This is a genomic window from Duganella sp. SG902 (assembly GCF_013376005.1).
Lineage (GTDB): Bacteria > Pseudomonadota > Gammaproteobacteria > Burkholderiales > Burkholderiaceae_D > Rugamonas.
Genome location: NZ_JABMJK010000017.1, coordinates 1 through 53,675, shown reverse-complemented (window position 1 = coordinate 53,675; position 53,675 = coordinate 1). Strand labels below are relative to the sequence as shown.

Annotated in this window: 61 protein-coding genes (1 of these 61 running past the window's edge); 43 read left to right on the top strand and 18 right to left on the bottom strand. The window is 62.9% G+C overall.

Annotated features, from left to right (window positions below; all coding sequences use genetic code 11):
* On the bottom strand, window positions 1–998 hold the 5' portion of the coding sequence (gene metH / locus FHW83_RS25975; RefSeq protein WP_218106453.1) for a methionine synthase. It extends 2,764 nt beyond the left edge of the window; only the first 998 of its 3,762 coding nucleotides appear in the window; the start codon lies at window positions 996–998; its stop codon lies off the left edge, out of view.
* Window positions 999–1,235: 237 nt separating this feature from the next.
* On the opposite strand from metH, the gene FHW83_RS25970 reads away from it, so the two are divergent.
* Both FHW83_RS25970 and FHW83_RS25965 read left to right on the top strand, forming a co-directional pair.
* Window positions 1,236–1,508 carry a BrnT family toxin gene (locus FHW83_RS25970; protein WP_176649264.1) on the top strand — a complete coding sequence of 91 codons (273 nt, stop codon included), beginning with the start codon at window positions 1,236–1,238 and terminating at the stop codon, window positions 1,506–1,508.
* Window positions 1,492–1,725 (top strand): hypothetical protein, encoded by a 234-nt coding sequence (locus FHW83_RS25965; protein WP_176649263.1) that lies wholly within the window; start codon window positions 1,492–1,494, stop codon window positions 1,723–1,725. The genes FHW83_RS25970 and FHW83_RS25965 overlap by 17 nt, the downstream gene beginning before the upstream one ends.
* Here FHW83_RS25965 and FHW83_RS25960 read toward each other — a convergent pair.
* The gene (locus FHW83_RS25960; RefSeq protein WP_176649262.1) at window positions 1,702–2,286 is read right to left on the bottom strand and encodes a 2-hydroxychromene-2-carboxylate isomerase; all 585 of its coding nucleotides are present in this window, start codon (window positions 2,284–2,286) and stop codon (window positions 1,702–1,704) included. The genes FHW83_RS25965 and FHW83_RS25960 overlap by 24 nt on opposite strands.
* Window positions 2,287–2,295: 9 nt before the next feature.
* Window positions 2,296–3,132, bottom strand: coding sequence for a CmcJ/NvfI family oxidoreductase (locus FHW83_RS25955; RefSeq protein ID WP_229224368.1), 837 nt, complete (start codon window positions 3,130–3,132; stop codon window positions 2,296–2,298).
* Between the two features lie 79 nt (window positions 3,133–3,211).
* On the opposite strand from FHW83_RS25955, the gene FHW83_RS25950 reads away from it, so the two are divergent.
* The 3 genes from FHW83_RS25950 (at window position 3,212) to FHW83_RS25940 (ending at window position 5,580) form a co-directional block, all read left to right on the top strand.
* A complete protein-coding gene (locus tag FHW83_RS25950) occupies window positions 3,212–4,129 on the top strand; it encodes a LysR substrate-binding domain-containing protein (protein ID WP_176649261.1) in 918 nt (305 codons plus the stop codon).
* A 108-nt stretch (window positions 4,130–4,237) separates the two neighbouring features.
* Complete coding sequence (locus FHW83_RS25945; RefSeq protein WP_176649260.1) at window positions 4,238–4,687, top strand: hypothetical protein; 450 nt, start codon at window positions 4,238–4,240, stop codon at window positions 4,685–4,687.
* Window positions 4,684–5,580 (top strand): DUF2145 domain-containing protein, encoded by an 897-nt coding sequence (locus tag FHW83_RS25940; protein WP_176649259.1) that lies wholly within the window; start codon window positions 4,684–4,686, stop codon window positions 5,578–5,580. Before FHW83_RS25945 ends, FHW83_RS25940 begins: the two co-directional genes overlap by 4 nt.
* Here FHW83_RS25940 and FHW83_RS25935 read toward each other — a convergent pair.
* The 3 genes from FHW83_RS25935 to def all read right to left on the bottom strand — a co-directional run bounded on the left by FHW83_RS25935 (window position 5,577) and on the right by def (window position 7,814).
* The gene (locus FHW83_RS25935; protein ID WP_176649258.1) at window positions 5,577–6,215 is read right to left on the bottom strand and encodes an NAD(P)H-dependent oxidoreductase; all 639 of its coding nucleotides are present in this window, start codon (window positions 6,213–6,215) and stop codon (window positions 5,577–5,579) included. The genes FHW83_RS25940 and FHW83_RS25935 overlap by 4 nt on opposite strands.
* Before the next feature lie 99 nt (window positions 6,216–6,314).
* Window positions 6,315–7,268: a methionyl-tRNA formyltransferase gene (gene fmt, locus FHW83_RS25930; RefSeq protein ID WP_176649257.1), complete on the bottom strand. Its 954-nt coding sequence runs from the start codon at window positions 7,266–7,268 to the stop codon at window positions 6,315–6,317.
* A 3-nt stretch (window positions 7,269–7,271) separates the two neighbouring features.
* The gene (gene def / locus FHW83_RS25925; RefSeq protein ID WP_176649256.1) at window positions 7,272–7,814 is read right to left on the bottom strand and encodes a peptide deformylase; all 543 of its coding nucleotides are present in this window, start codon (window positions 7,812–7,814) and stop codon (window positions 7,272–7,274) included.
* A 172-nt stretch (window positions 7,815–7,986) separates the two neighbouring features.
* Between def and FHW83_RS25920 the strand changes: the two genes are divergently transcribed.
* The 4 genes from FHW83_RS25920 to FHW83_RS25905 all read left to right on the top strand — a co-directional run bounded on the left by FHW83_RS25920 (window position 7,987) and on the right by FHW83_RS25905 (window position 13,580).
* Window positions 7,987–9,078, top strand: coding sequence for a LysM peptidoglycan-binding domain-containing protein (locus FHW83_RS25920; protein WP_176649255.1), 1,092 nt, complete (start codon window positions 7,987–7,989; stop codon window positions 9,076–9,078).
* Window positions 9,079–9,086: 8 nt separating this feature from the next.
* Window positions 9,087–10,217, top strand: a complete 1,131-nt coding sequence (gene dprA / locus FHW83_RS25915) for a DNA-processing protein DprA (protein WP_373997272.1) — start codon at window positions 9,087–9,089, stop codon at window positions 10,215–10,217.
* Between the two features lie 43 nt (window positions 10,218–10,260).
* On the top strand, window positions 10,261–10,725 hold the full coding sequence (locus tag FHW83_RS25910) for a DUF494 family protein (RefSeq protein WP_176649253.1): 465 nt from the start codon (window positions 10,261–10,263) through the stop codon (window positions 10,723–10,725).
* Between the two features lie 197 nt (window positions 10,726–10,922).
* The gene (locus FHW83_RS25905; protein WP_176649252.1) at window positions 10,923–13,580 is read left to right on the top strand and encodes a DNA topoisomerase III; all 2,658 of its coding nucleotides are present in this window, start codon (window positions 10,923–10,925) and stop codon (window positions 13,578–13,580) included.
* A gap of 83 nt (window positions 13,581–13,663) precedes the next feature.
* Here FHW83_RS25905 and FHW83_RS25900 read toward each other — a convergent pair whose 3' ends face one another.
* Complete coding sequence (locus FHW83_RS25900; protein WP_176649251.1) at window positions 13,664–14,332, bottom strand: hypothetical protein; 669 nt, start codon at window positions 14,330–14,332, stop codon at window positions 13,664–13,666.
* Between the two features lie 62 nt (window positions 14,333–14,394).
* Between FHW83_RS25900 and FHW83_RS25895 the strand changes: the two genes are divergently transcribed.
* From FHW83_RS25895 to FHW83_RS25885, 3 genes are all read left to right on the top strand, one after another.
* A complete protein-coding gene (locus FHW83_RS25895; protein WP_229224367.1) occupies window positions 14,395–14,916 on the top strand; it encodes an O-acetyl-ADP-ribose deacetylase in 522 nt (173 codons plus the stop codon).
* 105 nt (window positions 14,917–15,021) lie between these two features.
* A complete protein-coding gene (gene arr / locus FHW83_RS25890; RefSeq protein ID WP_176649249.1) occupies window positions 15,022–15,417 on the top strand; it encodes an NAD(+)--rifampin ADP-ribosyltransferase in 396 nt (131 codons plus the stop codon).
* 8 nt (window positions 15,418–15,425) lie between these two features.
* A complete protein-coding gene (locus FHW83_RS25885) occupies window positions 15,426–15,812 on the top strand; it encodes a DUF488 domain-containing protein (RefSeq protein WP_176649248.1) in 387 nt (128 codons plus the stop codon).
* Between the two features lie 90 nt (window positions 15,813–15,902).
* Here FHW83_RS25885 and FHW83_RS25880 read toward each other — a convergent pair whose 3' ends face one another.
* Complete coding sequence (locus tag FHW83_RS25880) at window positions 15,903–16,586, bottom strand: hypothetical protein (RefSeq protein ID WP_176649247.1); 684 nt, start codon at window positions 16,584–16,586, stop codon at window positions 15,903–15,905.
* Between the two features lie 79 nt (window positions 16,587–16,665).
* Here FHW83_RS25880 and FHW83_RS25875 point away from each other — a divergent pair, with 79 nt between their 5' ends.
* The 4 genes from FHW83_RS25875 (at window position 16,666) to FHW83_RS25860 (ending at window position 20,400) form a co-directional block, all read left to right on the top strand.
* Entirely contained in the window at window positions 16,666–17,568 is a 903-nt protein-coding gene (locus FHW83_RS25875) for a LysR family transcriptional regulator (RefSeq protein ID WP_176649246.1), read from the top strand.
* A 106-nt stretch (window positions 17,569–17,674) separates the two neighbouring features.
* A complete protein-coding gene (locus tag FHW83_RS25870) occupies window positions 17,675–18,154 on the top strand; it encodes a hypothetical protein (protein WP_176649245.1) in 480 nt (159 codons plus the stop codon).
* A gap of 66 nt (window positions 18,155–18,220) precedes the next feature.
* A complete protein-coding gene (locus FHW83_RS25865) occupies window positions 18,221–18,706 on the top strand; it encodes a hypothetical protein (protein ID WP_176649244.1) in 486 nt (161 codons plus the stop codon).
* A gap of 125 nt (window positions 18,707–18,831) precedes the next feature.
* A complete protein-coding gene (locus FHW83_RS25860) occupies window positions 18,832–20,400 on the top strand; it encodes a methyl-accepting chemotaxis protein (protein WP_176649243.1) in 1,569 nt (522 codons plus the stop codon).
* Between the two features lie 96 nt (window positions 20,401–20,496).
* Here FHW83_RS25860 and FHW83_RS25855 read toward each other — a convergent pair whose 3' ends face one another.
* From FHW83_RS25855 to FHW83_RS25840, 4 genes are all read right to left on the bottom strand, one after another.
* Window positions 20,497–24,081, bottom strand: a complete 3,585-nt coding sequence (locus FHW83_RS25855; protein WP_176649242.1) for a M1 family aminopeptidase — start codon at window positions 24,079–24,081, stop codon at window positions 20,497–20,499.
* Between the two features lie 9 nt (window positions 24,082–24,090).
* Window positions 24,091–24,984: an ABC transporter ATP-binding protein gene (locus FHW83_RS25850; protein ID WP_176649241.1), complete on the bottom strand. Its 894-nt coding sequence runs from the start codon at window positions 24,982–24,984 to the stop codon at window positions 24,091–24,093.
* Window positions 24,985–25,151: 167 nt separating this feature from the next.
* Window positions 25,152–26,348 (bottom strand): ABC transporter permease, encoded by a 1,197-nt coding sequence (locus FHW83_RS25845; RefSeq protein ID WP_176649240.1) that lies wholly within the window; start codon window positions 26,346–26,348, stop codon window positions 25,152–25,154.
* A gap of 3 nt (window positions 26,349–26,351) precedes the next feature.
* Window positions 26,352–27,131 (bottom strand): ATP-binding cassette domain-containing protein, encoded by a 780-nt coding sequence (locus tag FHW83_RS25840; RefSeq protein WP_176649239.1) that lies wholly within the window; start codon window positions 27,129–27,131, stop codon window positions 26,352–26,354.
* A gap of 112 nt (window positions 27,132–27,243) precedes the next feature.
* Between FHW83_RS25840 and FHW83_RS25835 the strand changes: the two genes are divergently transcribed.
* Both FHW83_RS25835 and coq7 read left to right on the top strand, forming a co-directional pair.
* The gene (locus FHW83_RS25835) at window positions 27,244–27,678 is read left to right on the top strand and encodes a hypothetical protein (RefSeq protein ID WP_176649238.1); all 435 of its coding nucleotides are present in this window, start codon (window positions 27,244–27,246) and stop codon (window positions 27,676–27,678) included.
* 35 nt (window positions 27,679–27,713) lie between these two features.
* Window positions 27,714–28,358, top strand: coding sequence for a 2-polyprenyl-3-methyl-6-methoxy-1,4-benzoquinone monooxygenase (coq7, locus tag FHW83_RS25830; protein WP_176649237.1), 645 nt, complete (start codon window positions 27,714–27,716; stop codon window positions 28,356–28,358).
* A gap of 41 nt (window positions 28,359–28,399) precedes the next feature.
* On the opposite strand, the gene FHW83_RS25825 is transcribed toward coq7, so the two are convergent.
* Window positions 28,400–28,822, bottom strand: a complete 423-nt coding sequence (locus FHW83_RS25825; protein WP_176649236.1) for an OsmC family protein — start codon at window positions 28,820–28,822, stop codon at window positions 28,400–28,402.
* 222 nt (window positions 28,823–29,044) lie between these two features.
* On the opposite strand from FHW83_RS25825, the gene rplM reads away from it, so the two are divergent.
* The 5 genes from rplM (at window position 29,045) to FHW83_RS25800 (ending at window position 32,370) form a co-directional block, all read left to right on the top strand.
* Window positions 29,045–29,473, top strand: a complete 429-nt coding sequence (gene rplM / locus FHW83_RS25820; protein WP_056157909.1) for a 50S ribosomal protein L13 — start codon at window positions 29,045–29,047, stop codon at window positions 29,471–29,473.
* Between the two features lie 9 nt (window positions 29,474–29,482).
* Window positions 29,483–29,875 (top strand): 30S ribosomal protein S9, encoded by a 393-nt coding sequence (gene rpsI / locus FHW83_RS25815; protein ID WP_092279325.1) that lies wholly within the window; start codon window positions 29,483–29,485, stop codon window positions 29,873–29,875.
* Between the two features lie 174 nt (window positions 29,876–30,049).
* Window positions 30,050–31,087, top strand: a complete 1,038-nt coding sequence (gene argC / locus FHW83_RS25810) for an N-acetyl-gamma-glutamyl-phosphate reductase (protein WP_176649235.1) — start codon at window positions 30,050–30,052, stop codon at window positions 31,085–31,087.
* A gap of 85 nt (window positions 31,088–31,172) precedes the next feature.
* Window positions 31,173–31,523, top strand: a complete 351-nt coding sequence (gene erpA / locus FHW83_RS25805; protein WP_155463732.1) for an iron-sulfur cluster insertion protein ErpA — start codon at window positions 31,173–31,175, stop codon at window positions 31,521–31,523.
* A gap of 202 nt (window positions 31,524–31,725) precedes the next feature.
* Complete coding sequence (locus FHW83_RS25800) at window positions 31,726–32,370, top strand: PEP-CTERM sorting domain-containing protein (RefSeq protein WP_176649234.1); 645 nt, start codon at window positions 31,726–31,728, stop codon at window positions 32,368–32,370.
* Window positions 32,371–32,403: 33 nt separating this feature from the next.
* On the opposite strand, the gene FHW83_RS25795 is transcribed toward FHW83_RS25800, so the two are convergent.
* Window positions 32,404–33,501 carry an anhydro-N-acetylmuramic acid kinase gene (locus FHW83_RS25795; protein ID WP_176649233.1) on the bottom strand — a complete coding sequence of 366 codons (1,098 nt, stop codon included), beginning with the start codon at window positions 33,499–33,501 and terminating at the stop codon, window positions 32,404–32,406.
* Between the two features lie 91 nt (window positions 33,502–33,592).
* A complete protein-coding gene (locus tag FHW83_RS25790) occupies window positions 33,593–34,984 on the bottom strand; it encodes a M23 family metallopeptidase (protein WP_176649232.1) in 1,392 nt (463 codons plus the stop codon).
* 158 nt (window positions 34,985–35,142) lie between these two features.
* Here FHW83_RS25790 and tyrS point away from each other — a divergent pair, with 158 nt between their 5' ends.
* The 14 genes from tyrS to FHW83_RS25720 all read left to right on the top strand — a co-directional run bounded on the left by tyrS (window position 35,143) and on the right by FHW83_RS25720 (window position 47,319).
* Window positions 35,143–36,396, top strand: coding sequence for a tyrosine--tRNA ligase (tyrS, locus tag FHW83_RS25785; RefSeq protein WP_176649231.1), 1,254 nt, complete (start codon window positions 35,143–35,145; stop codon window positions 36,394–36,396).
* Window positions 36,393–36,839: a D-aminoacyl-tRNA deacylase gene (dtd, locus tag FHW83_RS25780; protein ID WP_176649230.1), complete on the top strand. Its 447-nt coding sequence runs from the start codon at window positions 36,393–36,395 to the stop codon at window positions 36,837–36,839. The genes tyrS and dtd overlap by 4 nt, the downstream gene beginning before the upstream one ends.
* A 1-nt stretch (window position 36,840) precedes the next feature.
* The gene (locus tag FHW83_RS25775) at window positions 36,841–37,272 is read left to right on the top strand and encodes a YbhB/YbcL family Raf kinase inhibitor-like protein (protein WP_176649229.1); all 432 of its coding nucleotides are present in this window, start codon (window positions 36,841–36,843) and stop codon (window positions 37,270–37,272) included.
* On the top strand, window positions 37,269–37,919 hold the full coding sequence (locus FHW83_RS25770; RefSeq protein WP_176649228.1) for a histidine phosphatase family protein: 651 nt from the start codon (window positions 37,269–37,271) through the stop codon (window positions 37,917–37,919). The genes FHW83_RS25775 and FHW83_RS25770 overlap by 4 nt, the downstream gene beginning before the upstream one ends.
* 122 nt (window positions 37,920–38,041) lie before the next feature.
* A complete protein-coding gene (gene dusB / locus FHW83_RS25765; RefSeq protein WP_176649227.1) occupies window positions 38,042–39,058 on the top strand; it encodes a tRNA dihydrouridine synthase DusB in 1,017 nt (338 codons plus the stop codon).
* Window positions 39,059–39,169: 111 nt separating this feature from the next.
* The gene (locus FHW83_RS25760) at window positions 39,170–39,403 is read left to right on the top strand and encodes a helix-turn-helix domain-containing protein (RefSeq protein WP_017877573.1); all 234 of its coding nucleotides are present in this window, start codon (window positions 39,170–39,172) and stop codon (window positions 39,401–39,403) included.
* 94 nt (window positions 39,404–39,497) lie between these two features.
* Complete coding sequence (gene purH, locus FHW83_RS25755) at window positions 39,498–41,084, top strand: bifunctional phosphoribosylaminoimidazolecarboxamide formyltransferase/IMP cyclohydrolase (protein ID WP_176649226.1); 1,587 nt, start codon at window positions 39,498–39,500, stop codon at window positions 41,082–41,084.
* A gap of 114 nt (window positions 41,085–41,198) precedes the next feature.
* Window positions 41,199–41,750: a crossover junction endodeoxyribonuclease RuvC gene (gene ruvC / locus FHW83_RS25750; protein WP_176649225.1), complete on the top strand. Its 552-nt coding sequence runs from the start codon at window positions 41,199–41,201 to the stop codon at window positions 41,748–41,750.
* Between the two features lie 20 nt (window positions 41,751–41,770).
* Window positions 41,771–42,349 (top strand): Holliday junction branch migration protein RuvA, encoded by a 579-nt coding sequence (gene ruvA / locus FHW83_RS25745; protein ID WP_155463745.1) that lies wholly within the window; start codon window positions 41,771–41,773, stop codon window positions 42,347–42,349.
* A gap of 222 nt (window positions 42,350–42,571) precedes the next feature.
* Complete coding sequence (locus tag FHW83_RS25740) at window positions 42,572–44,023, top strand: NAD-dependent succinate-semialdehyde dehydrogenase (RefSeq protein WP_176649224.1); 1,452 nt, start codon at window positions 42,572–42,574, stop codon at window positions 44,021–44,023.
* Window positions 44,024–44,063: 40 nt separating this feature from the next.
* The gene (gene ruvB, locus FHW83_RS25735) at window positions 44,064–45,122 is read left to right on the top strand and encodes a Holliday junction branch migration DNA helicase RuvB (RefSeq protein ID WP_176649223.1); all 1,059 of its coding nucleotides are present in this window, start codon (window positions 44,064–44,066) and stop codon (window positions 45,120–45,122) included.
* On the top strand, window positions 45,122–45,574 hold the full coding sequence (locus tag FHW83_RS25730) for a YaiI/YqxD family protein (RefSeq protein WP_176649222.1): 453 nt from the start codon (window positions 45,122–45,124) through the stop codon (window positions 45,572–45,574). The genes ruvB and FHW83_RS25730 overlap by 1 nt, the downstream gene beginning before the upstream one ends.
* Window positions 45,567–46,481 (top strand): LysR family transcriptional regulator, encoded by a 915-nt coding sequence (locus tag FHW83_RS25725; protein WP_176649221.1) that lies wholly within the window; start codon window positions 45,567–45,569, stop codon window positions 46,479–46,481. Before FHW83_RS25730 ends, FHW83_RS25725 begins: the two co-directional genes overlap by 8 nt.
* An 88-nt stretch (window positions 46,482–46,569) precedes the next feature.
* Entirely contained in the window at window positions 46,570–47,319 is a 750-nt protein-coding gene (locus FHW83_RS25720) for an SDR family oxidoreductase (protein ID WP_176649220.1), read from the top strand.
* On the opposite strand, the gene FHW83_RS25715 is transcribed toward FHW83_RS25720, so the two are convergent.
* On the bottom strand, window positions 47,320–48,306 hold the full coding sequence (locus FHW83_RS25715; protein WP_176649219.1) for an aldo/keto reductase: 987 nt from the start codon (window positions 48,304–48,306) through the stop codon (window positions 47,320–47,322). It abuts the gene before it with no gap.
* A 90-nt stretch (window positions 48,307–48,396) separates the two neighbouring features.
* Here FHW83_RS25715 and FHW83_RS25710 point away from each other — a divergent pair, with 90 nt between their 5' ends.
* Window positions 48,397–49,323, top strand: coding sequence for a LysR family transcriptional regulator (locus FHW83_RS25710; protein WP_176649218.1), 927 nt, complete (start codon window positions 48,397–48,399; stop codon window positions 49,321–49,323).
* Here the strand turns inward: FHW83_RS25710 and FHW83_RS25705 are convergent.
* Window positions 49,268–49,654 (bottom strand): YbaN family protein, encoded by a 387-nt coding sequence (locus FHW83_RS25705; RefSeq protein WP_176649217.1) that lies wholly within the window; start codon window positions 49,652–49,654, stop codon window positions 49,268–49,270. The two genes, FHW83_RS25710 and FHW83_RS25705, sit on opposite strands and share 56 nt — an antisense overlap.
* Window positions 49,655–49,726: 72 nt before the next feature.
* On the opposite strand from FHW83_RS25705, the gene FHW83_RS25700 reads away from it, so the two are divergent.
* Window positions 49,727–50,488 carry a ThuA domain-containing protein gene (locus FHW83_RS25700; RefSeq protein WP_176649216.1) on the top strand — a complete coding sequence of 254 codons (762 nt, stop codon included), beginning with the start codon at window positions 49,727–49,729 and terminating at the stop codon, window positions 50,486–50,488.
* A 76-nt stretch (window positions 50,489–50,564) separates the two neighbouring features.
* Window positions 50,565–50,933 (top strand): DUF3060 domain-containing protein, encoded by a 369-nt coding sequence (locus tag FHW83_RS25695; RefSeq protein ID WP_176649215.1) that lies wholly within the window; start codon window positions 50,565–50,567, stop codon window positions 50,931–50,933.
* Between the two features lie 6 nt (window positions 50,934–50,939).
* On the opposite strand, the gene FHW83_RS25690 is transcribed toward FHW83_RS25695, so the two are convergent.
* Window positions 50,940–51,380, bottom strand: a complete 441-nt coding sequence (locus FHW83_RS25690) for a DUF2147 domain-containing protein (RefSeq protein WP_176649214.1) — start codon at window positions 51,378–51,380, stop codon at window positions 50,940–50,942.
* Between the two features lie 155 nt (window positions 51,381–51,535).
* Here FHW83_RS25690 and FHW83_RS25685 point away from each other — a divergent pair, with 155 nt between their 5' ends.
* Genes FHW83_RS25685 through FHW83_RS25675 form a run of 3 tightly spaced genes read left to right on the top strand, consistent with a single transcriptional unit; the run spans window position 51,536 to window position 53,442 of the window.
* The gene (locus FHW83_RS25685; RefSeq protein WP_176649213.1) at window positions 51,536–51,793 is read left to right on the top strand and encodes a hypothetical protein; all 258 of its coding nucleotides are present in this window, start codon (window positions 51,536–51,538) and stop codon (window positions 51,791–51,793) included.
* 37 nt (window positions 51,794–51,830) lie between these two features.
* Window positions 51,831–52,457 (top strand): transcriptional regulator, encoded by a 627-nt coding sequence (locus FHW83_RS25680; protein ID WP_176649212.1) that lies wholly within the window; start codon window positions 51,831–51,833, stop codon window positions 52,455–52,457.
* A gap of 19 nt (window positions 52,458–52,476) precedes the next feature.
* Entirely contained in the window at window positions 52,477–53,442 is a 966-nt protein-coding gene (locus FHW83_RS25675) for a threo-3-hydroxy-L-aspartate ammonia-lyase (protein ID WP_176649211.1), read from the top strand.
* Window positions 53,443–53,675 lie beyond the last annotated feature (233 nt).

The window sequence follows — 53,675 nt, the reverse complement described above, 5'->3', positions numbered from 1 at the left end:
TTGATGTGGTCGGGCGTGGTGCCGCAGCAGCCGCCGGCCACGTTGATGAAGCCCGCCTTGGCGAATTCCTTCAGCAGGGCCGAGGTGTCGGCCGGCAGTTCGTCGAAGCCGGTGTCGCTCATCGGGTTGGGCAGGCCGGCGTTCGGGTAGATGCAGACGTAGGTGTCGGCGATCTGCGACAGCTCTTCGGCGTAGGGGCGCATCAGCGCCGCGCCCAGCGCGCAGTTGAGGCCGATGGTCAGCGGCTTGGCGTGGCGCACCGAGTTCCAGAAGGCCGGCACGGTCTGGCCGGACAGGATGCGGCCGGAGGCGTCGGTCACGGTGCCGGAGATCATCAGCGGCAGGCGTTCCTGGGCCGGGTGGTCTTCGTAGTATTTGTCGATGGCGAACAGCGCGGCCTTGCAGTTCAGCGTGTCGAAGATGGTTTCCACCAGCAGCAGGTCGACGCCGCCGTCGATCAGGCCCTTGGTCTGTTCGTAGTAGGCGTCCACCAGCTGGTCGAAGGTGATGTTGCGCGCGCCCGGGTCGTTGACGTCGGGCGAGATCGAGGCGGTCTTGGGCGTCGGGCCGAGCGCGCCGGCGACGAAGCGCGGCTTGTCGGCGCTGCTGTACTTGGCGGTGGCGGCGCGCGCCAGCTTGGCCGCCTGCACGTTCATCTCATAGGCCAGTTCGCCCATGTAATAGTCGTCCTGGGCGATCCAGGTGGCGCCGAAGGTGTTGGTCTCGATGATGTCGGCGCCGCCGGCCAGGTAGCGCTCGTGGATCTCCTGGATCACGTGCGGCTGGGTCAGGGTCAGCAGCTCGTTATTGCCCTTCACGAACAGTTCGCGCGCGCCGGAACCGGCTGGCGCGGCGAAGTCGATGAATCTACCGTTGGGGCCGCCGCGATAGGCGGTTTCGTCCAGCTTGTACTGCTGGATGATGGTGCCCATGGCGCCGTCGAGGATCATGATGCGGCGGGCGAGGATCTCACGCAGCTGCGCATCGGTCTTGGACATGACGGTATGGGACACGGTGTTATTCATTTGATATCTCTAAGGTCGTGGAAGGCGCGCCCGTGGCAGAGGGCGGTCTGAGATTATACGGCATTGCTGAATAAGCTTCAGCCAAGGGAGGCATCGCCGCAACAATCTGCTGTTTCACTCTTCTGCGCGACCTCAAAAAGCATCATCGCTTTAGCGCACACCATCCAAAGGTGCGCGCCCTGCCGCGCTCTATACTTGAATGGAGCGGCCGTGAAATTCGTATGGGACGAGCGCAAAAACCAAAGCAATATAAAGAAGCATGGCGTGAGCTTTGATGAGGCAAAACGTGTGTTTGATGACTTCCCTGTAGTTTATTTCGATGTGGAGGGTTCATCGGACGAGGATCGTTACGTCGCGATTGGCTTTTCGGGAGCGCGATTGCTGGCGGTCGTATTTGTAAGTCGAGACGCTGATACGACGAGAATTATTTCGGCCCGGAAAGCGTCAACGTTTGAGGAGAGGCGATATGGGCGAGGATATTGATTTTAGTGATATTCCTGAGCTTGGCGAGGAGTTCTTCGCCAAAGCACGAAGAATTGGACCATTGGTTGAAAAAAACAGCGTGGTTGTCGACAGTGATATTTATGAATGGTTTAACTCTACCCTTCCTGAGCCCGAATGCTCGAAGCGTATTAGTCAAGTTTTACGCGTCTATATGGAACGCTACCGCGCGCGGTTAGCGACGGCTGGCCAACGCTAGGGCATCTTCAAGGCGGTCATTGCCCCAGTACATTTCGGGGCCGACGAAGAAGGTGGGGGCGCCGAAGATGTGCAAGGCCTTGGCCTCCTCGCCGCGGGCGCGCAGGCGGGCTTTGTTGTCGGCCGACTGGGCGGCGGCCAGCAGGGCGCCGGCGTCCAGTCCGATGCCGGTGAGGATGGCGGCGATGACGGTTTCGTCGCCGATGTCCTCGTCATGCTCGAAGTTGGCCAGCATCACGCGCGCGCAAAACTCGGCCATCCACGGTTGATGCTCGCCCAGCAGGGCCACGCGCGCCGCCAGCAGCGAGCGGCGCGGGAATTCGGATGGCTGGCGCCATGGCAGGCCGTACTTGGCGCATTCGCGCGGCATGTCGCGCCAGACGTAGTCGCCCTTGTCCTTCTGCAGCACAAATGGCGAGTTGTCCCAGCCCTGTTGCTTGAATATCGGCCCCAGCAGGAACGGCTTCCAGTTCACGGCGATGTCTTTTTGCCGCGCCAGCCGCAGCACGCTCAGGTAGCTGTAGTTGCTGGCGAAGTCGAACCAGCAGGCGATTTCTTTCATGGCGCTCTCCTAGGCATAAATCAGCAGGCAACGGATTTCAATGCTCACCCTGGGCGGCGCGTCCGGCGGTGTGAAGGGATGTTCGAAGGCGGCGTGCGGCGTGTGGCAGGCCGCTGCCGCGGAATCGAACTGTTTGAAGATCAGCACCTCGTCGCGCGTCATGGCCGGGAAGTAGGACCATGCATGAGCAGGATTATGCAGCAATTGGTAGATTTCGCCAGTGCGGTCGGGATAGTGAATGTCGCTGGCGACCAGGTCGCCGGCGGCCACGCTGCGCGCGTCGCACATGGCCAGCGGGGCGTCCAGCACCGGATGGCGGGTCGAACGCCACAGGTTGAGGATGGCGTAGCGTCGCACCTGCACCGCGCGCGGGCCGAGTTCCAGCGTGAGCCGGCGCTGTGCCGAGGCGGCGGTGAAATCGCAGTGCACGCGGCCGGCCGCGCCGGGACGGTGGCCCTGGATGCGGCCGAACGCTTGCGGCGGCCCCGGCTGGCGCTCGCGCACCAGGTGGTCGAATACGAAGGCTGCGCTGGCGCCGGAGACGGACAGCGCCAGTTGCGCCATCTCGGGGTAGTAGCGCCGCACGATGTCGCTCTTGTTCTGGAAGTCGTCCAGCGCGGTGGGGGCGTGGCGCAGGGTGTAGCCTTCGCGCTCCAGCGAGGTGGCGGCGGCGCGCGCATCATGGATGGTGACGGGTTTGCGGACGTAGTCGGCGTTCTCCACCGGTTGGCCGTCGGGTGGTGGGCACATCCACGTGTGCGGACGTTGTGAAGTCGGGCAGAGGTATTCCAGTGTGGTGGCGATGGCGGGTGTCATGGCTTGCTCCGTGGTGTAGGTGCTGCCCATTGAATCGCATCGGACTGGCGCGCTCAAACGGTATTTCGGACGCTTTCGCATTCCCTGTGAGCATGTGATACATTGGCTTATGCCCGACCGACTCCTTGACCTGCCGCCGCTGGACTTGCTGCGAAGCTTTGTCGCAGTCGGCAGGCGCATGAGTATCACCCTGGCGGCGCAGGATTTGTGCCTGACGCAGTCGGCGTTGAGCCGGCAGGTGCAGGCGCTGGAGGCTGCTCTTGGCTATCCGCTGCTGGTGCGCGGTTATCGCTCGATCGAGTTCACCGGCGAGGGCCGGCGTTTGTTCCGTAGCGCCGATGCGATGCTGGAGCAGCTTGGCGAGGTGATTGATTCGCTGCGGCCCGGCGAAGCAAGGCCGGTCGTCACGATCAGTGCCAGCATCGGCGTGACGGCCTTGTGGCTGCTGCCGCGCCTCAACGCTTTCCAGCAGGCCGCGCCGGGAGTCGATGTGCGCGTGGCGGCCAGCAACCGCTTTGCGGATCTGGAGCGCGAGCAGATCGATATGGCGATCCGCTATTGCCGCCCGCAGGATGCGCCGGCGGGCGCGCTGCGCCTGTTTGAGGAGGCGCTGGTGGCGGTGGCTCACCCGTCGCTGGGCGTGGAGGCGATTGAACAGCAACTGCGCGGACACACCTTGCTGGAGTTTGATGACGCGTCACGCCCTTGGCTGCAATGGCCGGCATGGCTGCGCGCGGCTGGCGCCGGGCGCGGCAAGCCGCGCGGCGTGCTGCGGTTCAATCAGTACGATCAGGTGGTGCAGGCGGCGCTGGCGGGGCAGGGCGTGGCGCTGGGGCGCTTGCCTTTGGTGTGCGACCTGCTGGCGCAAGGGCGGCTGGCACTAGCCAGCAAGCAGCCCGCCACCGGCTGCGATTACGCCTATTGGCTGCATACGCGCGCCACGCAGGGCATCGACGCGCTGCGCTTGCACGACTGGATGATCGCGCAGGCCGCCGCTACCCGCGCGTTGTCCAGTTGCCGGCATTGACCCCGAAGTTGGTTTTCATGACTTCGGCCACACGCGGCCGGCCTTGCTTTCTACGCGTCACCTTTTTGTGGCGTAAAATTCGTCATTTTTCGAGCTGAGGAAGTGTTGATGAAAATCTCTTTGCGTTTGATCACTATTGTCGCCGCGCTGGGCCTGGCCCTGCATGCGCGGGCGGAGAGTCTGGCGTCGTCGGCATCGAGCGCCAGCTCGGCGTCCAGCGGCAGCGTGTCCGATTCGCTGTCCAGTTCCAGCAACAGCTCGAACAACGGCCGCCGCGTGGCCGATGGCGATTACCGCATCATCCAGATCGCCGCCACGCCGGAGCGCGTCGGCCGCACCCGCGTCACCATGCAGGCCGATAACCCGGAGCAACGCGTTGTGCTCGACCTGCCGCAATCGACTTTCGATCAGCAGCGGCTGGCGGTTGGCGACGCCATGTATGCGCACAACCGCGTCTATGGCATCGAGTTCGGCCGCGCCGACAACCGTCAGCCGTTCTACCTGGTGCTGGCCGATGAGTGGTATGGCGAGCTGGGCTCCCGTCCGCTGAGCCTTTGAAGCGACGCCTCGCGCTGCTGCTGTGCCTGCTTGTCAGCGCCGGCGCGGCCCACGCTTCTTCCGCGCGCTTCTGCGACCGCTCGCATGAACTGAGCGCCGCCGAGCAGGATCGCCTGTTGCGCTTCGCCGCCGTGCTGCGCGACGAACTGGCCGCCACCGATGAAAGCGTGGCGCTGCTCAGCCGGTCCGGCCTGGATCTGTCGCGCTTCCACATCCGTTACTCGCATGCCGCCGTGGCGTGGCGTTCCGAGCAGGGCGTCTGGTCGGCGCGCCAGCTCTACTACGCCTGCGATGAAGGCCGCCCGCGCATCTACGACCAGGGCATGGCCGGCTTCGCCATGGGCACCGACGATGCCAATCTCGGCTACCTGAGCATCGTGCGCCTGCCGCCGCAAGCGGCGCTGGCGCTGCGGCCCGCAGTGCTCGACACGCGGCGCGCGCTGCACCTGTTGGCTGCGCAATACAGCGCCAACGCCTACGCCTACAGCCTGCGCTACCAGAATTGCAATCAATGGCTGATCGAGATGCTGGCGGCGGGGTGGGGCGGTCTGGCCGATGGCGAGGATTTGCGGGAACGTGCGCAAGCCTGGCTGCGCGATGAACAGTACGCGCCGCAGCCGGTGGAAGTGGGCTCGCGCTTCTGGATGCTGGCATCGTACTTCGTGCCGCTGCTGCATCTGGACGATCACCCGGATGCGGATCGCGCCGCGCTGCAACTGCGCATCAGCCTGCCAACCACGATAGAGGATTTTGTGCGCGCCCGCTTTCCGCAAAGCGAGCGCGTGGAGCTATGCCACGATGATAAGCAGATCGTCATTCATCGCGGCTGGACGCCGGTCGCCGACGGCTGCAAGCCGGCGGACGGCGACCGTGTCATCCCGCTGGTCGATTAAACCAGTTCGGTCACGAATTTCTCGCGTGGGCGGCGCACCTTTTTCAGGTTGACCAGCCAGTCGCCTTCCGGCTGGCGATAGCCCAGCGGCAGGATCACCACGCTGCGCAGGTTGCGCTCTTTCAGGCCCAGGATCTGGTCGACGGCGGCCGGATCGAAGCCTTCCATCGGCGTGCTGTCGACGCCTTCGGCGGCGGCCGCCACCAGCGCCACGCCCAGGCCGATGTAGGCCTGGCGGGCGGCGGCGTCAAAGTTGGCGGCGTCGCCGCGCGCGGCGACGATGCCGTGCAGCTGCTTGCGGTAGGCTTCCCAGCCTTCGTTGATGAAGCCGCGCACTTCGTTGGTGTAATCGAAGGCCGCGTCGATGCGGGCCGGGGTGATGTTGTCCCAGGCGGCGAACACCAGCAGGTGCGAGGCGTCGGTCACTTGCGACTGGCCCCACGCCACTTCGCGGATCTTGGCGCGCAGGCCGTCGTTCTTCACGACGAACACCTCGAACGGCTGCAGGCCGCTCGAGGTTGGCGTCAGGCGGATGGCTTCGAGAATGCGGTTCAGCTTCTCTTCATCCAGCTTTTTCGATGGGTCGAATTTCTTGGTGGCGTAGCGCCAGTTGAGGTGATTGATCACGTCGCTCATATGCCTATTCCCTTTGAGTATAAGGCCCGGCTTCAAATGTGCCGGGCATTAATCCATCATAACGAATCTGCGGCGATCGTGCTTGAGACCGCTAAATTTTCAGCTGAAGCGCTGGCCTTCGAGCGGGAAGCCCTTGATGAATTCGGCCGCGGGCAGACGCTTGCCGCCCGGCTTCTGCAACTGCGTCAAGCGCAGCGCGCCGGCGCCGCACGCGACCACGATGCCATGCTGCGCGTCGGCCGACAGCACGGTGCCGGCCGGCGCGTTGCCGCCTTCCACCACTTGCGCGCCCCACAGCTTGACGTGGAAGCCGTTGACCGTGCCGTGCGCGCCGGGGAAGGGATTGAAGGCGCGGATCTTGCGGTCGATCTCCAGCGCCGGTTGCGAGAAGTCCAGCGCCGCTTCCTCCTTGCTGATCTTGGCCGCGTAGGTGACGCCTTGCTCCGGCTGCACCACGGCTTCCAGCTGGTTGTGGCGGTACTTGTTGAGCGCTTCGACGATCATCCTGCCGCCCAGCGCGGCCAGCTTGTCGTGCAGGCTGCCGGTGGTGTCGCTGTCCTCGATCGCCACTTTTTCGATCAGCAGCATGGGGCCGGTGTCCAGGCCCTCCTCCATCTCCATGATGGTGATGCCGGTTTCCTTGTCGCCCGCCTCGATGGCGCGATGGATCGGCGCGGCGCCGCGCCAGCGCGGCAGCAGCGAACCGTGGATGTTGAGGCAGGGCTTGATGTCCAGCGTGCTGCGCGGCAGGATCAGGCCGTAGGCCGCCACCACCATCACGTCGTAGGGCGTCGACAGCAGGCGCTGATGCGCGGCCCTGGCTTCCTCGGCGCGCTGAGGGTCCTTGCTGTCCACGCGCAGCGATAGCGGCTGCAGCACCTCGATGCCCTTCGACAGCGCGTACTGCTTCACCGCCGACGGTTGCAGCTGCATGCCGCGGCCGGCGGGGCGGTCGGGCTGGGTGAGCACCAGCGGGATCTCAAAACCGGCCTCGTGCAGCGACTGCAGGGCCACGGCGGCAAACTCCGGGGTGCCGGCGAAGATGACTTTCATGGTTTAGTAGCGACGGCCTTGCGCACGCAGCTGGGCTTCGCGCTGCATGCCGCGCTCTTCCTTCTGCAGCTTGGTCTTGATGCGGTTGCGTTTCAACGGCGACAGATACTCGACGAACACCTTGCCTTGCAGGTGGTCCATCTCGTGCTGGATGCACACGGCCAGCAGGCCGTCGGCGTCCACCTCGAACGGCTGGCCCTTGACGTCGTAGGCGCGCACTTTCACTTGCGACGGACGCTCGACGCCGTCGTAGATGCCCGGCACCGACAGGCAGCCTTCGTCGTACAGCTGCTTGTCGTCGCTGCTCCACAGGATTTCCGGATTGATGAAGGCGGTCAGCGCGCTCTTGTCCTCAGTGATGTCGATCACGATGACTTGCTCGTGCACGTCCACCTGGGTGGCGGCCAGGCCGATGCCGGGCGCGTCGTACATGGTCTCGGCCATGTCGGCCACCAGCTTTTCCAGGCGCTCGTCGAACTTGGTGACGGGCGCGGCGATCTTGTGCAGGCGCGGATCGGGGTAACGCAGAATATTTAAAATTGCCATGATGACTAAGTGAAAACTATGTGGATGCCTTGCTAAGGCCCTGTAACCACGCGGGTTTGCGGTGCGCGGTTTCGCTTGCTAGTTCAGGGTTTTATGGGCAGAATTTGATTCAATTTGGCAAGCTTTACCGCTCTGCTGCCGTGTGCTTGCGGCGCACTTACTGGATCTATTAATGAAAAATTTTAGCACAGTCAGTACCCGCTTAGCATTGGCCGCCCTGTTTACCGCCGCCCCGGCCGCCTCGGCCGCGCCCCTCAAGTGCGAATTCCGTCCGGACGCGCCGGACCAGCATGTGGTGGTCAAGGGCGATACCCTGTGGGACATTTCCGGCACCTTCCTGCAAAAGCCGTGGTGCTGGCCCACGGTGTGGGGCATGAACCGCGATGAAATCGCCAACCCGCATTGGATCTATCCGGGCCAGATCATCTGGTTCGACCGCGCGGCCGGGCGCCTGCGGCTGGGCAAGCAACTGGCCGACGGCCTGAACGATCCGTCCACCCAGAAGCTGGAACCGCGCGTGCGCACCGAGGGGCTGGGCCGGGACGCCGTTCCCTCCATCCCGCCCGGCGTGATCGAACCGTTCCTGACCCAGCCGCTCATCATCGAGGATGACGAATTGAAAGGCGCGCCGCGCATCGTCGCCACACAGGAGGGCCGCGTGTTCCTCGGCAAGGGCGACAAGGCTTATGTGCGCGGCGACTTGCAGGGCAACAGCGCGTTCCAGGTGTTCCGTCCCGGCGCCGCGCTGAAGGACCCGGTCACCAGGCAGGTGATCGGCTACGAGGCGTTCTACCTCGGCACGCTGAAGTTGCAGGCCGAGGCCAAGCCCGGCGTCGATGTGCACACCTTCACCGTGGCCACCGCCAGCCAGGAGATGGGCAAGGGCGACCAACTGCGCGCGGTGCCGCCGACGCCGTTGCAAAACTACGCGCCCCATCCGCCCGAGCGGCCGGTGGACGCGCGCGTGGTGGCGATCTATGGCGGCGTGACGCACGCCGGCCAGAACCAGATTGTCAGCATTAATCGCGGAAAGCTTGACGGGCTCGATGTCGGCGCCGTGCTGCAGCTGTACCATGCGGGAAGAACTGTGAGCGATTCCACGGCCAAGAGCGGCTGGTTCGGGCGCGAGCAGCAGGTCAAGCTGCCGGATGAGGAAGTGGGCAGCTTGTTTATCTTCCGCACGTTCAAGCATATTTCCTACGGCTTGATCATGCAGGTGACCGCGCCGGTGGAAGTGGGCGACGTCGCCAAGTCGCCGGAGTGACCCGCGCCGTGCAAGCCACGGATACCCCAAGCGAAGTGAGCAGGCCAGTGCTGGCGGACTGGCTGCGTCTGCAACAGACCGGCGGCGTCGGCCTGCTGACCGCGCACAAGCTGCTGGAACGCTTCCGCAGCCCCGGCGCCATCTTCGCGGCCAGCCGCGCCGCCTTGCTGGAGGTCGTCGCCAGCCGCCAGGCCGACGCCCTGCTGGCCGCGCCCGCCGGCGTCCCGGCCGCCGAGCTGGAACGCTGGCTGGACCTCATGCAGGCCTGGCAGGCGCAGCCCGGCAACCGCCTGCTGCCGTTCGGCCATCCCGATTATCCGGAATACCTGAGCCACATCGTGGCCGCGCCGCTGCTGCTGTACGTCAAAGGCCGCGTCGAGCTGCTGCCCCGGCGCGCGGTGGCGGTGGTGGGCTCGCGCAACGCCAGCCGCCAGGGCGTGCTGAACGCGCAGGAGATGGCGCAAACCTTGTCGGAGGCCGATCTGACGGTGGTCTCGGGGCTGGCCCTGGGGATCGACGCGGCCGCCCACCTGGGCGGCTTGAGCGGGCCCGGCAGCACGGTGGCGGTGCTGGGCACCGGCATCGACCGCATCTATCCGGCCCGCAACGGCGCATTGGCGCGCCGCATCGCCGAAGAAGGTTGTTTAATTAGCGAGTGCGCGCTGGGCACGCCGCCGTCGCGCGACAATTTCCCGCGCCGCAATCGCATCATCAGCGGCCTGTCGCGCGGCGTGCTGGTGGTGGAGGCGGCCGCGCAGTCCGGCTCGCTGATCACCGCGCGGCTGGCGGCCGGGCAGGGGCGCGATGTGTACGCCGTGCCGGGATCGATTCATGCGACACTGTCCAAAGGCTGTCATCAGCTGATCCGCGAGGGCGCGCGGCTGGTGGAATCCGGCGCCGATGTGTTGGCGGACATGCAAATGCTGGCGGACGGCGAGGCCGGCGGCCGGCCCGCGCTGGACGACAGCTTTGTCGACCGTGTGCTGGAGGCCATGGGGTGCGACCCGGTGCAGGGCGAGGTGCTGGCCGTCCACCTGAACCAGCCACCGGGCGAGCTGCAGGGGCAGTTGCTGGCGCTGGAGCTGGCCGGCCTGCTGGAACGGTTGCCTGGCGGAATGTTTCAAAGGCTGCGGGCATGAACAGCACTTGTCTCCGATTCGTTTTAACTGATAGAGTAGAGCCATGTTCGACGTCCTTGTTTATCTCTACGAGACTTATTACCGTCCCGATGCCTGCCCTGAACCGGCGGCATTGGCCAAGAAGCTGTCGGCTGTCGGTTTTGACGATGTCGAGATCTCCGAGGCGCTGGTCTGGCTCACCGACCTGACCGCCATGGCCGGGGTTGAACACTCGCTGACCGCCGCCTCCACCGGCACCCGCTTCTACGTGGAAGAGGAAACCGACGCACTGGGCGGCGCCGCCATCGGCTTCATCCAGTTCCTCGAGTCGGCCAAGGTATTGTCTCCGCTGCAACGCGAGATCGTGGTCGAGCGCGCGCTGGCGCTGGACGAGGCGCCGGTCTCGCTGGGCAAACTCAAGGTCATCGTGCTGATGTTGCTCTGGAGCCAGGGCAAGGAACCCGACGCCCTGATGTTCGACGACTTGTTCGGCTCGGACGAGGACCAGGCGCCCCGCCTGTTGCATTAACGTCCGATAAAATTTCCCTCTGAGCAACAAATCACGCCATAATCGGCGCGGAGTTGTTGTAGGCTTGCGATTCGATCGGCAATCCGCTTATTATTGGCGCTTTGACAAGACTGTGACGGAAACGTGCAGCTTGCCCCGCGATCCATGTATGATGCGCATGCTGTTTCCCCCAAGTGTTAAAAACGAGATACTAAAATATGAGCAAAACCCTCATCATCGCCGAGAAGCCTTCTGTCGCGAACGACATCGCGAAGACGCTAGGCGGCTTTACCAAGCACGATGAGTACTTTGAATCCGACGAGTACGTGTTGTCCTCCGCCGTCGGTCACCTGCTGGAAATCGCCGTCCCGGAAGAGCACGACGTCAAGCGCGGCAAATGGAGCTTCGCGCACCTGCCGATGATCCCGCCGTATTTCGCGCTCAACCCGATCGCCAAGACCGAGGCGCGCCTCAAGGTGCTGAACAAGCTCATCAAGCGCAAGGATGTCGACACCCTGATCAACGCATGCGACGCGGGCCGCGAAGGTGAACTGATCTTCCGCCTGATCGCGCAGAACGCCAAGGCCAAGCAGCCGGTCAAGCGCCTGTGGCTGCAATCGATGACGCCGGCCGCCATCCGCGACGGCTTCGCCCACCTGCGCAGCGACGAGGAAATGATGCCGCTGGCCGACGCCGCGCGCTGCCGCTCGGAGGCGGACTGGCTGATCGGCATCAACGGCACCCGCGCCATGACCGCCTTCAACTCGAAGGAGGGCGGCTTCTACCTGACCACCGTGGGCCGCGTGCAGACGCCGACCCTGTCGATCGTGGTCGAGCGCGAAGAGAAGATCAAGAAATTCGTGCCGCGCGACTACTGGGAGGTGCGCGCGGAGTTCGTCTGCGCCGCCGGCGTGTACGAAGGCCGCTGGCTGGACACCAAGTTCAAGAAGGACGAGACCGATCCCGAGAAGCGCGCCGAGCGCCTGTGGAGCAAGGCCGCGGCCGACTCCATCGCGCTGGCCGTGCGCGGCAAGCAGGGCAACGTCACCGAGGAGGCCAAGCCGACCACCTCGATGGCGCCGGCGCTGTTCGATCTGACCAGCCTGCAGCGCGAGGCCAACTCGCGCTTCGGCTTCTCGGCCAAGAACACCCTGGGCCTGGCGCAGGCGCTGTACGAAAAGCACAAGGTGCTGACCTACCCGCGTACCGATTCGCGCTTCCTGCCGGAAGACTATCTGGACACCGTCAAGCAGACGCTGGAGGTGGTGAAGGGCAATAACAACTACCACCAGTTCGCCAAGCAGATCCTCGACAAGGGCTGGGTCAAGCCGAACAAGCGCATCTTCGACAACACCAAGATCTCGGACCACTTCGCGATCATCCCGACCACCATCGCGCCGAAGAACCTGTCCGAGCCGGAACAGAAGTTGTACGACCTGGTGACGCGCCGCTTCATGGCGGTGTTCTTCCCGGCCGCCGAGTTCCAGGTCACCACCCGCTACACCGAAGTATCGGGCCACACCTTCAAGACCGAGGGCAAGGTGATGACCAATCCGGGCTGGCTGGCCATCTACGGCAAGGAAGCCGACAGCGACGACAATGAAAAGGAAGGCAACAACAAGAGCCTGGTGCCGGTCGCCAAGGGCGAGAAGGTGCTGACCGACCGGGTGGACGCCAACGGCCTGGTCACCAAGCCGCCGGCACGCTACACCGAGGCGACGCTGCTGTCGGCCATGGAAGGCGCGGGCAAGCTGGTGGAGGACGACGAATTGCGCGACGCCATGGCCGGCAAAGGCCTGGGCACGCCAGCCACGCGCGCGGCCACCATCGAGGGGCTGCTGACCGAGAAATATCTGCTGCGCGAGGGCCGCGAACTGATGCCGACCGCCAAAGCCTTCCAGCTGATGACGCTGCTGCGCGGCCTGGGCGTGAACGAGCTGACCGCGCCCGAGCTGACCGGCGAGTGGGAATACAAGCTGTCGCAGATGGAGAAGGGCAAGATCTCGCGTGACGAGTTCATGCGTGAGATCGCGCAGATGACCCAGGTGATTGTCAAGCGCGCCAAGGAATACAATAACGACACCATTCCGGGCGACTACCACACCATGCGCACGCCGTGCCCGAACTGCGGCGGCGTGGTGAAGGAAAACTATCGCCGCTTCGCCTGCACCAAGTGCGATTTCTCGATGAGCAAAACGCCGGGCGGGCGCCAGTTTGAAATCGAGGAAGTGGAACAACTGCTGAAGGACCGCACCATCGGTCCGCTGCAGGGTTTCCGCTCCAAGATGGGCCGTCCGTTCGCCGCCATCCTGCGCATCGTGCGCGACGAGGACATCAACAACTTCAAGCTGGAATTCGACTTCGGCCAGAACGACGATTCGGAAGATTCGGAACCGGTGGACTTCACCGAGCAGACGCCGCTGGGCCCGTGCCCGAAGTGCAACGGCGGCGTGTACGAGATGGGTCTGGCGTACGTGTGCGAACACAGCGTGGCCAAGCCGAAGACCTGCGACTTCCGCAGCGGCCGCATCATCCTGCAACAGGAGATTCTGCCGGAGCAGATGGCCAAGCTGCTCAACGAAGGCAAGACCGACCTGCTGCCGGGCTTCATCTCGCAGCGCACGCGCCGTCCGTTCAAGGCCTTCCTGGTAAAGGGCAAGGACGGCAAGATCAGCTTCGAGTTTGAAGAGCGCAAAGCCAAAGCGCCGGCCAAAGGCAAGGCCGTCGCGGCCGCGGACGACGGCGGCGAGGAAAAAGCGGCGCCGGCCAAAAAAGCGGCGGCAGCGGTGAAAAAGCCGGCGGCGAAAAAAGCCGTGGCCAAGAAACCGGCGGCAAAGAAAGCGGCGTCCAAAAAAGCCGCCGCCACCGCCGAGTAAAAGCAAACGGGACCATCACGGTCCCGTTTTTTTACCGCCGTCATTCCGGCGAAGGCCGGAATCCATAGAACGCAAGCCATACCCTACAGTTTTGCGCCACGCTCCAGCGCCGCCAGGTAAGCACTGGACGCCGCCGCGCGCGCCATCTTCTCCTGCACGTGCGCGAGCTCATACGCGTGGATATCGTTCATGACCTGCCGCGCGGCCTCGTAGCGGTCGATCACATCATCGTCATGGAACATCAGCTGGCCGTCGTGCACACTGATGACATCGCGATTCTTCTCAACGATGGTGAACATCTCGCGCACCGCGTTGATCCAGCGATCGCGATTAGCGTAAAACTCCGCCTGCTCGGTCAGCGTGCGGTTCACCGATGGAATCAAGCCTTGCTCGTACTCGCGCGCCTTATCGGCTGGGAGCGCCGCGATCGCCTCCGTGATCTGCTTCATCGCCGCCGGTACAAACCTGGCGAACATCTGCTGATGCACCTGATGCAGCTCCGCGAGCCTGGCCACCGTATCGAGCGCCTCGCGCGTACCTTCCTCGGTCGCGACGCTCTCGAGCATAAACAGACGCTCCAGCCGCAACGCCGACTGCGCCTGCTGATAAGCCCCCGCCGCCTGCTGCGCCATCCCACCGACCTGCCGCGCAAGTTGAATCAATTGGAGTTCAGTTGGATGCATATCTCGGATAGAGAAAAATATTGCAAATTCTACCATCATTAACTTGCCCTCATTGTCGTTATCTGGCATGTTGACGTTGGTACCAGTGATCTTTTTTAATCATATCGATGTCACAAAATGAACGGGTAAGCATGAAAGCGATCAAAGCGGACATCACCACGCTGGCGGTCGATGCTATTGTCAACGCCGCCAATTCGTCGCTGCTTGGCGGCGGAGGTGTGGATGGCGCCATCCATCGCGCGGCGGGACCGGAGCTGGTGCAGGAATGCCGGCTGCTCGGTGGCTGCAAAACGGGCGACGCTAAAATCACCAAGGGCTACCGGCTGCCAGCCGGGCACGTCATCCATACTGTCGGGCCGGTGTGGCGGGGTGGCGATCAGGGAGAGCCGCAACTGCTGGCCTCCTGCTACCGGCGCGCGCTGGAGCTGGCGGTGGCGAACGGAGCGCGTAGCATTGCCTTCCCCAGCATTAGCACCGGCATTTACGGCTATCCTGTCGAGCAGGCTGCCGAGACCGCGGTGGCGACCGTGCGCGCCGGACAGTTTGAGGGCGACGTGATTTTCTGCTGCTTTTCCGAGGCCGATCTGCGTGTCTACGAACTTGTGCTCGCGCGCGCCGAGGGCGAGTCGGGCAATGTGCCGAAACCCATGTGACACCGGATTCCCGATACAGCATTCTGTTAAGTTCAACGTTAGGTCTCTGTGCGTGACTTTTTTATCAGATAATTGAACGTGCTCGCTAACAGTCGGAGGGAACGTATGGCCGTTTTAGATACTGGACCGTTTTACCATGGGACGAAGGCTGATCTGCAGGTCGGCGATCTTTTGACGGCCGGTTTCAGGTCCAACTACGACAACAGCGTGGTGATGAACCACATCTATTTCACGGCACTGCCCAAGGGGGCGGGACTTGCTGCGGAAATGGCGAAGGGGGATGGCAGGCCGCGCGTCTACATCGTTGAGCCGACAGGGGAGTTCGAGAACGATCCCAATGTCACCGACAAGAAGTTCCCCGGCAATCCAACGCGATCGTATCGGTCGGCGTCGCCGTTGAAAGTTGTCGGGGAGCTCGACAGCTGGGAACTGTTCGATGCTGAATTCATCCAGAATCTCAGGAGCCGCGTTGCAGAGGGCATGGGCGAAATCATCAACTAGAGGCGAGCATGGCGATACGTGTGGTGCGGCTGGGGACGGAGCGTGTGGAGGACGAGGGCGTGCGCATCGGAACGGTCCGCCGTCCGCCGCGTGGCGTGCCCAAGACCAGGTTCGCTTCAGACAATTGGTACGATGTGTGGTATCCGAACTTGTCGCCCAGCGCGGAGACGATGCAGCTAGGCTTGCACGCCGAGACGCCGGCGCAATGGAACAGTTTTGCCCGCAAGTACAAAGCGGAAATGGCCGAGCCCGAAGCCGCTCACTCTATCGCGCTGCTGGCGACGCTATCGCATCAAAGCAATTTCTCCGTCGGCTGCTACTGCGAAGACGAATCGCACTGTCATCGCTCCATTCTTCGTGAGCTGCTCACCAAGGCCGGCGCCAGCATGGCGTGAAGTGCCTAGATCTTAGACCGCCGAATCCGACCAAATTACCTGTCGAGCCATTTGCTGAGGCGCTGCTTTAGCTTGTGGCGCTATCTTGGGTTACTTGAGGTCGTCCGTATAGTAGTAGATGGTGCCCTTGATGGCGTCGCGGCGGATGTGGAGGGCGGTGGCGATTTCCGCAGGCGTCGGCTCGCGCAGGCCTTGTTTGATGAGGGTGATGGATTCGGCCGATGCGCGCGGCGTCGCGCTGTAGGACAGGATGTGGTCGTAGTCCGGGCGGCTGTCGATCCGCTTCACAAGGTAGCGTTGTTTGCCGCCGCCGATCTGCATGTAGGTGGCGGTGCCGCTAACGCGGGTCTCTGGCGACAGCTTGCGGAACATGAGCACTTGGTCGATCACGATGGTCGCCGCCGCATACTGCGTCTTGCCGCCTTGTTCGAAATGGCCCGACACCAGATCCGCCTTGAAGTGCTTGAGCGGCGCGGGCGCCTGTGGCGCCAGGCGCGAGAGTTCGAACTTTTCCGGCGCGATGGTCCACAGGACGGTCTTGCCATCGAGGCGTTGGCGCAACGCGGCGTCGGTGGCGGGATCGGCCACGTGCACTTGCAGGATCACCTGATAGTCATGCGGCGCATGGAACATCGGCAGGTGCGAGGCGTACAGGCCGTCCTTGCCGCCGAACAGCGCCATGCCGTGCTCGCCGTAGGTGAGGTCGGCGGCGTTGGCGCTGCCAGCCAGCAGCAATGCAAGCAGCGCCGTCTTGCGGTAAGTCGATCGTTTCATCATAGTTCCGGAATGGTAAGATGACCGTCGTATCCAGTAAAGCAACTTAAATTCATCTTTTGTATCCCATCAGGAAACCATGAATCTCAGCGACTTGCGCATCTTCGTCAGCGCCGCGCGGCAGCCTTCGCTGGGCGCGGCGGCGCGGGAGATGCATTTGACGCCGTCCGCCGTGTCGAAAGCGCTCAAGCGACTGGAGGATGTGCTGGGCAAGCCGCTGTTCGACCGCAGTGGCAAGCAACTGGTGCTGAACGTCAGCGGCCAATTGTTGCTGGACCGCGCGCAGACGCTGCTGGCGCTGGCCGACCAGGCCAAGGCCGACCTGATGGGCGAGCAGGCCGCGATCGATTGCCGCATCGGCGGGCCGGCTATTTTGCTGTGGCGGCATGGCGCGATGCTGTCGCAAGCCTTGAGCGCGTATCCGGAAGCCAGCCTGCGCATGCAGGCGATGTTTGAAGACGAGGCGCTGGCCGCCCTGGCGCGTGGCGATATCAACGGAGCCATCGTCACCAACGATGTGATCGAAGGTCGCGGCGAGCATTGGTCGGACCAATGGACGGTGACTCCGCTGGGCAGCATCACGCTGCACCTGATGGCGGGCAGGCTGCATCCGTTGGCCAAGGCGCGCAAGCTGAAGGTGAAGACCAGCGAAGTGCTGAAGCACGACTTCGCCTGTCCCCCGCGTTCGCTGTTCTGCGGCATGCGGCGCGGCGCGCGTTCCGACGGCTGGCGCGATGATCAACAGCCGCGCAAGATCCGCTATTGGGCGGATGACCTGCAACTGTTGCTGGCGCTGGTGAAATCCGGCGAGGCGCTGGCTTACCTGCCGGACTTCGCGCTGGCCGATAGCGAGTTGCGCCGCATTGAAGTCGTCGATCGCGCCTTCGAATGCGTGGAGCATGTGGCGCTGGTGTGGAACCACGCGCAGGCCAGCGGCTGGCAGCGTGGATTGGCCGAGTCACTTGCTGGATACAACTCGTAACTTTTCTTACGGAACTTTGGTCGTCGCGCGACGCGGCTGTCGCGTTGAATGCTCAAGAACGCTGATTTGAACAGCGATCTGCCAACCCAAGAAAAGGAACACCGCCATGAAAACCAAAACTCTGATGATGACCGGCCTGCTTTCGATGATCAGCGCTGCCGCATTTGCGCAGACACCAGTGGCCCAGGTTCACCAAGACAACGCGCAGATTCGCCAGGACACGCAACAGATCCGTCAGGACACCCGCGAGATCAAGCACGACAATGCCGTGATCGCGGAGAAGAAAGGCGAAGTGGCCGCCGACAAGCAACAGCTGCGCGCGGAAAAGCAGGAGCGCAATGCGCTGGCCCGCGCCGAGCATGCCGAGCTCAAGAAAGGTGACCTGGTAGGCGCCAGGCAGCTGGATCAGGCCCGCCGCGACGAGCAGCATGCCATCAAGCAGGAAAAGCATGAACTCCGGCATGACCAGAAGGTGATCGCCAACCACAAGGCGGACAAGCAGGAAGCCAAGCTGGCCCGCCATGAGGAAAAAGTGGAGCGTCACGAAGACCGGGTCAAACGCGATCACGACGCCGGCAAGATCTGATTGCGTTTTCTGTAACTAAACCGGGCGCCTACAAAACGCCCGGTTTAGTGCTATATTGAAGACATCATGACCGTCTCGCTCAACACCGTTACCTCCAATGCGGCCTACCAGCCGTATGTTCCGACCGTCTCCCCGGCGTCGTCGGCCGCGGCGTTGTCGTCGCAAGCGGTGAGCTTGTCGGCGCAGTCGGCGGTGGTGGCTTCGCTGGGCGGCTCAACCGGCGCCACGGTGTACACGCCGAGCGGCCTGCTCACCGCGCTGCAGCAGGCAGGGACGGTGGAGGAGCCGGTCAGCGTGCCGGAAGAGGGCAGCAATGTTGACACTTCCACCACGGCGCAGCAGGCGCTGGACCAGGGGATCGTCTCGACGCTGGCCACCAACCCGGCCGCGTCCGGCATCTACAACAGCGCTGGCACCTTCAGCAGCGCCTTGTCTGAACAGGCATCCGCCAACTGGGCGGAATTGCTGAAAACCAATCCCAATCTGGCCAGCACGGTCGTCTCAAGCTCCTATGACATGGGGCTGGTCAACTCCCTCTCCATTAGCGTGTAAGCGCTGAATTAGTTGCTGTGATAAACTGTTGATTCTTTAGGGTAATTACACCTCTTCTACCCGAATCGCAGTTTCAATAGTGGTAACGCTTCTTTAATTCCATAGCGCTCGCGGGCGCACTCATCATGAAAAATTTAAAAATCGGCACGCGCCTTGCGGCGGGCTTTGGCTTGGTATTGGCGTTAATGATCCTGATGACGGTGATTGGCATCCGTCACATGCACACGGTGGCCACCGCCACGCGCGAGATGATGCAGCAGCCGCTGGCGAAGGAACGCATGATTTCGGATTGGTATCGTTTGATTCACACCAGCGTGCGCCGCACGTCGGCCATCTCCAAGAGCTCGGATCCGTCGCTGGGGCCGTTCTTCGCCGAGGAGACCGCGTCGTCCACGGCCGAGGTCAACGGCCTGCAGAAAAAGGTGGAGCCGCTGTTGGAAAGCGATGAGGAAAAAGCTCTGTTCGCCGCCATGATGGACAACCGCAAGCGCTACCTGGCGTCGCGCGACGCCATCGTGGCCTTGAAAAAGGAAGGCAAGTTCGAGGAGGCGGCCGAGGTGCTGGACAAGCGCTTCACGCCGGATGGCAAGGCCTATCTGGGCTCGCTGAGCGGCCTGCTCGACTTGCAGCGCAAGCGCATCGACGCCAACGCCGAGCGGATTGAAGCGCTTTACGAAAGCAACCGCACGTTCATGGTGGTGTTCGGGCTGGTGGTGCTGGCGCTGGGCGTGGTGTGCGCGTGGCGCCTGACGCGCGGCATCACCGTGCCGCTGGGGCAGGCGGTGGATATCGCCGTGGCCGTGGCGCACAAGGATTTGACCTCGCATATCGAAGTCAGCAGCACCGACGAAACCGGCCGCCTGCTGGATGCCCTGCAGAAGATGAATGATGGCCTGATCAGCATCGTCACCGAGGTGCGCAACGGCACCGAAAGCATCTCGACCGCGTCGAGCCAGATAGCGGCCGGCAACCTGGATCTGTCGGGCCGGACCGAGGAGCAGGCCTCCAGCCTGGAGGAGACCGCGTCGTCGATGGAGGAGCTGACCGCGACCGTGAAGCAGAACGCCGACAACGCGCGCCAGGCCAATCAGCTGGCGGTGAAGGCGTCGGAAGTGGCGCAGCGCGGTGGCGGCGTGGTGTCTGAAGTGGTGGACACCATGGACGCGATCACCGGTTCGTCGCGCAAGATCGCCGACATCATCAGTGTGATCGATGGCATCGCGTTCCAGACCAATATCCTGGCGTTGAACGCGGCCGTCGAAGCGGCGCGCGCGGGCGAGCAGGGCCGCGGGTTCGCGGTGGTGGCGTCGGAGGTGCGCAACCTGGCGCAGCGCAGCGCGGCGGCGGCCAAGGAGATCAAGTCGCTGATCGATGATTCGCTGGAAAAGGTGAACGCGGGCAGCGCGCTGGTGACCCAGGCCGGCGCCACCATGCACGAGGTGGTGGACAGCATCCAGCGCGTGACCGACATCGTGGGCGAGATCACCTCCGCCTCGCTGGAGCAGAGCAGCGGCATCGAGCAGGTGAACCAGGCCATCGGCCAGATGGATCAGGTGACGCAGCAGAACGCGGCGCTGGTGGAGGAGGCCGCGGCGGCGGCATCGTCGCTGCACGACCAGGCCGATACGCTGACGGCGATTGTGTCGGTGTTCAAGCTGCAGGAAGGCCCATCCGCCCGCCTGCAGCTCCGCTAAGTACCGTCGTTCCGGCGAAAGCCGGAACCCATGGAACGCATGCGTTAACACGGCTCGTGCGCTCCATGGATTCCGGCCTTCGCCGGAATGACGTGCTTACTGTGCTTGCAGTTCGACGTTGATCAGATTGTCGTCGGGCTTGCGGTCGATCAGTTTGTTGTCGGGATCGATGCCCGCTTTCGCCGGGCGGCCGTTGACGATCACCGTATAGCGGTTTTCCTTCTGCGTGATCAGCATGCGCTCGCGCAGCAGGCTGTTGCCTTCCTTGTCGTCGACGCCGACGTCGATCCAGTCGCGCAGCGGCACGTCTTTCTCCTCGCCTTGCTCGCCGGCGCGTACCTTGGAGGCGCTGACCGTGAAGCTGACCTCGTAACGTCCATCGCTCAGCTTGCGCGCGGTGGCCAAGGTGGCGTGGTTTTCATACAGCACGATGTGGTTGAACAGGTCGTCGATCAGGTAGGCCTGATCCGGCGGCGTCACCTTGCGCAGGGCGTCCACCAGCACCGTCACGCTCGGATACGGGCCGGACTTGCGGCCATACTGGTTCAGGATGTCCTTCAGCGCGGCGTTGACCTTGGCTTCACCCAGGATGTCCTGCAACTGGTACATCGCCAGGCTGCCCTTGCGGTACTGGATGTAGTTCTGGTTCTCGTTCTCCGCCAGCGGCAGTTCCTTCTTGCGCTCCAGCGCGCGGCCGAGCAGGTACTGGTCCAGATCGTAGTGCAGGAAGCGGCGCATTTTGCTGGCGCCGAAGTTCTTCTTCATCACCATCAGCGCCGAATATTCGGCCAGCGTTTCGCTCAGCACGGTGCCGCCGCGCGTGTTGCCGCCCACCAGCTGATGGCCCCACCACTGGTGCGCCACCTCATGCGCGGTGATGTAGAACGGGTAGTCCAGATCCTTGGGATTCTTGTCGTTGACCTTGGCGATAAAGCCCACCGATTCCGAATACGGAATGGTGTTCGGATACGATTGCGCGAACTGCGAGTAGCGCGGGAACTCGACGATGCGCACCAGCTTGTGCTGATACGGCCCAAAATTCTTCGTGTAGTAGTCCAGCGATTCCTTGATGCCCTTGTCCATGCGCTCGAGGTTGTACTCGTGGCCCGGATGGTAGTACAGCTCGATGCCCACGTCCTGCCACCAGTCGCGCTTGACCAGGTAGCGCGCCGACTGGAAGGCGTACATGTTCAGCATCGGCTGATCCATCTTGTAGTGGAAGTAGCGGCGTCCCTTGCTGGTCCAGTCCTTGACCAGCATGCCCGGCGCGATCGCGGTCTGGTCGGCGCTGGTGCTGACGGTGGCGTCAAAGCTGATCCAGTCGGCGTCGTTGCCGGTGAAGTTGTTGGCCAGGCCGGCCGGGTCGTCGCGCGGCAGCATGCGTTCGCGCGCCACCAGCTTGTGCTTCTTGCGGTCGCGCGCATCGTTCAGTTCCCATTCCTGCTGGTAGCCGATGTGCGGCATGATGCCGTTGTTGAAGAAGCTGCCGTTGCCGATCACCGGCGTGTCGCGGCCCAGGCCCAGGATGCCCTGCGGCGCGTAGCTGATCTCAAACTCCATGGCCAGCTGCGCGCCCGGCGCCAGCGGCTTGCTCAGCTTGTAGCTGTAGAAGCCCAGCTCGCTGTCCTGCAGGCCGTTGCGCACCTCCTGGCTGAAGCGCACGCGGTACTGCGCCACGCTGTTGTCCTGCGAGACGATGATGTCGCTGACCGGCTGTGTGGTTTTGTTCTGCAGCACGTAGCGTCCCTTGACGATCAGCGAGCGCTTTTCAGGCCAGATGTCGACGTTGAGCTTGACGTCGGTGATGCGCGGCTGCGGCAGCACGGCGTATTGCTTGTACTTGCGCTCGTAGTCGGCCTTTTCAGTTTCCTTGTGATAGGCCGACTTGAAGCAGTCCGCCACGTACTGGTTGTAGAACAGCACGCCGCCGGCGCCGGCGAAGATCAGCACCCCCACGGCGATGGTGCTCAGCACCGGCATGGTCAGCGCGTGGCGCGCCAGTTGCAGGCGCTGGCGCCAGCCGTCGTTGGTGCCGCGCGCCCAGAACAGCAATGACAGCACGATCAGCAGCAGCGCCGCGCCGCCCCAGTATGCCTCGTACCAGCGCTCCCGCAGCAGGAAGTGGCCGTAGCCGTTCATGGCGGAGTAGGTGATGCTGGGTATGTTGCCATACACCAGCATCGGGTTGTCGAGGCCGATGCCGGGCGCGGTCACGCTGATGATGTAGTAGACGATCATCGCGAAGTAGGCGATGTAGCGCTGGTTGATCAGCACCTGCAGCGCGATCGCCAGTACGGCGGTCAGCGCGTAGCCCGGCATCTGCACCAGGAACAGGTGGTATAGGTACAGGCCCGGCTGCAGCAGGAAGTAGCCCTGGAACACCTGCACCGCCATGCCGGTCAGCATCACGATCACCATCAGCAAGGCCTGCAGGCCGATCAGCGCGAACAGCTTGGACAGCAGCGGCAGCCAGCTCGGCACCGGCATGGCGTCCAGCATCTGGCCCATGTGGGCCTCGCGCTCGCGCCAGATCAGCTCGCCGGCGTAGAAGGTGGTGATCACCATCATGAACAGGGCGAAGGTTTCGCTCACCACTTCCAGCACCTGGTAGGTGACCGGATAGGTGTTGGTGCCGTACATCGAGCCGAGGTCGAGCGAGGCGGCGCCCATCATCAGCACGCCTGCCAGCACGATCACGAGGAAGTAGATGTTCTTGGTGGTCTCGCGCAGGTTGAGCCAGCTGGAGCGCAGCAGCAGCCAGCCGAGGCTGCGCGCGGCGAAGTCGGGCTTTTCCCGCGTGCTGGTGGAGGTGTGCGACAGGTGCTGTGGGATCTCGCCCTCGCCGGTGCTGCCGCGCTTGCCGTGGCCGCTGTCGCTGGTGGCGATGAAGTGGAAGCGCCAGTAGCCGACCAGCAGGCCGACCAGGGCGGCCGAGGCCCAGATCACGCGGTTCAGCAGGTACACGCCTTCCGGCAGGAACAGGCGGAAATTGCGCTCGATGATGGGCCAGTACTCGGTCAGGCGGATCACGGCGGTGGTGCCGAACGGGTCGATCAGGGCGGCGAAGGTCTTGTAGTCGAGGTCGCGCGCCAGGCCGGGCGCCACCATGTAGCCGATCAGCATCACCACGCTGGAGATGTAGACCGGCAGCATGCGCCGCGTCAGCGCGGCCAGGATGAAGAACACGGCGCCGAAGATGAAGATGTTGGGCAGGATGACGATCAGGTAGGGGATCAGGTAGGCGATCGCGTCCGCATGCGCCAGCCGCTCGGGGTCGATGCCGGGGATGAAGCTGCCCAGCCAGGCGCCGAGCAGGATGCTGGTGAAGATCACCGCCAGCGTCAGGTAGGCGCCCAGGAAGCGGCCGAACATGTACTGGTGTTTCTTGATCGGCGCGCTGAAGAAGAAGTGCTGCATGTCGTACTCGAAGTCCTGCTGCACCGAGCGCCCCATCATGGCGGCGATCACGATCACGCCCAGCGAGCCGAGGAAGCTGGTGGTGAACATCAGCGAGCGCGGCGAGTCGATCAGCTGGCTGCCGAAGGTGACCGAGGCGCCTTTGAAGAAGCCGCCGGCGGCGGCCATCCACAACATGGTCAGGGCCAGGAAGCCGAAGAAGTACACCCAAGTGGATAAGAGCTTGAGGCGCTGGCGCGCTTCAAAAAAGGCGATGGCAAACATGATGCGCCCTTAATCGCAGCTGTTCGCGGCGCGGTGGCGGCCGGCGATGGTGGCGAAGTAGACGTCTTCCAGGTCGCCGATTGCTTCCTCGAAGCCGTCGCCGGGATCGGTGTCGCTGTAGACGTGGATCAGGGTGCGGCCGGACAGCAGGCGCGACGAGATCACCGGGTGGCGCAGCTGGAACGAGGGCAGGTCGGCCTTGTTGATGAAGCGGGCCCAGATCTTGTCGCTGACTTCGTGGATCAGTTCCTGCGTGGGCCCGCACAGCAGCAGGTGGCCCTTGTTGATGATGGCCATGTTGGCGCACAGGTCGGCCACGTCGGACACGATGTGGGTGGACAGGATCACGGTCTTGTCCTCGCCGATATCGGACAGCAGGTTGTGGAAGCGCACGCGCTCCTGCGGGTCGAGGCCGGCGGTCGGCTCGTCGACGATGATCAGTTTCGGATCGCCCAGCAGCGCCTGGGCGATGCCGAAACGCTGGCGCATGCCGCCCGAGAAGCCCCCCAGGCGCTGGTGGCGCACCTCGAACAGATTGGTTTGTTGCAGCAGGCCGTCCACCACCTCGCGCCGGCGGTTGCGGTTGCTCAGGCCCTTGAGCACGGCGAAGTGGTCCAGCAGTTCGTAAGCGGTCACTTTCGGGTAGACGCCGAAGTCCTGCGGCAGATAGCCCAGCAGGCGGCGGATTTCATCTTTTTCGTCCAGCACGTCGAGGTCGCCAAAGAAGACCGAGCCGGAATCGCATTCCTGCAAGGTGGCGAGGGTGCGCATCAGCGTCGATTTGCCGGCGCCATTGGGGCCGAGCAAGCCGAACATCCCGGTCGGGATGGTGAGCGAAATGTTGTCCAAAGCCACGACTCCGTTGCTATAGGTTTTGGACAAGTTGCTGATGCTTAATTCCATACTAACTCCTGATTCTGCGCGACAAACCACTTTTCACATGATGGCATTGTATTGAATTTGATCCACAGGAGGGGCGCCATTGCGATGGAAGGCAAAATGGTGCGCCAAAGTGCAGAATTGGCGGAACAGGCCGTTCAGCCGGAAGCGTAGTTGAATAGACAACTTATTCAATTCCTAAACAAAACCTGCTCGCGGTTGAACCACCAGCGGCACAGGGCCAGCAACAGGCCGGCGGTCAACGTTGTGGACAGTAATATCACGGAGAACATGCGGTAGTCCATGGTGCCCTTGACCAGTTCCTTCATCGCCAGCGCGACGTTGGTGAGCGGCAGCATGGCCCATTTCCAGTTCAGCTCCACGCCCGGCAGCAGGGCCACCAGCGTTGGCATGATGGTGACCAGCATCAGCGGCGAAATCAGACCGGCCGCCTCCTTGTAGCTCTTGGCGTAGATCGACAGCGACAGCAGGATGGCGGCGAAGATGGCGGCGGTCGGCACCAGCATCAGCGCCACCATGGCCAGATCGAGCGGGCCGATGGCGCGCACCATCTGCACCACGTCGCCGCCGATGGCGTGGCCGAAGAAGTGCAGCAGCAGGCCGACGCTGACGATCATTAGCAGCGCCGAGGTCAGGCCGACAGTGAACAGCATCAGGAACTTGGCCAGCACGATGGCGGTGCGCGAGACCGGCGCCAGCAGCAGGGTTTCCAGCGTGCCGCGTTCCTTCTCGCCGGCGCCGGTGTCGATCGCCGGATACATCGCCGCCATCAGGCACACCATCAGCAGCACGTAGGGCAACATGCCGCCGACCACCGCGCCCATCTGCTCGCGCTTGTCGGCGGTGGAATGGTCTTCCAACATGATGGGATCGAGCGCGAACGCCAGCTGCCGCTGGTTGAGGTTGAAGGCGGACAGGGCGTGCTCGCGCAGCGCGCGGTTTTCGTTGCCGATCACCGACTGCACGCGCTTGCGGGTCAGGTCAACGGTGGCGGCGCTGTTGTAGTGCAACTGGATCGCGCCTTGTTGTAGCGTGCTCAGGCGGTCGTTGAGGCCGGGCGGGATCACCAGCGCGAACTTGATGCGCTCGGCGGCGATGGCGGCCTTGATTTCTTCCGGGCTGGCCAGCGTGATTTCGTGGAAGCCTTTTTCCCTGGCGAAGCGCTCGGCCAGCTGCGGCGCGTGCTCCTTGCCGAAGATGGCGTAGGCCATGTCGGCGGTGCTGGCTTGCTTGAACATGCTGGAAGACAGGAAGCCGAAGCCGGCGAAGATCAGCGGCATGGCGAACACCGGGATGAAGACGGTGAAGAAGAAGGTGCGGCGGTCGCGCGCCAGTTCCAGTAGTTCCTTGAGGTAGATGGTCCACATGGCTCAGCCTCCCTGATTGATGACGCCGACGAAGGCGTCGTACAGATCGGCGCTGCCGCCCAGGTGGCGCAGCTCGTCGATGCTGCCGTGGAAGGCGGTCTTGCCGTGGTTGATGATGCACACGCGGTCGCACAGCTTTTCCACCTCGTGCAAATGGTGGGTGGAGAAAATCAGCGGCACGCGCAGGGCCTTGTAGCTGGCGATAAAGTCCAGCAGGATCTTGGCCGACATTACGTCCAGCCCCGTGGTAGGCTCGTCGAGGATGACGATCCGCGGCTCATGCACCACGGTGCGGGCGATGGCGCATTTCTGCTTCATGCCGGTGGACAGCTGGTCGGCCCGCTTGTTGCCGAATTCGTGCATCTGCAGCAGCTCGAACAACTCGTCGCAGCGGCGCTTGAGGTAGGCCGGGCTCATGCCGTGCAGGCGGCCAAAGTATTCGATGTTTTCGCGCGCGGTGAGGCGGCCGTACAGGCCGGTGGAGCCGGACAGAAAGCCGATGTGCTGGCGCGCCACGAGCGGATTTTCCAGCAGGTCGACGCCGTTGGCGTGGATGCTGCCGGCGTCGGGCTTGAGGGCGGTGGAGAGCAGGCGCAGGGTGGTGGTCTTGCCGGCGCCGTTGGGGCCGAGCAGGCCCAGCACCTCGCCGGGCGAACAGCGGAAACTGACGTCGCGCACCGCATGGAACCAGCCGTCATGGTCGCGCGGGTCGCGCGTGGCGCTTGTCTTGCCCCCGCGCGCGGGCAGGCGAAAGCGTTTGGCCAGGCTCCTTACCTCGATCATCGTGGTTGCCTCAGGTTTAAAAGTTTCAAGAATAGCATGTCAAAATTCTTGCACGCAAGCTACTGGTTCCACGCAACTCTTGCTATAGTCGCACAAGGGAGCGAACTGAAATATGAATCCGCATCTGAAGGAAAAAATACTGGCTGTGATGCAGAGTGGCGTCGACCGCGACGAGGCCACCGGTTTCTTCCGCGTGGCGCTGGGACTGTACTACCTGTCGGGGCTGATGACCAAGGAAACCCTGGACTTCAAGCAGCTGGACCGCGATTTCAACCGTTTCATCTACCACAGCATCGGCAAGGGGCACAGCATCACCAGCATCCTGCAGTACATGAGCGGGGAGAAGGTGGTGAAGGTGGTCGAGTCGAAGCGCTTCCTGAAGGCGTTTGGCGAGCATTGCACCGAGGTGCCGCTGGAGAACATCCCCTTCCTGCTGGGCCTGAACCTGGGGGTGGCGAAAGACATCTCCAAAATCGACGTGCGCGGGCCGGTGGCCGACTACATCGAGCGCCAGCGTCAGCTGCGTGAAGAGGCGGACGCCGGTTAAAATGTGGCTTTCCATCTGAAGACACGGGTTTGCACATGGCCGCACATCATCATCACACTCCCCTGGACCGTTTCATTGCCGGCGCCGACAAGGCGCTGCGCGTGGTCACCGGCGTTGCTTCGGCGTCGCGACCGACGCCGGCGGCCCATGCGCCGGACGCCGAGATGAGCGAAGCCGAATGCCGTCATGCCGCCGGCCTGATGCGTGTGAACCACGTGGGGGAGGTGTGCGCGCAGGCGCTGTACAACGCGCAGGCGCGCTTCGCCCGCACCGAGCGGATCCGCGAACAGTTCGAGCATTCCAGCCGCGAGGAAGAGGATCACCTGGCGTGGACCGCGCAGCGCCTGGAGGAGCTGAACTCGCACATCAGCGTATTGAATCCGCTGTTCTATGCGGGCGCTTACGCGCTGGGGACGGTAGCGGCGGTGCTGGGCGACGCCCGCAGCCTGGGCTTCGTGGTGGAGACGGAGCGGCAGGTCGAGGCGCACCTGGAAAGCCATCTGGACAAGCTGCCGCCGCAGGACGCCAAATCGCGCGCCATCGTCGACCAGATGCGCATCGACGAAATCGAGCATGGCGCCGCCGCCCAGCGACTCGGCGCCGCCGCCGTGCCGGCGCCGGTGCAGGCCGCCATGTCGGTCATGGGCAAAGTCATGACCAGCACGGCCTACTACATTTGAGCATCAGCCCGTCATTCCGGCCTGCGCCGGAATGACGCGGCTCAGGCTTCGACGATTTCGAAGGAGTGGGTGATTTCGGCGGTCTTGCCCAGCATGATAGAGGCCGAGCAGTATTTGTCGTGCGACAGGGTGATGGCGCGCTCGACCTGCTCCGGCTTCAGGCCCTTGCCGGTCACCACGAAGTGGAAATTGATCTTGGTGAACACTTTGGGCTCGGTGTCGGCGCGTTCGGCTTTGAGCACGCACTCGCAGCCGCGGATGTCGGCGCGGCCTTTTTTCAGGATCAGCACCACATCGTAGGCCGTGCAGCCGCCGGTGCCCAGCAGCACCATTTCCATCGGACGCGGCGCCAGGTTGTGGCCGCCGCCCTCGGGCGCCCCGTCCATGTTGACCAGGTGGCCGGAGCCGGTCTGGGCCAGGAAACTCATGCCCGACGGGCCATTCCAGCTAACTTTGCATTCCATTGCTTTCTCCGTGTGAAAAACTTTGTCCATATTGTAATGGACCGCGCCACCCCTGTGTTTTCGCGGTCCGGCAGCCCATCCGGACTTGACGCGAGCCTGTCCGGGCTGTTATGATTGTCGGCTTTCCATTCGCTCAGGAAAGTAAATAAAAAGGCCGAGTCCGCTGATGTAGCTGGCGGAACCACCATATGAGCGGTAATTTCTAATTTAGAAAGTCATCACATGAAAACTTTTTCCGCTAAAGGACATGAAGTCCAGCGCGACTGGTTCGTGATTGACGCGACGGACAAAGTCCTCGGACGTGTTGCCAGCGAAGTGGCACTCCGACTGCGCGGCAAGCACAAGCCTGAGTTCACCCCTCACGTCGATACCGGCGATTTCATCGTCATCATCAACGCAGGCAAACTGCGCGTGACCGGCACCAAAGCAACCGAGAAGACCTACTACCGTCACTCGGGCTACCCAGGTGGCATCTACGAGACCAACTTCCTGAAAATGCAACAGCGTTTCCCAGGTCGCGCTCTGGAAAAAGCCGTCAAGGGCATGCTGCCAAAAGGCCCACTGGGCTACGCAATGATCAAGAAGCTGAAAGTGTACGCCGAAGGTTCGCACCCGCACGCTGCCCAGCAACCTAAAGCACTCGAAATCTAAGGAACTGACATGATCGGTAACTACAATTACGGCACCGGCCGTCGCAAGAGTGCAGTAGCTCGTGTGTTCATCAAAGCTGGCACTGGCCAAATCATCGTCAACGGCAAACCTGCGTCGGAATACTTCTCGCGCGAAACCGGCCTGATGGTTATTCGTCAACCACTGGAACTGACCGGCAACGTTGAACGTTTCGACATCAAAGTCAACGTCCACGGCGGCGGCGAGTCGGGCCAGGCAGGTGCGGTTCGTCACGGCATCACCCGCGCTCTGATCGACTACGATTCGGGCCTGAAAGGTGATCTGGCACGCGCTGGTTTCGTGACCCGCGATGCACGTGAAGTTGAACGTAAAAAAGTTGGTCTGCGCAAAGCACGTCGCGCAAAACAATTCTCGAAGCGTTAATTTTTACGCTCTGGCGCGCTGCTTGCGGCGCGTCACCAAAAAAGCCGCCGGCCTTGTGTCGGGCGGCTTTTTTACCATTTGGCTGGCGCGTTTTGACCCGTAATACGCCGGTCGCATATGCCTGATAAAATGGCAGACATTCTCCACGCATCCCCTCACTTCAAGGAAAGAACAATGATCAAAGTTGGCATCGTCGGCGGCACCGGATACACCGGGGTAGAACTGCTGCGTTTGTTGGCAGTCCACCCGGATGTGGAACTGACGGCAATCACCTCGCGCAAAGAGGACGGCTTGCCAGTGGCTGACATGTTTCCTTCGCTGCGCGGCCGCGTGAATCTGAAATTCTCGTCGCCGGAAAACGCCGACCTGACCAAATGCGACGTGGTGTTCTTCGCCACCCCGCACGGCGTGGCCATGGCGCAGGCGCCCGAGCTGCTGAAGGCCGGCGTGAAAGTGATCGACCTGGCGGCCGACTTCCGCATCAAGGACAAGGCCGTCTTCGAGAAATGGTACAAGATCGAGCACACCTGCCCGGAACTGCTGGAGCAGGCCGCCTACGGTCTGGCCGAACTGAACCGTGACGACATCAAGAACGCCAAGCTGGTCGCCAACCCGGGCTGCTATCCGACCACCATGCAGCTGGGCTACTACCCGCTGCTGAAGGCCGGCGTGGTGGACGCCAGCGCGCTGATCGCCGACTGCAAGTCGGGCGTGTCCGGCGCCGGCCGCAAGGCGGAAATCGGCACCCTGTTCTCGGAAGCGTCCGACAACTTCAAGGCCTACGGCGTGGCCGGCCACCGTCACACCCCGGAAACCTCGGCCCAGCTGCAGAAGTTCACGTCCGACAAGGTCGGCCTGATCTTCACGCCGCACCTGGTGCCGATGATCCGCGGCATGCACTCGACCCTGTACGCGCGCCTGACCAAGGACATCAGCAACGAAGACTTGCAGAAACTGTTTGAGGACCAATATAAGGACAGCGCCTTCGTCGATGTGATGCCATTCGGCTCGCATCCGGAAACCCGCTCCACCCGTGGTTCGAACATGCTGCGCTTGGCGCTGCACCGTCCGGACAACGGCAATACCGTGATCGTGCTGGTGGTGCAGGACAACCTGGTCAAGGGCGCGTCCGGCCAGGCGGTGCAGTGCATGAACCTGATGTTTGGCCTGGAGGAAACCACCGGTCTGACGCAAATCGCCCTGTTGCCGTAAAACCCGCTGTTTTTGCGGGGTGCGGAGCATAAATCACACCAAGGGTCTATAATGGCCCCTAACTGTTTTCTCGTAGGAGTTAGAAATGAACGCTGTTGCCGAAATGCCAGCACCTATCGTTTTCACCGATAGCGCCGCTGAAAAGGTCGCCCAACTGATCGAAGAGGAAGGCAATCCCGACCTGAAACTGCGCGTGTTCGTGCAGGGCGGCGGCTGCTCCGGCTTCCAGTATGGCTTCACCTTCGACGAAATCGTCAATGAAGACGACACCACCATGGTCAAGAACGGCGTCCAGCTGTTGATCGATTCGATGAGCTACCAGTACCTGGTGGGCGCGGAAATCGACTACAAGGACGACCTGGAAGGCGCCCAGTTCGTGATCAAGAACCCACAGGCGACCTCGACCTGCGGTTGCGGTTCCTCGTTCTCGGTATAAATTCGGATTCGTCCCAAGACGGCGGCCTGCGGGCCGCCGTTTTTTTTGCCGGTCAGGAAAACCTTACAGCAAGATCATCTTGGGATGACATTTCAATTTGCAAATATTGGTTACCATAATGTCATCTGCCGCGTGCTCCTGCCCAGACAGGCGGGAGGCCATAGGGCGTCGTGGCTAATCTCAATATTGCAAGGATAACGGTATGAAAAAAACGATCTCCGCCATCGCGCTGGCCGCTGCCGCGTTCACCTCCGCCCAGGCGGCGTCGATCAATGGCCTGGTCAACACCGGCGTCGGCGCGGCCGGCACGCAGGACGCGCATTACGCTGTGACCGTCCTGTCGGGCGCGACGGTATTGACGAACAGCCACGCCTATATCAGCGCGGACAATGTATGGCCGGTCGCGAAAGCATGGACCGCCAACACCAGCGACTCCAAGTGGATCACGCCGACCAGCAACGTCGGCGCCTGGCTCGACCCGGTCGTCGATGGCGTCTACGACTACCGCCTGAGTTTTGACCTGAGCGGCTTCGACGCCACCACGGCCGCGTTCACCGGCCGCTTCGCGGCGGACAACTCGGTGGTCGTGCTGTTGAATGGTCAACAGATCGCCAGCGGCCACAAGTTCGACACCTGGCTCAACTTCGGTGCCAGCAGCGGCTTCGTCAGCGGCATCAATACGCTGGATTTCGTGGTCACCAACGGCCATCAGCGCGACAACAATCCCACCGGCCTGCGGGCTGAATTCCTGAGCTCGGTGGTATCCGTGCCGGAGCCAAGCACCTACGCCATGCTGCTGGCGGGGATGGGTTTGGTGGCATTCGCGGCCAAGCGCCGCAAGGCTTGATATCCTGAGACGAAACCTGCGCGCTGATGCGGGTTAGCGCGGGTAAAGCGCGCCGAGGACGCGCGCGCCGCTGGCGCCAGTAACGGCCGGCAGATTGCCGGCCAGCCGTTCGCTGAAGCGGTAGCCCAGCCACGCGAACGCCAGCGCCTCCACGCGATTGGGCGCGACGCCCAGCGCCTGCGTGGACGCGACCAGCACCTGCTTGCCCAGCGCCGTCCCCAACGCCTCCATCAGCACGCTGTTGTAGGCGCCGCCGCCGCAGACGTACACCGCATCCGCGCCGCCGCCATAGGCCTTGATCGCGTCGGCCAGCGTGACGGCCGTGTATTGCGTCAGCGTGCGTTGCACGTCTTCCGGCGCGGCCGACGCGTGCACGGCCAGGCGCGCATCGAGCCAATCGAGATGGAACAGGTCGCGCCCCGTGCTCTTCGGCGCAGGCAGCGCCAGATAGGGCTCCCTGAGCAGTTCCGCCAGCAGATCGGGGATCACCTTGCCGCTGGCCGCCCACGCGCCGTCGGCGTCGTATTCCTGTTGACGATGGCGGCCGATCCAGCCGTCCATCAAAACGTTGCCGGGGCCGGTGTCGAAACCAATCACGCGGCCGTCGCCGCTGAGCACGCTGATGTTGGAGATGCCGCCGATATTGGCCACCACGCGCGCCTGTCCGGCCTTGCCGAACAAGGCCTGATGGAAAGCCGGCACCAGCGGCGCGCCCTGGCCGCCGGCGGCGATATCGCGGCTGCGGAAATCGGCGATCACATCGATGCCGCACAGCTCGGCCAGCAGGGCGGGGTTGTTGGTCTGGCGCGTGAAGGCGAGTTCGGGACGATGGCGTATGGTCTGGCCGTGCACCGCCACCGCGCGCACGTCGGGCGCCTGGGTTGCCGACTCGCGCAGCAGCTCCGCCACGCATTGCGCGTAATGCTGCGTCAGTTGATTGGCGGCCAGCGCCTCGCGCTCGATCTCGTTCGCGCCAGCGGCCTGCAAGGCCATCAGTTCCGCGCGCAGCGATGGCGGAAACGCGATGTAGGCGGCGGCGATGGTGGTGATGCGCTCGCCATCAAACCGCGCCAGCGCGCCATCCACGCCATCCAGGCTGGTGCCTGACATTAAACCGATATACAGAGCCATAGCGTCCCCCAGTGATGGACGAAATTATAGTTGAGAACATTCGGGGTGGCGTGCAAATAAAAACAGGCCAGTTTAAGCTGGCCTGTGCTGTTTATTTCGCCGCGACGCGGGTGGGCGTTCCACCCCCGCCTGCCGGGCGCAGCAGCGCGAAGCGGTGCATCATGTCGTTGGCGTAGACCTTGAAGCGGCTCATTTCGGCGGCCGTCAGCGGCGCCTGCGCCTGCACGTTCATCGTGCTTGGATCCTTGGCCTCGCCGTTCACGCGGAATTCATAGTGCAGGTGGGCGCCGGTCGACCAGCCGGTGGTGCCGACGTAGCCGATCACGTCACCCTGGCTGACCTTGGCGCCTTTCTTCATGCCGGCGCCAAAGCGGCTCATGTGCGCGTAGGCGGTGGTGTAGTTGTTCCAGTGCTTGATTATGATGAAGTTGCCGTAGCCATTCATGGTGCCGGCAAAGTCGATCACGCCATCGCCGGCGGCGCGGATCGGGGTGCCGGTCGGCGCCGGGAAGTCGATGCCCTTGTGCTGTTTCCACTGGCCCGAGATCGGGTGCACGCGCATGGCGAAGCCGGACGAGATACGCGAGAATTCCACCGGCGATTTCAGGAAGGCTTTTTTCAGCGACTTGCCGTCGAAGCTGTAGTAGCCGCCGCCTTGCTTGCTTTGCGGATCTTCAAACCACACCGACTGATAAGTGGTGCCCTTGTTGGTGAACTCGCCCGCCAGCACGCGGCCGGCGCGCACGAACTCGCCGTCCTGCCAGAAGGTCTCGTACACCACGTTGAAGCTGTCGCCGCGTTTCAGGTCGCCGCGGAAGTCGATGTTGGTCGAGAACATCTCGATGATCTGCTTGACGATGGTGTCCGGCAGCTTGGCGCCGTCTTCGCTGGAGTCGGTGGCCGCGTACAGCGAACCCGAGCGGATGGTGCGGGCGTGCATTTCGACGCGGCGCTCCAGCTTGGCCGGCTCGGCGGTGGCGACGAAGCTGTCGCCCTTGCGGGTGACCTTGATGTTGGTGACAGGATCGTCCTTGCCGTCCACCACGGTGGCGCGCAGCCACTGCAGGTTGCCTTCCTCGTCGGTTTGCGCTTGCACGCGCTTGCCGGTCTTGAGCTGCATGACGCCTTTCGCAACCTTATCTTTTTTGATAAAGTTCTCGGCCGCCTCGTCATCGACGCCCAAACGGGTCAACAGGGTGGCCAGCGTGTCGCCGGCGCGGATTTTCTCTTCGTGAACGAATTGCGCGGTAGAGGACTGCTGTTCGAGCGCGTTGATTTGCGCGCTGAGGTCGGGGGCGACGATTGCTTCCTGGACAGTTTTCACCGGCAGATCGGACGCGTCAGGGGCGAGCGGAGCTACGCCGGCGGCACCAAAAGCACATACTGCGAGAAACAATGCAGACGCGCTGATGATGCGCGCCTTGCGCGTAGAACCTAGCAGACTGAACAAGCGTGAGCTCGTGAATTTATGTATTTGGTTCATGCAATCAGTTAAAATTTGCCGCTTGAACTATTCAGGAACGTTTTATTTCTTCTAATTATGTGTTTGGTTAGTTTTCGTGCGGCAAGATTGATCGATCGAGGATTATATCAAACTCCTGAAGCTGCCTACCTTTTTCTGAAAAATACGCTAAAAAAATTATGACTACCTCTTCTTCGATACCGCCGGCTCCCTCGAAAGCGTTGCCGTTATCCGACAACGTTCAGGAGGCACTCGCCATCACCAAACGCGGTGTCGACGAGTTGCTGATTGAAAGCGAGTTCGCCCAGAAGCTGGCGCGCTCGGAACAAAGCGGCGTCCCGCTGCGCATCAAGCTGGGCCTGGATCCCACCGCGCCCGACCTGCACCTCGGCCACACCGTGGTGCTGAACAAGATGCGCCAGCTGCAGGACCTCGGCCATCAGGTGATCTTCCTGATCGGCGACTTCACCTCCATGATCGGCGACCCGTCGGGCCGCAACGCGACCCGTCCGCCGCTGACCAAGGAGCAGGTCGAGCAAAACGCCATGACCTACTTCAAGCAGGCCTCGCTGGTGCTGGACCCGGCCAAGACGGAAATCCGCTACAACTCCGAATGGTGCGACCCGCTGGGCGCGCGCGGCATGATCCAGCTGGCCTCGCGCTACACCGTGGCGCGCATGATGGAGCGCGACGACTTCACCAAACGCTTTAAAAACGGCACGCCGATCGCCGTCCACGAATTCCTCTACCCGCTGATGCAGGGTTACGACTCGGTGGCCCTGAAGGCCGACCTGGAGCTGGGCGGCACCGACCAGAAATTCAACCTGCTGGTCGGCCGCGAGCTGCAAAAGGACTACGGTCAGGAGCCTCAGTGTATTTTGACCATGCCGCTGCTGGAAGGTTTGGACGGCGTTGAAAAAATGTCCAAGTCGAAGAACAACTACATCGGCATCACCGAGCCGGGCAACACCATGTTCGCCAAGATCATGAGCATCTCGGACGAGATGATGTGGAAGTACTTCGACCTGCTGTCGTTCCGTTCGATCGCCGACGTGGCCGCGCTGAAGGCGGAAGTGGCCGGCGGCCGCAACCCGCGCGACGCCAAGGTCGCCATCGCCCAGGAGATCGTGGCGCGCTTCCACTCGCAGCAGGCGGCGGAAGATGCGCTGGCCGACTTCGTCAACCGCTCGAAAGGCGGCATCCCGGACGACATCCCGGAAGTCGCGCTGAGCGGCGCGCCGCTGGGCATCCCGCAACTGCTGAAGCAGGCCAACCTGTGCGCCTCCACCTCGGAAGCGATGCGCATGGTCGACCAGGGCGGTGTACGCGTGGACGGCACCGTCATCAGCGACAAGGCGCTGAAGCTGGACGCCGGCACCTTCGTGCTGCAAGTGGGCAAGCGCAAGTTCGCGCGCGTGACGCTGTCCGCATGATCGCGCTGCTGCAGCGTGTCAGCGGCGCCAGCGTGGTGGTCGATGGCGTTACCATAGGCGCCATCGACGCCGGCCTGATGGTGCTGGTGTGCGCCGAGCGCAACGATACGGAAAAGGAAGCGGACGCGCTGCTGACCAAGCTGCTCGGTTACCGCGTGTTCGCCGACGATGCCGGCAAGATGAACCGCAGCGTGACCGATACGCAGGGCGGCCTGCTGCTGGTGCCGCAGTTCACGCTGGCGGCCGACACCAAGTCCGGCACGCGGCCCTCGTTCACGCCGGCCGCCGCGCCCTCCGATGGCTTGCGCCTGTTTAATTACTTCGTCGAGCAGGCGCGCATGAAACATGCGACGGTGCGGACCGGCCAGTTCGGCGCCGATATGAAGGTATCGCTGACCAACGACGGCCCGGTCACCTTCTGGCTGCAAACCAACGCGAAATAAGATGAAGCTCACCAGCGACAGTTTCCGCGAGCACGGCCCGATCCCGGCGGCTGGCAGCCCGCAGCTGAGCTGGAGCGAGGCGCCCGCCGGCACAGCGTCGCTGGCGCTGGTCTGCATGGACGCCGACGCGCCGGCCGGCGGCGGGGACGTGTTCCACTGGTGCGTGGCCGATCTGCCACCCGCGCTGGCGGCGATCGCTGCGGACGCCCCAGAAGGCGAACTGCGCCAGGGCCGCAACGATTTCGGCGGCATCGGGTATCATGCGCCCTCACTGGCGCCGGGCCAGACGCACCATTACATCTTTCGCATCTACGCGCTGGACGTGGCGCGGCTGGAATTGTCCGATGGTTTCACCGGCGCCGATCTGTTGAACGCTATTTACGGCCATATCGTCGATGAAGCGCAGCTGATAGGCGCTTATACAAGAACATGAATCCAACCACTATTTTGCTGATCCGCCACGGCGAGACGGCATGGAACGCCGTGCGCCGCCTGCAAGGCCACATCGACATCCCGCTGAACGCGGAAGGCGAGCGCCAGGCCAATGCGTTGGCACGCGCGCTGGCCGCCGAGAAGCTGGACGCCATCGTCTCCAGCGATCTGCAGCGCGCCATGCAAACCGCCCAGGCGGTCGCCAGCCTGCACAGCGGCCTGCGGCTGCAAACCGAGCCGGGGCTGCGCGAACGCGCCTACGGCGTGTTCGAAGGCATGCTGTACCAGGACATCCAGCAGCAGTACCCGGACGACTTCGCGCGCTGGCAGGCACGCGATATCGAAGCCGTGATGCCGGCCGGCGAGCGCGTGGCGGAAAGCTTCCACCAGTTCTACGACCGCGCCATCAAAGGGCTGCATGCCGTGGCTGAGCGCCACCCAGGGCAGACCGTGGCCGTGGTGGCGCACGGAGGCGTGCTGGAGTGCGCCTACCGCGCCGCGCGCGGCATCCAGCTCGACAGCCCGCGCGATTTCCAGGTCAAAAACGCCAGCATCAACCGGTTTACCGTCGCCGATGGCAAACTGCTGCTGGACAGCTGGGGCGAGGTCGATCACCTGGCCCTGGCGGCGATGGACGACGTCATCTGAGCCTCCCCGCTCATAACGGCAAGACTGCACATTTGCCGAATTCATAAAAAATAGTGCTTATTATTTGAGCAGGCCTTCGGTTAAAATAGAAGGTTCCTTCTTACCCCATTCAGGTATTGTCAGTGCAAATCGGCCCTCATTTACTGCGCAACAACGTTTTCGTCGCCCCCATGGCGGGTGTCACGGATCGTCCTTTCCGCCAGCTGTGCAAGGAGCTGGGCGCGGGGTACGCGGTGTCTGAAATGGCGGCTTCCAACCCGCGCCTGTGGGCCACGGAAAAGAGCTCGCGCCGCACCGACCATACCGGCGAGATGGAGCCCAAAGCCGTGCAGATCGCCGGCGCCGACCCGCAAGACCTGGCCGACTGCGCCCGCTTCAACGTCGAGCGCGGCGCCCAGATCATCGACATCAACATGGGCTGCCCGGTCAAGAAAGTCTGCAACGCCTGGTGCGGTTCGGCCCTGTTGCAGGACGAGGAACTGGTCAAGCGCATCGTCGATGCGGTGGTGGGGGCGGTGGACGTGCCGGTCACGCTGAAATTCCGCACCGGCTGGGATCGCGAAAACAAGAACGCGCTGAAGATCGCGCGCATCGCCGAGGACGCAGGCATCGCCATGCTGACCCTGCATGGCCGCACGCGCGCCGACGGCTACAAGGGTGACGCCGAGTACGACACCATCGCGGCCGTAAAGAAATCGGTTTCAATCCCCGTGGTGGCCAACGGCGACATCACCTCGCCGGAAAAGGCCAGATACGTGCTGGACTACACCGGCGCCGACGCCGTCATGGTGGGACGCGCCGCCCAGGGCCGACCGTGGATCTTCCGCGAGATCGACCACTACCTGCGCACCGGCAAGCACCTGCCGGCCCCGTACGTGGACGAGGTGCGCGCGCTGATGGACGAACATTTGCGCGCCCACTACGCCTTCTACGGCGACTACCTCGGCGTGCGCACCGCCCGCAAGCACATCGGCTGGTACGTGCGCGACCTGCAGGGCGGCGAGGAATTCCGACAGCGCATGAACTTGCTGGAATCCACTGAGGAACAATTGCTTGCCGTTGACCAATTCTTCGAATCGCAGTGGAGTTACGGCGAACGGTTACAATACCGCCTCGCTGAAGAATTGCAGACCGCCTGAACGGCACGAGAGCGTACTAAAAAAGTCACATTATCAGAAGGGTAAACGTTTCCAGCCACAAGCCGGGACGATTCGCCAGCTTCAACAGATTACATAGCGAACGATAAAAAAATGAGCAAAGAAAGTATCCAGGAAGTAGTCCAGAAAAGTCTCGAAGAATACTTCAACGACCTGGGCGAGCAACAGGCATCGAACATCTACGACATGGTAGTGCTGACCGTTGAAAAACCGATACTGGAAGTGGTCATGACCCGTGCCGACGGCAACCAGTCGCACGCCGCGCAGATGTTGGGCATCAACCGCAACACCTTGCGCAAGAAACTGCAAGAGCACGGCCTGCTGTAAAAGCGCCTGTTCCATCCGGCAATGAAGTGGCTGGGGACGGCCGCTGTTGTTGGCCGGCCGACCGAATATTCAACCACCTAGTCTTTTCATAGCCATGATTAAACAAGCTCTCATCTCCGTATCCGACAAAACCGGTGTGCTGGACTTCGCGCGCGCGCTGTCCGCCATGGGCGTCAACATCCTGTCGACCGGCGGCACCGCCAAACTGCTGGCCGACAACGGCGTGCCCGTGACCGAGGTTGCCGACTACACCGGTTTCCCGGAGATGCTGGATGGCCGCGTCAAGACCCTGCACCCGAAAGTGCACGGCGGCATCCTGGCCCGCCGTGACTTCCCGGAGCACGTGGCCAAGCTGGAAGAGCACAACATCCCGACCATCGACATGGTGGTGGTCAACCTGTACCCGTTCCAGGCCACAGTGGCCAAGGACACCTGCACGCTGGACGACGCCATCGAGAACATCGACATCGGCGGCCCGGCCATGCTGCGATCGGCCGCCAAGAACCACAAGGACGTGGTGGTGATCTGCGACCCGGCCGACTACGGCGTGGTGCTGGCGGAAATGAAAACCACCGACAACGCCCCGGGCTACGTCAGCTATGACACCCGCTTCACGCTGGCCACCAAAGTCTACTCGCACACCGCGCAGTATGACGGCGCCATCGCCAACTACCTGACCAGCCTGGACGCGACCCGCGCGCACGGCAGCCGCAGCGCCTACCCGGCCAAGCTGAACGTGGCGTTTGAAAAAGTGCAGGACATGCGCTACGGCGAGAACCCGCACCAGTCGGCCGCCTTCTACCGCGACGTCGCGGCCACCCCGGGCGCGCTGGCCAACTACAAGCAGCTGCAAGGCAAGGAACTGTCGTTCAATAACATCGCTGACGCCGACGCGGCGTGGGAATGCGTGAAGAGCATGGGCGGCTTCGACCAGTCGGCGGCCTGCGTGATCGTCAAGCATGCCAACCCATGCGGCGTGGCGCTGGGCGCCAACGCGGCCGATGCCTACAAGCGCGCGCTGCAAACCGATCCGACCTCGGCGTTCGGCGGCATCATCGCCTTCAACGTGGAAGTGGACGCGGCGGCGGCGACTGAACTGGCCAAGCTGTTCGTGGAAGTGCTGATCGCACCGTCGTTCACCGCGGAAGCCAAGCAGATCCTGTCGGCCAAGCAGAACGTGCGCCTGCTGGAAATCCCGCTGGGCGATGGCGTCAACGCCATGGACTTCAAGCGCGTGGGCGGCGGCCTGCTGGTGCAGTCGGCCGACTCGAAAAACGTGCTGCTGGCCGACGTGCGCGTGGTCAGCAAGAAGCAGCCTACCCAGCAGGAACTGCAGGACATGATGTTCGCGTGGCGCGTGGCCAAGTACGTGAAGTCGAACGCCATCGTCTTCTGCGGCAACAACATGACGCTGGGCGTGGGCGCCGGCCAGATGAGCCGCATCGACTCGGCGCGCATCGCCTCGATCAAGGCGCAGAATGCCGGCCTGTCGTTGGCGAACTCGGTGGTGGCGTCGGATGCGTTCTTCCCGTTCCGCGATGGCCTGGATGTGGTGGTCGATGCGGGCGCGACCTGCGTGATCCATCCGGGCGGCTCGATGCGCGACCAGGAAGTGATCGACGCCGCCGACGAGCGCGGCGTGGTCATGGTCTACACCGGCACCCGCCACTTCCGCCACTAATCGGTCGCTGAAACGCGGCCGCGGCGTCGTTGCGACCACGTTTTAGCAGCCGCACTCGGCACTGGAAAGCCCGCATTGCTTGCGGGCTTTTTCTTTACTGCATACAATCGCCTAATGATAATTCTCGGCATCGACCCCGGCTTGCGCACCACCGGCTTTGGCGTCATACAAAAGCAGGGCGGCAAGCTGCGCTACATCGCCTCGGGCACCATCAAGAGCGGCGAGGGCGATCTGCCGACGCGGCTCAAGGTGATCCTCGACGGCGTGGGCGAGGTGGCGCGCACGTACGGGCCGGACTGCGCGGCGATCGAGCAGGTCTTCGTCAACGTCAATCCGCAATCAACCCTGCTGCTGGGGCAGGCGCGCGGCGCGGCGATCTGCGCGCTGGTGACGGCCGAGCTGAGCGTGGCAGAATATTCCCCCACCCAAATCAAACAAGCCGTGGTTGGCACCGGCCGCGCCGTCAAAGCGCAGATGCAGGACATGGTCGCGCGCCTGCTGCAACTGCCGGGCCTGCCGGGCACCGACGCGGCCGACGCGCTGGGCATCGCCATCTGTCACGCGCACAGCCGCGAAACCCTGACCCTGATTGCCGGCGGCACCAAGGCGACCGCGAACGGCCCGCTGGCCGGCTTGCGCATCAAACGCGGCCGCCTGGTCGGCTAACTTCTCAAAGGTATAAATAAATGATCGGACGTCTCTCCGGGATTCTGCTTGAAAAAAATCCACCGCAACTGCTGGTGGACGTTGGTGGTGTGGGCTATGAGGTCGACGTCTCGATGAGCACCTTCTACAACCTGCCGGGCGTGGGCGAAAAAGTCGTGCTGTTCACCCACCAGGCCATCCGCGAGGACGCGCACCTGCTGTACGGCTTCGGCAACGCCGAAGAGCGCGCCGTGTTCCGCCAGCTGATCAAAATTACCGGCGTGGGCGCGCGCACGGCGCTGTCGATCCTGTCCGGCATGTCGATTGCCGACCTGGCGCAGGCGGTGACGCTGCAGGAAGCCGGCCGTCTGGTCAAAGTCCCCGGCATCGGCAAAAAAACCGCCGAACGCTTGCTGCTCGAGCTGAAAGGCAAGCTGGGCGCGGACATCGGCGCGGGCGGTGCGCACGCCGCACCGGACTCGCAATCCGACATCCTGAACGCCTTGCTGGCGCTGGGCTACTCCGACAAGGAAGCCCTGCTGGCGCTCAAGACCGTCCCGGCTGGGGCAAGCGTCTCCGACGGCATCAAACAAGCCCTCAAAGCCCTCTCCAAAGGCTAAAAATTCGGGGTCAGCTCTGACATTCGGACACGCAGCGCCGAAGTTTGATCTTCCTCAAGATATCGCACGACCGCCCTCGTTACAACTCGTCCTTCGCATATTGAGATTCCTCAAAGGTTATGCGTGCGTGTCCGAATGTCAGAGCTGACCCCGAATTCGTGCGCGCCTCCAAATGGCTTTCCGCGCTAAGCTGGTCATTTGCAGCCTGATAAGGAGGACAAGATGCAATTGAAAGACAGCAGCCTGCTCAAGCAGCAAGCCTTTATCGACGGCGTCTTCTGCGACGCACAGGACGGTCGCACGTTAGAGGTGGTGAACCCGGCCACGGGCGCTCTGATCGGCACGGTGCCCAAGATGGGCGTCGAAGACACCCAACGCGCCATCGCCGCCGCCGACCGCGCCTGGGCCGGCTGGAAGGCCAGGACCGGCAAGGCCCGCAGCACGGTGCTGCGCAAGTGGTTCGACCTGATTATCGCCAATACCGATGACCTGGCCGCCATCATGACCGCCGAGCAGGGCAAGCCGCTGGCCGAGTCCACCGGCGAAATCGCCTACGCCGCCTCTTTTATCGAATGGTTTGCCGAAGAAGCCAAGCGCGTGGCCGGCGACACCTTGCCGTCGCCATGGGAGGACCGCCGTATCGTGGTGACCAAGGAGGCGATCGGCGTGTGCGCCGCCATCACGCCATGGAACTTCCCGGCGGCGATGATTACCCGCAAGGTCGGCCCGGCGCTGGCCGCCGGTTGCCCGATCGTGGTCAAGCCGGCCGAGGCCACGCCATTCACGGCGCTGGCGCTGGCCGAGCTGGCCCTGCGCGCCGGCCTGCCGAATGGCTTGCTGAATGTGGTCACCGGCGACGCCCGCGCCATTGGCGGCGAACTGTGCGCCAATCCCGTGGTTCGCAAGCTGAGCTTCACCGGTTCCACCGCCATCGGCAAGCTGCTGATGGAGCAGTGCGCGCCGACGGTCAAGAAAATCTCGCTGGAATTGGGCGGCAACGCGCCGTTCATTGTGTTTGACGATGCCGATCTGGATGCGGCGGTGCAGGGCGCATTGGCGTCCAAGTTCCGCAATACCGGCCAGACCTGCGTCTGCGCCAACCGCATCTACGTGCAGGATGGCGTGTACGATGCCTTCGCCGCCAAGCTGGCCGACGCGGTCAATGGACTCAAGGTTGGCAACGGCATGGAGCCGGGCGTCACGCAAGGCCCGCTGATCGACGAGAAGGCCGTACGCAAGGTGGAAGCACACGTTGCTGACGCGTTGGACAAAGGCGCCAGGCTGATCACCGGCGGCGCGCGCCATGCGCTGGGCGGCTCGTTCTTCCAGCCGACCGTGCTGGCCGACGTCACCCAGGAGATGCAGGTGGCCACGGAAGAAACCTTCGGCCCGCTGGCGCCGTTGTTCCGTTTCCACACCGAAGCCGAGGTGATCCAGCAAGCCAATGCCACCGAATTCGGCCTCGCTAGCTATTTCTATTCGCGTGATATCGGCCGCGTGTGGCGCGTGGCGGAGGCGCTGGAATGCGGCATGGTCGGCGTCAACACCGGCATTATCTCGACCGAAGCGGCGCCATTCGGCGGGGTCAAGCAGTCCGGCATCGGCCGCGAGGGCTCGAAGTATGGCATCGACGATTACCTGGTGGTGAAGTACATCTGCCTCGGCATCCAGTAACGCCGGCCAGTTGATGGCCGAGGCAGGGTAAAATAACTGTATGAGCATACAGACCGACAATTTTACCGAGCAGCGCATCATCGATGCGGCGCCGTCCTCTCCCAACGAAGAGGCGATCGAACGCGCGCTGCGTCCCAAGCACCTCGATGAATATGTCGGGCAGGCCAAGATCCGCGACCAGCTGGAGATTTTCATCTCCGCCGCCCGCAAGCGCAGCGAGGCGCTGGATCACACCCTGCTGTTCGGCCCGCCGGGCCTCGGTAAAACCACGCTGGCCAACATCATCGCGCGCGAGATGGGCGTCAACCTGCGCCAGACCTCCGGCCCGGTGCTGGAGCGTCCGGGCGACCTGGCCGCCATCCTGACCAACCTGGAAGCCAACGACGTCCTGTTCATTGACGAAATCCACCGCCTGTCGCCGGTGGTGGAGGAGATTCTGTACCCGGCGCTGGAGGACTACCAGATCGACATCATGATCGGTGAAGGCCCGGCCGCGCGCTCGGTCAAGCTGGATCTGCAGCCATTCACGCTGGTCGGCGCCACCACGCGCGCCGGCATGCTGACCAACCCGCTGCGCGACCGCTTCGGCATCGTCGCCCGCCTTGAGTTCTACAACACCACCGAACTGACGCAGATCGTGACGCGCAGCGCCGCTTTGCTGAAAGCGCATATCGACCAGGAAGGCGCGCACGAGATCGCCCGCCGCGCACGCGGCACGCCCCGTATCGCCAACCGCCTGCTACGCCGCGTGCGCGATTACGCGGAAGTGAAGAGCAATGGCGAAATCACCAAGTCCGTGGCCGATGCCGCGCTGGTGATGCTGGATGTCGACACCGTCGGCTTCGACGTCATGGACCGCAAGCTGCTGGAAGCGGTGCTGTACAAATTCGGCGGCGGCCCGGTCGGCATCGGCAATCTGGCGGCGGCGATCGGCGAAGCCGCCGACACCATCGAGGATGTGCTGGAACCCTACCTGATCCAGCAAGGCTTCCTGCAGCGCACGCCGCGCGGCCGCGTGGCCACGCCTGCCGCCTATAAGCACTTCGGCGTCAACCCGCCGCGCACGAATCCGAACGGCGAGTTGTGGAGCGATCTGTAATGCAGATCTGGGTCGACGCGGACGCCTGTCCGGCCGTTATCAAGGACATTCTCTACCGCGTGGCCGATCGCGTGCAGATGCAGGTCACGCTGGTGGCCAATCAGTTGCTGCGCGTGCCGCCATCGCGCTTCATCCGGGCGGTGCAAGTGCCGTCCGGCGCCGACGTGGCCGACAAGGAAATCGTGCGCCTGCTGGAACCGGGCGACCTGGTCGTCACCGGCGATATTCCGCTGGCGTCCGACGTGCTGAAAAAGGGCGGCCACGCGTTGAATCCGCGTGGCGAGTTCTACACCAACGACAATATCGCCCAAATGCTGACCATGCGCGCTTTCATGGACGAATTGCGCGGCAGCGGTGTCGATACCGGCGGGCCGGCCGCCTTTAGCCAGGCCGACCGTCAGCATTTCGCCAACAGCCTGGACCGCCATCTGGCCAAGCGCAAACATGGATGAGCTGCGCGCCATCTCGACCTTTATCCGCGCTGCCGAACTGGGCAGTTTCAACAAGGTCGCGGAAGCGCAGGGCACTACGCCGCAGGCGGTCAGCAAGACCATCCGACAGTTCGAGCAGCACCTTGGCGTGCGCTTGTTCCATCGCACCACCCGCAACAGTTCGTTGACGGAGGAGGGCCAGCGCTTGCTGGAATCCATCAAGCCCGGTCTGGATGGCGTGGTCGGCGCGCTGGCCCGTGCGCGCAACGCCGCGCGCGAGGACGAAGGATTGATACGGGTTGCCGCATCCGGCTCCATCGGCCGCCGCGTGCTGATGCCGCTGCTGGCGGAGTTTCAGCAGCAGTATCCCAACATTCAGATCGACCTGATCCAGGAGGATGGCTTTGCCGACCTGGTGCACGATCGCATCGATGTCGGTTTTCGGGGCGGCAATCCGCCCGACGCGCAAATCGTCAGCCGCCGTCTGTTCCCGGTGCAGCAAATCGTCTGCGCCACGCCGGCGTATCTGAAGCGCCACGGCACGCCGCGCACGCTGGTGGATCTGGCATCGCACCGCTGCACCGCCTACCGCCAGCCGGGCAGCGGCAAGCCGATGGCGTGGGAATTCGAGATCGATGGCGGCACCGTGTTCCACCACGTCCAGCCCGTCCTGCTCAGCAACGACCCGGACACCGAAATGCACGCCGTGCTGTCCGGCATGGGCATCGGCCAGATCGACAGCATCAACGCCAGCGCCGCCATCCGCGCCGGCAAGCTGAAGCCGGTGCTGACGGAGTTTGTCAGCGCGCGCATGGGCTTCTACCTCTACTTTCCGCAGCGCACCGACATGCCTGCACGCGTGCGCCGCTTCATCGATTTCGCTGTCGAACGCCTGCTGAACAGCGAGCAGTTTTATATCAACTTTTAGTTGCTATTGAAACGGCGTTTAGCCACTACTTTGGTTGTGGTGGCGGGCCTATAGTTCACCTGTCTTTCAACCCAACAGGAGAACTACCATGCAAAATCGTGTTGCTGTCATTACCGGTGCTTCTAGCGGCATCGGCCTCGCTACCGCCAAACTGCTGGCCGCACGCGGCGCCAAGGTCGCCTTGCTGGCGCGTCGCAAGGACGTGCTGGAGCAAGCGGTAAGCGAGATCCGCGCCGCCGGCGGTGAAGCGCTTGCCCTGGCTGTGGATGTCACCGATCAGGCCTCGGTCGATGCCGCTGCGGCGGCGGTGGAGCAGGCTTACGGCCCGGCCAACCTGGTCTTCAACAATGCGGGCGTGATGCTGCCGGGCGCGGTCGAGGCGCGTGAGATGAACGCTTGGGAACACCAGATCGATCTCAACGTCACAGGCGTGATGCGCGTGATCTCGGCCTTCGTACCGCAGCTGGTCAAAAGCGCCGAGCAGGGCGCGCTGGTGGATCTGGTGAACACCTCGTCGATCGCGGCGCAGAACATCTATCCATACTTCGCGGTGTACAGCGGCACCAAGGCGTACGTCAGCCACCTGAGCCGCCACCTGCGCGCCGAACTGGGGCCGAAGAATATCCGCGTGTCTCTGATCGAACCCGGCATCACCGAAACCGAACTGCAAGGCCACTGGACCTTCCAGGGCGCCAAGGACTGGTTCGCCGGCGCGGCGCAAACCATGGACTTCCTGCAACCGCGGGACGTGGCCGAAGTGGTCGGCTTCCTGGCCGACCAGCCCAAGCACGTCAACCTGCAGCAGGTGGTGGTGATGCCGACCAAGCAGGCCAGCTGATTACCAGCTGTGGTGGACGTACTGAGCGATGCGGTTGCGGTACAGCTCGCGCAGCGCGTCCATGGTGTCCGCCGACAGGGCCGGCAGTGCGCTGGCGCGGCTGTTGGCTTGCGCCTGCGCCGCGTTGCGCGCACCCGGAATCACGGTGCTGACAGCATCCTCCATGAGAATCCAGCGCAGCGCGAATTCGGCCATGGTGGCGCCGGCCGGCACCAGCTTGCGGATTTCCTCCACCACCTCCAGCGCCACGTCATACGGCACGCCGGAGAAGGTTTCGCCCTTGTCGAAGGCTTCGCCGTTGCGGTTGAAGGCGCGGTGGTCATCGGCTGCGAAGGCGGTGTTGGCGGTCATCTTGCCGGTCAGCAGACCGGATGACAGCGGCACGCGCGCGATCACGCCGACCTGGCGCTTTTTCGCCTCCGCGAAAAACAGCGAGGCAGGGCGCTGGCGGAAAATGTTGTAGATGATCTGGATCGATTGCACGTTCGGATATTCAATGGCCTTCAGCGCTTCCTCCACCTTTTCCACCGATACGCCGTAGTGGCGGATTTTGCCGGCCTTCATCAGGTCGTCCATGTAGCCGAACACTTCCTGCTGGTAGTAGACCGCCGGCGGTGGGCAGTGCAGCTGCACCAGGTCCAGGCAATCGGTCTGCAGGTTGGCCAGCGAGCGCTCAACGAAGGAAGTCAGGTTCTGCTTGCTATAGCCCTCCGCCACGTGCGGCGACAGGCGGCGGCCGAGCTTGGTGGCGACGTACGGTTTGTCGCCGCCGCGCTCCTTCAGCACTTCCGCGATCAACTGTTCCGAGCGGCCGTCGCCGTACACGTCGGCGGTGTCGATGAAGGTCACGCCGGAATCCAGCGCGGCGTGCAGCGCCGCCTTGGCGTCGTCCTTGCTCACGTCGCCCCAGGCGCCGCCGATGGCCCAGGCGCCAAAGCCAATTTCCGATACAGTGCTGCCGGTACGTCCGAATGTTCTCTGCTTCATGAGTTTGTCCTTTTCCAAAGACAGCAGTTATAGCACCGCATGGTAGGATTTGAGGTTGAGCACGATTCATCGTCAGATTGAGCCATATTCATGTCCATATTCGATCGCGTTGACCTTGGCGACCTCAGGGTTTTCCTCACCATCATGCGCAGCGGCAGCTTCAAGGGCGCGGCCATTCAGCTGGGCCTGACGCCGTCGGCGGTCAGCCACGCCATGCGCCGGTTGGAGGAAAGGCTGGCGACCAAGCTGCTCAATCGTACCAGCCGCGCCGTCTCGCCCACCGATGTCGGCCGCGAACTGGCGCAGCGCATCGAGGAAGGCTTCGACAAGATTGGCGACGCGCTGGCCGGACTGGATGCGCCGGGCAGCGGCCGTTTTGGCGAACTGCGCCTCAACGTGTTTTCCGACGCGGCGCATCTGCTGATCGCGCCGGCGCTGCCGGAATTCGCGCGCCAGTGCCCGCAGGTGCGGCTGACCGTGGTGGTGGAAGACCGCCCGATCGATATCGTCGCGGAAGGCTATGACGCCGGCATCCGCTACGGCCATTACGTGCCGGAAGACATGATCGCCGTGCCGCTCAGCAAAACGCAGCGCTGGGTGATCGCCGCCGCGCCGTCGTATCTCGCTGCGCATGCGCCATTAAAGCATCCGGACGATCTGGCACAGCACACCTGTCTGCAACTGCTGCTGGGCGATAACTCCAGCTATAAATGGGAACTCAGTCGCGGCCGGCGGCTGCGCGTGCCGGGCGCGATCACCATCAACGACACCGCCACCACCATCGCCGCCGCCAAGGCCGGCATGGGCCTGGCTTACCTGCTGGAACAGCGCATCGCCGACGAACTGGAGCAGGGCAGCCTGCGCATTGTGCTGGCCGAGCACGCGGCCAAAGGCGCGCCCTTCCACATGTACTACAGCAGCCGCCGCCACAAGCACCCGGCGCTGCGCACGCTGATGAACATCATTCGGCGTCAGCAGGGGCTGGCGGAATACGCATGGTCGGCACGAAGCGCGTGAGGTAGATGGTGACGCAGGCGCCCACCGTGATGATCAGCAGGCGCACCCAAAGGTGATCGGTGCGCCAGATCGAGTAGCTCATCGAGCCCCACATGAAAATCAGTATCCACACCTTGCCGCGCAGCGGGATGCCGCGGCCGTTCTCATAATCGCGCAGGTACTTGCCGAACACGCGGTTGGTGCGTAGCCAGTTGTGCATGCGCGGCGAGGCGCGCGCGAAGCAGGCCGAGGCCAGCAACAGGAAAGGCGTGGTCGGCAGCAACGGCAGGAAAATGCCCAGCACGCCCAGAATGACCGCCACGATACCGACGAAGTTGAGAATTATTTTCATTTGACCAAATCGTATCACCTTGGGTTAGACTATGACAAAAATGTTAGCGCTAACTTTTAATGGAGGAGACCGATGAAGAAAACCGTGCTGGCCGCCATGGCCGGGTTGTTGCTGGCGTCGAACGCCTGGGCCGACACGCAGTACAAGATCCTGGTGCTGGCCATGCCGAGCAAGTACCACTACGAATACATTCCGATCGCGCGTGAGAGTTTTGAGCGGCTCGGCAAGCTGCATGCGTTCGAGATGACTTACACCAACAAGCCGGAAGTCTTCGACGGCGACCTCAAACAATACGCCGCCGTGATGTTCCTGAACACGCCGCCGGAAGAACTGAACGAAGCACGCCGCAAGAAGTTCGAGGAGTACATGCAGGCCGGCGGCAACGCCATGCTGGTGCACCGCTCGCTGATCATTCCGCCCAACACCTGGCCGTGGTGCGAAAAGCTGATCGGCCGCCGCACCGGCAACCATCCGATGCTGCAGACCGGCGTGGTGGATGTGGTCGATAAAAAATTCCCCGCCACCTTCGGCCTGCCGGATCACTGGATCTGGAGCGACGAATTCTATGTGTTTGACGATCCGTACAAGATCAAGATCAACCCGGTGCTGAACGTCGACGAGAGCAGCTACGACCCGACCAAGATCTGGCCGGGGCAGGTATCGTATGGCATGGGCAAGGACCATCCGCTGAGCTGGTATCACTACGCCGGGAAGGGCCGTGTGTTTGTCACCGCTCTCGGTCACGACGGCAATATGTACAAGGACCCGCAGTACCTGTCGCACCTGATGGGCGGCATCTACTGGACCGCCACCGGGCGCGGGCTGCGTCCCTGACACCGGGGCATGCGTGCGCCTGACTCTACCGTAAATTCCTACAATGGCTGAAACTTAACCAGACGAGGGAGACAGCATGCTCGCATTCCGAACGATCGCATTGGCAGGTGTCCTGGGCCTGTCCGCGCACGGCGCCATGGCCAACGAGGCGGTGGGGGAAGTCATTGTCGACAAGGACCAGATCGCCATCTCCGGCAACGGCTATGTGCGCACCTTTCCGTGCGAGGGCCGGCGTGTGACCATCGACGGCACCCAGCACAACATTACGCTGACCGGCGTCTGCGCCAGCCTGGAAATGAACGGCGCGGAAAACAAGGTGGCGCTGACCCTGGCGCCGAAGGCTGTGATGGTGGTGGCCGGCGTCCAGCAAACCGTCAATTGGCGCTCTACTGGCGAGCCGCAGCAGCAGATCAGCGGCGTCGGCCACAAGATACAGCGTAACTAGGCAGCCTCAGTCCTGGCGCACCCAGGTTTGCGAGCGGCCCAGCATCGGCACGCCGATGTAGCCGCGCACGTTCAACTTCTTGCCGCCGTCGGCCAGGCGCAGCTTGCTCTTGTAGACCTTGCCGTTGTTGGGGTCGAGGATTTCGCCGCCGGCGTATTCATCACCGTCTTTCTTCAGGTTGGACAGGATCGTCATGCCGACGATGGGCTGGTCCTTGCGCGCGCCTTCGCACTTGTCGCATTTCGGGTTCTGGTCTTCGTTGGCTTCGCGGAACAGCTTTTCGATCTGGCCAGTCAGCACGCCGTTGTTTTCGGTAATGCGGATCAAGGCTTTCGGTTTGCCAGTCTCATCGTCAATGTTCTTCCACAGGCCGGCGGGCGAGGTGTTGTCGGCAAACGCCGGTGACATGGTCAAGGCTGCTGCGGCGATGAATGCGAGGAATTTCATGTTTGTCTCCAAAAGTTATCGTTGTCCGCTGATTATACGAACCTGCAGCGGCGCGAAACTAGAGCATATCGTCCAAAATCCTACAGTGAAAAGCGATGCGGGCTGATGCCGTGCTCGTCGGGATTTTCTATGATGGGACCAAGGAGGATAGAGCCATGAGCACACATCACGATCAATCTATCGGTGGCCCGGGCGCCGTGGACGGCATTGCCGGCAGCCGCTCTGGTACAGAAGGCGCGACCAGCGGGCAAGGCGTTGACAAGGGCGGCACGCCGGGGCGTCCACATGGGCCGCAGCGCAAGCCCGCGCCCGCGCTGGGCGGCAATAGTTCGGATAGCCGGCAGTCCGATAGCCCTGGCGTCATGCAAAGCGAACCCAGAGAAAACCAGCAAGAACGCAAGCCCGGACCATGATTTACACAAAAAGTCTAAAATAAGATAATATGTTCAGATGCGAAAAACATCTGAACATCAAAATCTGCTTGAACAGTTGCAACACGTTGCAGACGGCTTGGGCAAAACCTTGGCGCCGTTCTGCGAAGTGGTGTTGCACGACCTGACCGAGCCGGAACACGCCATCCTGGCCATCCACAATAATCTGTCCGGCCGCAGCGTTGGCGCGCCCGCCACCGAGCTGGGATTGGCGCGTGCCGCCGATCCGGCCTTCGAGCAGGTCATCGCCAACTACCCCAATACCTTCCCCGATGGCCGGCTGGCCAAGAGCACCTCGATCGGCATCAAGGACAGCAGCGGCAGGTACGTGGCGGCGCTATGCCTGAATGTCGACCTGACCGTGTTCCGCAGCCTGAACACCATGCTGACGCAATTCGGCAGCGTCGACACGGCGGCGGCCGTCAGCGAAACCATGGGACCCAGCGGAGCGGATGCGATCCGTCTGCGCATCGATCAGTTTGCGGCCCGCCTCGGCACCACGCCGCGCGCCCTGAAGGCGGACGAGCGCAAGGCCTTGATGCGCGAACTCAAAGAATCCGGCCTCAGCGAGGTGCGGCGGGCGATGGACATCGTCGCCGCCTATCTCAACGTATCCCGCGCCACCGTGTACAACGACGCGCGCTAATCACCACAGGACCTACAACATGAGCGAACTGACACTCCCAACCTTTGCCGACGTGGTTGCGGCCTCCGAACGCATCGCCGGCGTGGCGCATGCGACGCCGGTCAAAACCTCGCGGACCGTCAACGAGGCGCTGGGCGCCGAGGTGTTCTTCAAATGCGAGAATCTGCAGCGCATGGGCGCGTTCAAATTCCGCGGCGGCTACAACGCGCTGGCCAGGTTCACGCCCGAGCAGCGCAAGGCGGGCGTGGTGGCGTTCTCGTCGGGGAACCATGCGCAGGCGATCGCCTTGTCGGCCAGGCTGCTGGGCGTGCCGGCCACCATCGTCATGCCGCATGATGCGCCGACGGCCAAGGTGGCCGCGACCAAGGGATATGGTGCGCAGGTGGTGATTTATGACCGCTACAAGGAAGACCGCGAGCAGATCGGCCGCGAGCTGGCGGCGAAACATGGCCTGACCTTGATTCCGCCGTACGACCACCCGGACGTGATTGCTGGGCAGGGCACGGCGGCCAAGGAGTTGTTCGAGGAAGTGGGGGCGCTGGATTACGTGTTCGCGCCCTTGGGCGGTGGCGGGCTGTTGAGCGGGACGGCGCTGGCGACGCGTGCGTTATCGCCGTCGGCGCGGGTGTACGGGGTCGAGCCGGAGGCCGGCAACGATGGCCAGCAGTCGTTCCGCAGCGGCCGCATCGTGCACATCGATACGCCCAAGACGATCGCGGATGGCGCGCAGACCCAGCATCTGGGCAATCTGACCTTCCCGATCATCCAACGCGATGTGAATGATATTTTGACGGCCAGCGATGAACAGCTGCGTGCCGAAATGCGCTTCTTTGCCGAGCGCATGAAGATGGTGGTGGAACCGACCGGCTGCCTGGGACTAGCCGCCGCGCGCGCCATGAAAGACCAACTGCAGGGCAAGCGGGTGGGCATCATCCTCAGCGGCGGCAACGTCGATATCGCGCGCTACGTGGAGCTGCTGGCGTAAAAGATCCGGGGTCAGGTCCTCCATTTCTACACGAGCCCAGCAGTAGGCATGCCTACTGCTGGGCTCGTGTAGAAATGGAGGACCTGACCCTAATGCCGTGACCCTAATGCCGCTAATGCCGCTAAGTTGAGAGCCGTCATTCCCGCCTGCGCGCACTGCTGTCCGGAATAAATTTGCTTGAATAAGCCTGAAGGTGTTGCAGGTATTGGTTAACGGGCGTATACCCGTAGTCG

Excerpts from the sequence above, each read along its gene's own strand:
- FHW83_RS25680 (WP_176649212.1), top strand. The coding sequence starts at position 51,831 with ATGCGAAAAACATCTGAACATCAAAATCTGCTTGAACAGTTGCAACAC.
- FHW83_RS25900 (WP_176649251.1), bottom strand. The coding sequence starts at position 14,332 with ATGCCAGATAACGACAATGAGGGCAAGTTAATGATGGTAGAATTTGCA.
- FHW83_RS25730 (WP_176649222.1), top strand. The coding sequence starts at position 45,122 with ATGCAGATCTGGGTCGACGCGGACGCCTGTCCGGCCGTTATCAAGGAC.
- FHW83_RS25920 (WP_176649255.1), top strand. The coding sequence starts at position 7,987 with ATGAAAAATTTTAGCACAGTCAGTACCCGCTTAGCATTGGCCGCCCTG.
- FHW83_RS25760 (WP_017877573.1), top strand. The coding sequence starts at position 39,170 with ATGAGCAAAGAAAGTATCCAGGAAGTAGTCCAGAAAAGTCTCGAAGAA.
- FHW83_RS25770 (WP_176649228.1), top strand. The coding sequence starts at position 37,269 with ATGAATCCAACCACTATTTTGCTGATCCGCCACGGCGAGACGGCATGG.
- FHW83_RS25965 (WP_176649263.1), top strand. The coding sequence starts at position 1,492 with ATGGGCGAGGATATTGATTTTAGTGATATTCCTGAGCTTGGCGAGGAG.
- FHW83_RS25740 (WP_176649224.1), top strand. The coding sequence starts at position 42,572 with ATGCAATTGAAAGACAGCAGCCTGCTCAAGCAGCAAGCCTTTATCGAC.
- FHW83_RS25910 (WP_176649253.1), top strand. The coding sequence starts at position 10,261 with ATGTTCGACGTCCTTGTTTATCTCTACGAGACTTATTACCGTCCCGAT.
- fmt (WP_176649257.1), bottom strand. The coding sequence starts at position 7,268 with ATGAAAGTCATCTTCGCCGGCACCCCGGAGTTTGCCGCCGTGGCCCTG.
- FHW83_RS25960 (WP_176649262.1), bottom strand. The coding sequence starts at position 2,286 with ATGAAAGAAATCGCCTGCTGGTTCGACTTCGCCAGCAACTACAGCTAC.
- coq7 (WP_176649237.1), top strand. The coding sequence starts at position 27,714 with ATGGCCGCACATCATCATCACACTCCCCTGGACCGTTTCATTGCCGGC.
- FHW83_RS25945 (WP_176649260.1), top strand. The coding sequence starts at position 4,238 with ATGAAAATCTCTTTGCGTTTGATCACTATTGTCGCCGCGCTGGGCCTG.
- FHW83_RS25675 (WP_176649211.1), top strand. The coding sequence starts at position 52,477 with ATGAGCGAACTGACACTCCCAACCTTTGCCGACGTGGTTGCGGCCTCC.
- FHW83_RS25720 (WP_176649220.1), top strand. The coding sequence starts at position 46,570 with ATGCAAAATCGTGTTGCTGTCATTACCGGTGCTTCTAGCGGCATCGGC.
- FHW83_RS25870 (WP_176649245.1), top strand. The coding sequence starts at position 17,675 with ATGAAAACCAAAACTCTGATGATGACCGGCCTGCTTTCGATGATCAGC.
- rpsI (WP_092279325.1), top strand. The coding sequence starts at position 29,483 with ATGATCGGTAACTACAATTACGGCACCGGCCGTCGCAAGAGTGCAGTA.
- FHW83_RS25795 (WP_176649233.1), bottom strand. The coding sequence starts at position 33,501 with ATGGCTCTGTATATCGGTTTAATGTCAGGCACCAGCCTGGATGGCGTG.
- FHW83_RS25850 (WP_176649241.1), bottom strand. The coding sequence starts at position 24,984 with ATGGAATTAAGCATCAGCAACTTGTCCAAAACCTATAGCAACGGAGTC.
- FHW83_RS25685 (WP_176649213.1), top strand. The coding sequence starts at position 51,536 with ATGAGCACACATCACGATCAATCTATCGGTGGCCCGGGCGCCGTGGAC.
- FHW83_RS25885 (WP_176649248.1), top strand. The coding sequence starts at position 15,426 with ATGGCGATACGTGTGGTGCGGCTGGGGACGGAGCGTGTGGAGGACGAG.
- FHW83_RS25775 (WP_176649229.1), top strand. The coding sequence starts at position 36,841 with ATGAAGCTCACCAGCGACAGTTTCCGCGAGCACGGCCCGATCCCGGCG.
- FHW83_RS25710 (WP_176649218.1), top strand. The coding sequence starts at position 48,397 with ATGTCCATATTCGATCGCGTTGACCTTGGCGACCTCAGGGTTTTCCTC.
- FHW83_RS25690 (WP_176649214.1), bottom strand. The coding sequence starts at position 51,380 with ATGAAATTCCTCGCATTCATCGCCGCAGCAGCCTTGACCATGTCACCG.
- FHW83_RS25835 (WP_176649238.1), top strand. The coding sequence starts at position 27,244 with ATGAATCCGCATCTGAAGGAAAAAATACTGGCTGTGATGCAGAGTGGC.
- FHW83_RS25905 (WP_176649252.1), top strand. The coding sequence starts at position 10,923 with ATGAGCAAAACCCTCATCATCGCCGAGAAGCCTTCTGTCGCGAACGAC.
- ruvB (WP_176649223.1), top strand. The coding sequence starts at position 44,064 with ATGAGCATACAGACCGACAATTTTACCGAGCAGCGCATCATCGATGCG.
- FHW83_RS25715 (WP_176649219.1), bottom strand. The coding sequence starts at position 48,306 with ATGAAGCAGAGAACATTCGGACGTACCGGCAGCACTGTATCGGAAATT.
- FHW83_RS25895 (WP_229224367.1), top strand. The coding sequence starts at position 14,395 with ATGAAAGCGATCAAAGCGGACATCACCACGCTGGCGGTCGATGCTATT.
- tyrS (WP_176649231.1), top strand. The coding sequence starts at position 35,143 with ATGACTACCTCTTCTTCGATACCGCCGGCTCCCTCGAAAGCGTTGCCG.
- FHW83_RS25950 (WP_176649261.1), top strand. The coding sequence starts at position 3,212 with ATGCCCGACCGACTCCTTGACCTGCCGCCGCTGGACTTGCTGCGAAGC.
- FHW83_RS25790 (WP_176649232.1), bottom strand. The coding sequence starts at position 34,984 with ATGAACCAAATACATAAATTCACGAGCTCACGCTTGTTCAGTCTGCTA.
- def (WP_176649256.1), bottom strand. The coding sequence starts at position 7,814 with ATGGCAATTTTAAATATTCTGCGTTACCCCGATCCGCGCCTGCACAAG.
- FHW83_RS25860 (WP_176649243.1), top strand. The coding sequence starts at position 18,832 with ATGAAAAATTTAAAAATCGGCACGCGCCTTGCGGCGGGCTTTGGCTTG.
- FHW83_RS25880 (WP_176649247.1), bottom strand. The coding sequence starts at position 16,586 with ATGAAACGATCGACTTACCGCAAGACGGCGCTGCTTGCATTGCTGCTG.
- arr (WP_176649249.1), top strand. The coding sequence starts at position 15,022 with ATGGCCGTTTTAGATACTGGACCGTTTTACCATGGGACGAAGGCTGAT.
- rplM (WP_056157909.1), top strand. The coding sequence starts at position 29,045 with ATGAAAACTTTTTCCGCTAAAGGACATGAAGTCCAGCGCGACTGGTTC.
- FHW83_RS25725 (WP_176649221.1), top strand. The coding sequence starts at position 45,567 with ATGGATGAGCTGCGCGCCATCTCGACCTTTATCCGCGCTGCCGAACTG.
- purH (WP_176649226.1), top strand. The coding sequence starts at position 39,498 with ATGATTAAACAAGCTCTCATCTCCGTATCCGACAAAACCGGTGTGCTG.
- FHW83_RS25695 (WP_176649215.1), top strand. The coding sequence starts at position 50,565 with ATGCTCGCATTCCGAACGATCGCATTGGCAGGTGTCCTGGGCCTGTCC.
- FHW83_RS25705 (WP_176649217.1), bottom strand. The coding sequence starts at position 49,654 with ATGAAAATAATTCTCAACTTCGTCGGTATCGTGGCGGTCATTCTGGGC.
- FHW83_RS25825 (WP_176649236.1), bottom strand. The coding sequence starts at position 28,822 with ATGGAATGCAAAGTTAGCTGGAATGGCCCGTCGGGCATGAGTTTCCTG.
- FHW83_RS25875 (WP_176649246.1), top strand. The coding sequence starts at position 16,666 with ATGAATCTCAGCGACTTGCGCATCTTCGTCAGCGCCGCGCGGCAGCCT.
- FHW83_RS25865 (WP_176649244.1), top strand. The coding sequence starts at position 18,221 with ATGACCGTCTCGCTCAACACCGTTACCTCCAATGCGGCCTACCAGCCG.
- FHW83_RS25845 (WP_176649240.1), bottom strand. The coding sequence starts at position 26,348 with ATGTGGACCATCTACCTCAAGGAACTACTGGAACTGGCGCGCGACCGC.
- FHW83_RS25840 (WP_176649239.1), bottom strand. The coding sequence starts at position 27,131 with ATGATCGAGGTAAGGAGCCTGGCCAAACGCTTTCGCCTGCCCGCGCGC.
- FHW83_RS25855 (WP_176649242.1), bottom strand. The coding sequence starts at position 24,081 with ATGTTTGCCATCGCCTTTTTTGAAGCGCGCCAGCGCCTCAAGCTCTTA.
- ruvC (WP_176649225.1), top strand. The coding sequence starts at position 41,199 with ATGATAATTCTCGGCATCGACCCCGGCTTGCGCACCACCGGCTTTGGC.
- FHW83_RS25935 (WP_176649258.1), bottom strand. The coding sequence starts at position 6,215 with ATGAGCGACGTGATCAATCACCTCAACTGGCGCTACGCCACCAAGAAA.
- ruvA (WP_155463745.1), top strand. The coding sequence starts at position 41,771 with ATGATCGGACGTCTCTCCGGGATTCTGCTTGAAAAAAATCCACCGCAA.
- FHW83_RS25700 (WP_176649216.1), top strand. The coding sequence starts at position 49,727 with ATGAAGAAAACCGTGCTGGCCGCCATGGCCGGGTTGTTGCTGGCGTCG.
- FHW83_RS25955 (WP_229224368.1), bottom strand. The coding sequence starts at position 3,132 with ATGGGCAGCACCTACACCACGGAGCAAGCCATGACACCCGCCATCGCC.
- FHW83_RS25800 (WP_176649234.1), top strand. The coding sequence starts at position 31,726 with ATGAAAAAAACGATCTCCGCCATCGCGCTGGCCGCTGCCGCGTTCACC.
- erpA (WP_155463732.1), top strand. The coding sequence starts at position 31,173 with ATGAACGCTGTTGCCGAAATGCCAGCACCTATCGTTTTCACCGATAGC.
- dtd (WP_176649230.1), top strand. The coding sequence starts at position 36,393 with ATGATCGCGCTGCTGCAGCGTGTCAGCGGCGCCAGCGTGGTGGTCGAT.
- argC (WP_176649235.1), top strand. The coding sequence starts at position 30,050 with ATGATCAAAGTTGGCATCGTCGGCGGCACCGGATACACCGGGGTAGAA.